The organism is Vibrio sp. QJM3NY_21, from assembly GCF_057785975.1.
Genome location: NZ_CM173513.1, coordinates 1,384,113 through 1,441,783 on the forward strand (window position 1 = coordinate 1,384,113; position 57,671 = coordinate 1,441,783).

Consider the following 57,671-nt stretch of genomic DNA (forward strand, 5'->3'; position numbering starts at 1 on the left):
AGTTGCTGTCTATCACGCTATAGATAATTTAGATTTGACCTATATTTAAATTAGGCATACTTTGATTTAAATCAAAAATACCGTTGTTATTTTAGCTGTTGCTTTACAGATTGAGCTATTTCCCGTGATAGGTATTTTCAATCACAGAGAACCGTTAATGTACGACGAACGCGAAGAAGACGCTTCATTTCAAGGTTTTACTAATCATTCATGGATATAAAACAACTTAAGTATTTAATCGCTTTAGATCAAACGAAACACTTTGGTCAGGCTGCGACACTTTGTCATATTACTCAGCCTACGTTGTCGATGAGGATAAGGCGTTTAGAAGAAGAGTTAGACCTTGAGTTGATTTCAAGAAGTCAACGTTTTGAAGGGTTTACCGAAGCGGGTGAACGTATATTGGCTTGGGCAAAGACCGTCTTAGCGGCTCATGACGGTTTACAAGCCGAAGCGGCTAACTGCCGTGGCCAACTGGTCGGCTCGCTAAGAGTTGGCATGGTGCCTTTAGCCAGTCAAAACCCGATGCAGTTGATTAAGCCTTTAGCAGAAAAATTCCCTGAACTTCGCTTTCAAATTTTGTCGATGACATCTGAGCAGATCATAGACCAGCTCAATCGTAACCAACTTGATTTAGGCATGTGTTACACCGACCAGATCAATACGGCTTATTTTGACGTTATAGAAATGAACTCGACGGATTTAGGCATTCTGTATGATAGCCGATTCTTTGATTTTGCTGAGTCGGAAGTCTTATGGGAATCACTCAATAGCATTCCTTTGGGGCTTTTGTCTAAAGGTATGCATTATCGTCATTCGATTGATTTGAGCTTTGGTAGTAAAGGCCTAGTTCCGCAGACTTTGATTGAAAGTAACTCTACGTTTCACCTGATCCAAGCCGTTACCAGTGGCCTGTGCTGTGCTGTTATGCCGCTTAACTCTGGATTGGAAGAACTCAATGAACAACTGCGTATCGTACCTATAGAAAAAGCCGTGGTGCATTCGCCTCTAGGTCTACTTAAGCGTAAACAAGAACCTTATTCGGCACTCACTGATCAGTGTTTTGCTGAAGCAAAACACTTGTTTAATCAGTGATGTTTGTTTAACCAGTGATGTCTATTTAATCAGTAATACTAGTTTAATCAGTAACGTTTTCAGTCTGAGTCGATATCGTCAAGCTGACCGTCTTTCCGGGTGATTTTATGAGATGTATAACTCAATCCTATATTGAACTGCCTGATTTTAATCAAGCGCCTCCACAGCCCAATGCCATGAGTTATCGAGAGCTTACGGGCTATAGCATGGTGGTGGATGCACCTCTGGCAAACGAATCTGCATTGGCGATCAGTTATAACGGGATCAGTCAGGCGGTTATGATGGTGACACCCGGTCACATGGAAGACTTTGTGCGCGGTTTTAGTTTAAGCACCGGTATTGTAAAAAAATTCAGTGAGATTCGTGATATTGAGATTGGTGGCAATGGTGAATCTCATTTCGCGCAAGTAGAAATCAGCAACCGTGCTTTTTGGGACATGAAAACTCAGCGGCGTAACTTGGCTGGAACGACAGGCTGTGGTTTGTGTGGTGTTGAGGCGCTTGAACAAGCACTTCCGGATTTGGTTCCATTGCCATCGTCATTACCACCCAGTCCACTGGTTTTTCAGGGGTTGAGAGGGCGAATTGCTGAACATCAAAAAGCAGCCAAAATATCCGGTGCTTTACATGCCGCTTTGTTTGCGAATTCGAAAGGTGAAATTTCACTTTGTCGTGAAGACATCGGCCGCCACAACGCACTGGATAAACTAATTGGGGCGATGGCCGTGAACGAGATCAACCCTAAGTCGGGTTTCGCCATTATGACGAGTCGTTGCAGTTTAGAGCTTATTCATAAAGCCGTGCGTGCTGAAATCGCAACCTTGGTTTGTTTGTCGGCTCCGACCTCATTGACGGTCGAATGGGCAAGACGTAATCGCTTAAATCTGATTCACTTACCCAACAGCAGTCCACCTCGTTTATATAGCCCTGCGCCTTAATGTCATGTTTTTGTTTGGATAAAAAGAGAGACCATTGTGTCTCTCTTTGGTTTTTATGATAAATGATTATTGTTTTACGCGGTTTGGTGGTTAATTTATATCCAAATGGCTGTTTTGTTCAATTTAATAGCAAAAAATGTGGTTATAGCGTTGTGTTTCAAAGCTCATTCGATAAGATGAAAACACCTCTAATGATAGAGGTAGGGCAGCAATGGATACGCTGCTTCAATTACTATGGAATGTGACTTAATTATTGGACACATACATGAAATTCAAGATTACATCACCGATTATTGAACCTACGGAAGGTTCACCACATCAGTTAACGCAAACTCACGCTTCTCGTTTTACCTCTTTTAAGACAAGCTCCCCTTTGAACACCTTGTTCGACCACGTCTCTGCACGCTTCTTTACCGCTTATCGCTCCTATTGTTATTCGTTTTATAACTCTATTTCTATCTGAACTCCTTTGTCATCCGCTCGATGTACGAAGACTCACATCTATAAAAACTAAACAAATAAGTTAAAAACAATGAATATTAAAATGATGGGTAGCTCCCTAATTATCGCTGGTACCGCTCTCGGTGCTGGTATGCTTGCGATCCCAATGGTATTAGCTCAATTCGGATTGCTTTACGGCACACTGCTGATGGTACTGATCTGCTTCGGTACGACTTACGCAGCATTATTACTTCTAGAAGCGACCATCAAAGCGGGTGGCGGTCTAGGACTAAACTCAATTGCCCGAAAAACCTTGGGTAAACAAGGTCAGTTACTGACTAACGGCTTGCTATACGCGTTATTGATTTGCCTATTGATGGCCTACATTCTAGGCGCAGGTGATTTACTGAGTAAGTTACTGTCTAACTTTGGCGTTGAACTCACCGCGACCACGAGCCAAGTCGTGTTTACGTTACTTGCTGGCGCTGTAGTCGCAAGTGGCACTGGTGTGATTGATAAACTCAACCGTGCACTGTTCTTCGTGATGCTTGCTAGCTTGTTTGCAACCATGGTGTTCTTAGCGCCGAGCATGACTCAAGAAAACTTGATGCAGGTAACCAGCCATGACCACGTTGATCTAATCAAAACTAGTGCCATCCTGTTTACGAGCTTTGGCTTTATGGTTGTGATTCCAACCTTGGTTTCTTACAACCACGAAGCGACAGACAAACAGCTGCGTAACATGGTGATCGTCGGTTCTCTGATCCCATTAGTGTGCTACTTGTGTTGGTTGTTTGCGGTAGTGGGTAACCTGAGTGAAGAGCAATTCAGAAGCTTTAAAAATGTGTCTGACTTGATGGCTGCGTTTGAAGCTCAGTCTCCTTGGGTGGGTAACGTTCTGTCTACCTTCACTGGCTTAGCGTTGCTGACCTCTTTCTTTGGTGTAGCAATGGCGTTGTTCAACCAGAACAAAGACATGTTTAACCAAAACACAGCGGTTACTTACTGCATTAGTTTCATCTTGCCGCTGGCGGGTTCACTGCTTGCTGCGGACAAGTTCCTACAAGTGTTGAACTATGCAGGCATCATCTTAGTGTTCTTAGCCGTGTTTGTTCCTTTGATAATGGTTCACAAGCAGCGCTTTATGAAAGTAGCGGAAGGCAGATACAGCGCTGAAGGTGGCCGACCAATGATGCTTTTCTCATTGTTGTTTGGTTGCTTCCTGCTTATCTCGCAAGTGATTTAATCTGGCTATTTGGCTATTTGGCTATTTGGCGAGTTGAGTAAATACCTCGCCAAATTTCAGATACAAAAAAGGAACGCCTCGGCGTTCCTTTTTATTATTTGTTTGTTAATTCAGATTTATTAACATACAACCTTAACAGCCAAACCACCTTGAGAAGTCTCACGGTATTTTGCGTTCATGTCTTTACCTGTCTCTAGCATTGTTTCGATAACTTTATCTAGAGAAACAGTAGGAGCAGAAGAGCGACGAAGTGCCATACGAGTTGAGTTGATTGCTTTCACTGCAGCAATACCGTTACGCTCGATACATGGAACTTGTACTTGGCCAGCAACTGGGTCACACGTTAGACCTAGGTTATGCTCCATGCCGATTTCTGCAGCCATACATACTTGCTCAGGGCTACCACCCATAAGCTCAGCAAGACCAGCAGCAGCCATAGAACATGCCACGCCAACTTCGCCCTGACAGCCAACTTCAGCACCAGAGATAGAAGCGTTACGCTTGTAAAGACCACCGATCGCACCAGAAGCTGCGAAGTAACGGATGTAGTCTTTCTCAGTTACTGTTTGAATGAACTTATCGTAGTAAGCCAATACCGCAGGGATAATGCCACACGCGCCGTTTGTCGGTGCTGTTACTACACGACCGCCAGCAGCGTTTTCTTCATTTACTGCGAACGCAAACATGTTCACCCAATCAACAACCGTCATTGGATCGTTGGTTGTTTTTTCTGAAGTAATCAGAAGCTGGCGAAGTGAAGCTGCACGACGAGGAACACGCAGTGGACCAGGCAAGATACCTTCAGTATTCATACCGCGATCCATACACTCACGCATCGTTCTCCAGATGTTAGCGAAGTAAGTGCGAGACTCTTCGTCTGAGTGGAAAGCCGCTTGGTTTTTCATAACCAGTGTACTGATAGAAAGACCGCTTTCTTTACACTGATTAACCAGCTCTTCAGCTGTTGTGAATTCGTATGGTGCTTTAATTGGGTTTTCTTCTTCTTTGCCGAAGCTCTCTTCGTCAACGATGAAACCGCCACCAATTGAGTAGTACGTTTTTGAGTAAGCTACTTCGTCATCAACCCAAGCATGAATGCTCATGCCATTCTCGTGTAGAGAAAGGTTCGAAGTATGGAAATTCATTCCGCCATCTTTCGGGAACGAAACAGTATGACAGTGCATACCAACAGGTAGACGTTCAGTTTCTTCTACGCGAGCAATGAAGCCTGCGATAGAGTCGATATCCACTTTCTCAGGAGTATTGCCAGCAAGACCCATGATGATTGCGATATCTGTGTGGTGACCTTTCCCTGTCAGTGATAGTGATCCATATACGTCCACGGTGATTTTAGTGATGTCGCGCAATTTTCCCATTGAACGTAGGTCATCAATAAACTCTTTACCCGCTTTCATTGGTCCAACTGTGTGTGAGCTCGATGGACCAACACCGATTTTATAGATATCAAATACACTAATCATAGCGATTACCTCAAAAAGAGAGCCTCCCAAGGGGAGTAGGGAGGCTCATTTATTATCATTATATTTTTTGTCTAATCTCGCGATATAAGATGGATGCCATCTTATAAAAAAGGCTTGAGATTAAAGAGCGCCGTAGATTACAGAACTAATAGCCGCTAGACCACATAAAGCTGTAAAGATTTGCACAGGTGCTGAAGTTTTGTACTTAGCCATTGCTGGTACTTTCTGCATCGCGAATACAGGCATTAGGAACAGGATAGCTGCAATCATTGGAGCACCCATTGTTTCAATCATACCTAGGATGCTTGGGTTAACTACCGCAACAATCCAAGTTGTAACAACGATGAACGCTAGAGATGCTTTTTCAATCGTGCTGATTGAAGAACCAGAGCGAGATTTGATTAGACCAACAAGACCTTCATGAGCACCTAGGAAGTGACCGAAGTAGCTAGAAGTAATCGCTGCGAACGCGACTAGAGGACCCATGTAAGAGATAAGTGGAGACTCGTGAACGTTAGCTAGGTAAGAAAGTACAGAGATGTTTTGCGCTTGTGCTGTAGCTAGTTGCTCTGGAGATAGAGAAAGCACTACAGAGAATACGAAGAACATTACAAAACCCATCAGCATCATTGCTGCGCCGCCAGTGATCGCGTCAGTTTTCTTAACTGCGTCTTCACCGTATACACGACGTTGCTCTTTAGAGAACTGTGAAATGATTGGGCTGTGGTTGAAAGAGAACACGATGATTGGAATCGCAAGCCAGATAATAGAAGGCATTGAAGACCATTCTGGGCTTGTTTCCATCATTGAAGTGTTCCATTCAGGAACTAGGTAGAAAGACAGCGCTAGTAGGACGAATACTAGTGGGTAAACCATTGCTGAAGTTGCTTTAAGCATCAGTTCTTTACCGAATACAACACCTGCTGTCATAGCAAGGATCAGTGCACCAGAAAGAAGAGGACGTGGAATAGATTCCATACCCATTTGGTTTACTAGGAAAGAATCAACCGTGTTTGTGATACCAACACCGTAGATAAGAACGATTGGGTAGATAGCGAAAAAGTAAGCAAAAGTAATAATGTTTGCGCCAGTCTTACCGAAGTGCTCTTCAACTGTGTCTGTAATATCAGCTTCAGGGTTTTTAGCAGACAGTACGAAACGAGCTAGAGATTTGTGTGCGAACCAAGTCATTGGTGCCGCGATTAGAGCTAGGATAACTAATGGCCAAAAACCACCCGCACCAGCTTTGATTGGAAGGAATAGTACGCCAGCACCAACTGCTGTACCGAATAGTGATAAACACCAGGTAAAATCTTTATAGTTAAACTTGCTTGAATCTTTAACGGCATTTGCCGAAGAAGTTGTTGTGTTCATGTTAAATTACTCATTTTTTGGGAACAGGAAATAAGTTGGGGCTAATTCTGCAGAATTTTCTTCTGCAAAAAATAGATCTAAATCATGTAATGAAACGGCGTGTCACATGATATGCGAAAAACGGATTTTTGATCACGAAATTGGCGTGCTACAGGTGATTTATGTTCATGCTAGGTATTAGTTTTTATTATGCGAGAGGTGGGGTTGTTCAGATTTATACCAAGAAAACGTTTGCGTAAAATTGCATTAATAAATCTGTTCTATAGAAAGGCTGGATTTTGTTAACAGAGATTAAACAAAACGTAGTTTCTATGTAATTTGTTGCACTACATGTCGCTGCAGAGATTGGATGATTTGAGCTGTAACGCCCCAAATTAGGTGCTCTTCGAAGGGCATCGCAAAAACACGATGCTTGATTTGTTTAACGTTAACTGTGTGGCTGTGCAACTTAGCTTGGTCTAAAACATAGGTGGCAGGCACCTCAAAAATCGAGGCCACTTCGTTCTCATCGATGATGGCTTCATAGTCAGGATCGACCATTGCAACAATCGGTGTCACAGAAAATTTACTAATAGTACTCAATGCAGGTAATTGGCCAACAATTTTAACTTGATCCGATCGAATTCCCACCTCTTCGTGGAGTTCTCTAAGTGCAGTAAATTGCATAGAAGGGTCGGAAAGTTCGTGTTTACCCCCAGGAAAGCTGACTTGGCCTGGATGATGCTTTAAATGAGCGGCTCTTTTAGTAAAAATGACATGTAAACCATCTTCTCGTTCTACTAAACCGACCACCACTGCCGCTTTGCGCAATTGATCGCCACTGATATGCGAAACACGCTCTACAGATTCAGGATGATAGCCAACCGTAGGGTTAAGCTGGAATTGTTGAAGGAAGTTTTCTTTATTCATATCAAGCCAATATATTGATTATTATGATTTTAAGTATAGGCATAACCGTGGGCTGATTACCAATTTTGAGTGTGTCTTCATTTACTTACCCTTAGTTCAGTCATTAACTAAGCATAATAAAGGGGAGGGGCTGTCACCCATCGCCTCAAAACGAGGGGTTTTGCTATATTCAATATTTGTACATTTCCGAGTAAGCGTTACCCATGTCATAAAATTAGGTGATGAAACGTAGTTTTTTTGTTTAAGAATTTGATAACAATAACTTAGTAGACCATTCTAAAAAGAAATAGAAGAAAAGGTATGAGATGAAAGGAATCATATTCACCGAATTTTTAGAGCTTGTTGAAGACAAGTTTGGGCTGGAGCTTTTGGAAGAAGTTTTAGAGATGTCAGAAGACGAAGGGATCTACACGTCGGTCGGAAGCTATGACCACAAAGACCTTGTCAGGTTGATTATCAACTTGAGTAAGAAAACCGATATTGATGCAGCCAGTTTACAGCGTGTTTTTGGGCAGTCAGTCTTTAAGAACTTATTGGCCTCATTGCCTAATAAAGCGAGCCTTGCTCATAGCACGACCACCTTTCAATTTATCCAACACGTAGAGCGCTATATTCACGTTGAAGTGAAGAAGCTCTATCCGGATGCGGAACCGCCTGAATTCAGCTTTATTACCACGACTGAAGCACAGCTTGTTTTTGACTATAAAAGCGCAAGGTGCATGTCTCACGTTTGCTTAGGGCTTATTGAAGGGTGTGCTGAATACCACGGTGAATCTATCGCGGTTGAAATGACGCCGCAAAATGATGACCAAAGCGTGGTTAGGTTTAATCTCAAAGTAGAAAAGTGATATGGATCCGGCATCTGCCATAGAGAAGAAACTTAAGCGTCAAATCGCGGCCAGGAAAGAGGCTGAAGTGTTGTTGGAACAAAAGAGCCTCGAACTGTTTGAGGCTAACCAACAGCTTGAACTTGCTCTGCGTCAGTTAGAAAAGCGCTCCAATGCGAATATACGTCGTATTGAATTCCAAGAACAAATCGACAACTTGTTGATTGATTTCGGGCGCGCGTTCCTTAGAAATGATCTCGATGACGTCATGTTGTCACAATTGACGATGAATGTGACCAACAGTTACTTGATCGAAGCCAGTCGTTTGATTTTGCCTCCCAAGCTGATTCCTCAGTTACATACCTATGACTATGGTGACGAAGCCGTCGAGGTGATAGAGCAATACGTTCAAGAACCTCATTGGCAAGGCAACTTGCTAACGGTGCCATTAGAGGTCGAAAAGGTCATAGTCGGTGCGTTAATCGTGAAGGTCAGGTTGTTAGACCAAGACTACGAATTCATTCAAAGCCAACTGTTGTTAGTGACTGACCTTATCTGCAGTGCATTAACTCATCAGCTTGCTATCAATCGAAATGTTGAGTCACGTAAACGAGCGGAAGAGTCCGAGAGGGCAACGCGCGACTTTGTGGCCATGATTAACCATGAATTAAGAACTCCGCTTAATGGTTTGCTAGGTAGTGCAGAATTGATCAGCGATACCGAACTCAGCAGTTCTCAGCGTGAAATAGTGAATAACCTGAGCCAATCTGGAGAGTTTCTCAGAACCATCATTAATGATTTGCTTGATTTCAGCAAAATCAATGCAGGGATGTTGGATCTTATTCCCAAGAAATTTGCGTTGCATGATTTGAGAAATACGATTGAAAGTATCTTCGTCAATCGCGCGATTGAGAAGCAAATCGAATTTAATATCAGTGTCGCATCTAACGTACCTTCTCATTTCCAAGGCGATTTAGAACGTATCACGCAACTGTTTGTTAACTTAATCGGTAATGCGATCAAATTTACAGAAGAGGGGCACGTCAATGTCGATATTGAGTGGGACAAAAACCAGTTTGTTTTCTCAGTGGAAGATACTGGGGTAGGCATTGCCGAATCTGCACATAAGACGCTGTTTGAACCTTTTACTCAGGCGGATAACTCAAGTAGCCGAAACTACGAGGGTACCGGGCTTGGGTTAGCGATTTGTCGTAAGCTGGTGGCTTTAATGAATGGCGATATTGGGGTGACCAGTATTGTTGGCTCAGGTACTACGTTTACCATTTCGATTCCTCTTCAGGTTGTCGACGTACCAGCAGAGAGCGATAGTGTCGCCAAAGGCTTTGAATCTGAAGTCGAATTGTCACTGCTTGAAGTGCTCGTAGTTGATGATATTAAGATGAACCAGATCATCATCCAACAAATGTTACGTAAACATGAGATTGAACCTGTTATTGCAAGTAACGGTGTAGAAGGACTCGAGCTAGCCTCAAATAATGACTACGACATTGTGTTCATGGATTGCAGAATGCCAGTTATGGACGGCTTTGAAGCGACAGAGAAGCTAAGAAAGAAAGGGTATTCGAAGTCTATAGTTGCACTGACTGCCGGAACGACGCTTGAAGAGCGGGAACACTGTATTCAATGTGGAATGGATGACATTCTTAGTAAGCCTTATACGGCCAACGACCTTAAAGAGATGCTCAAGAAGTGGGGTGTTACGCCTGCGAAAGTAACTTAGCGCTTGTTAACTAAAGTAGCTTAGAGCTTTTTAACTAAGGTAACCTAAAGGTTGTTAATTAAGCATCGCTAGTCAGAAGTGGTCATTCACACGCTCTGGCTCAGAGACTAAAAAAACCGAAGTGATCTTACGATCCTTCGGTTTCTTCTTATATAGAGCTTTTACTGGCCGTTAAGCAGCGAAACTGTCAGTTAATGACGTTATGCTTAGCATTCTTCAAGCACAGGCAGAATGCGACTCAGCTTATCGAGCGTCTCTTGGTATTCAGAGGCACAGTCACTATCGAACACCACACCGCCGCCAGCCCACGCATAGAGCGTGTTGTTTTCAGCAACTAACGTACGAATGGTAATGCTGGTATCCATTCTGCCATTTCGACTGATGTAGCCGATACTGCCACAATAGGCGGAGCGTCGATGGGGTTCTAACTCTTCAATGATCTGCATTGCTCGCACTTTTGGTGCTCCGGTAATCGACCCTCCAGGGAAACAGGCTCTCAGAAGGTCAGTTGCAGAATATTGGTTATCAAGGTCTGCTCGTATCGTGCTCACTAAGTGGTGCACGGCAGGGAAGCTTTCAATATCGAAGAGCTTTGGTACATGAACCGATCCCGGCTTTGCGACTCGGCCAATATCATTACGAAGCAGGTCGACGATCATCAAGTTTTCTGCCTGATCTTTATCGGCGTTGACCAGGTCTTGTGCGTTGGCATCATCAATCATAGGGTTTTCAGAACGAGGGCGTGTGCCTTTGATCGGTTTTGTTTCAATGGTGCCACTATTGAGTTCTAAGAATCGTTCAGGCGATACACTGATGATTGCGCAGTCGGCCAAACGGATGAAGCCAGAAAAGGGTGCCGAGTTGTACTGCTCTAATTTGTCATAGGCTAGCCATTCACTGCCTTGATATTGGGCATTGAAACGCTGAGCCAAGTTAATCTGATAGCAATCGCCGGATAACAGGTACTCTTGAACACTATCGAACTTGTTCGCATAGCTATCTTGACTCATGTTGGATTGCCATGGTGTCGTTAATCCAAAGGCAGGTTGGATTACTGCATTGTGCTTTGACTGCGAGGTTAACCAATCGAGATGTGAATCAATATTTTGGCCGACAATACATGCCGTCTTCAGTTTGTGATCAACGACAATGGCCCACTCATACAAACCAACCGCCATGTCTGGCGCTTCAATGTCTCGCTTTGCGAGTGAAGGAAGTGTTTCAACTCTGCGCCCCAAATCATAACTAAAGTAGCCCAATGCACCGCCAACGAATGGCAACTCAACGTGCTCTTTCGTTACAGGCAATAACTTTTGCTGATATTGGTCGAGTAGTTCGAAAGGATCGGAGTCTGAAACCTCGCACGTCTCATTAACATTAACGGTCGTTTTTGCACCGACTGTCTCAAAGGTGGCGATGGGTTGAGCAACTAAAATATCGTATCGACTATCAACGTGGCTTTCTGAAGCTGAGCGTAATAGCATTGCCCACGGCATACTTTCAATATGAGAAAACAGCTGTTTAGCTAAAGTTGATTGATATTGAAGCGGCTTGATTTGGATAGAGCGAAATTCGTTGTTATTCATTTGTTTAATTTGTGACAAAGAGTTCGATCACTGCATGGCGTGTGAGAGGAAGCAAGAGTATCATAAATTGAAAATAAAATGGGTTCTTGATTAGAACGGTGTAATACAAGTGGTTTAGTTTACAGCTATGCAAGCGATTGCTAAAGCAACTAAATACAGCTCAACACAATAAAAAGCTAAACCAATTAGGCCTGAATAGTCAAACCATGAACCCACATGGAACCAGAACAATAAAGAGGCATGCAATGACGGTTATTCGTAAGCAAGATGTGATCAGCAGTGTCGCTGACGCACTTCAGTACATTTCTTATTATCACCCTTTAGACTTTGTCCAAGCCCTAGAAAAAGCGTATGAGAAAGAAGAGAGCCAAGCAGCAAAAGATGCTATCGCTCAAATTCTTATCAACTCGCGTATGTCTGCGGAAGGCCATCGTCCAATTTGTCAGGATACGGGTATTGTTACTTGTTTCGTGAACATCGGTATGGATGTTAGGTGGGAAACGGATCAAACAGTACAGCAGATGGTTGATGAAGGCGTTCGTCAAGCTTACAACAATCCAGATAACCCATTGCGTGCATCTGTCCTAATGGACCCTGCAGGTAAGCGTATTAATACGAAAGACAACACACCAGCGGTTGTTCACATTAATATGGTTCCAGGCAACAAAGTTGAAATTCAAATCGCGGCAAAAGGCGGCGGTTCTGAGAACAAAACCAAGATGGTAATGCTTAACCCTTCTGATGATATTGCAGAGTGGGTAGAGAAGACGCTACCAACAATGGGCGCGGGCTGGTGTCCACCGGGCATGCTTGGCATAGGCATCGGCGGTACGGCTGAGAAAGCCGCGGTACTCGCTAAAGAATCTCTGATGGAACACATCGATATTCAAGAGCTTATCGACAAGGGTCCAGAGAACGCTGAAGAAGAGCTTCGTCTTGATATCTTCAACCGTGTAAACAAGCTTGGTATTGGTGCACAAGGTCTTGGCGGTCTAACCACTGTGGTGGACGTAAAAATCAAAACAGCGCCAACGCATGCTGCGTCTAAGCCAGTATGTTTGATCCCTAACTGTGCGGCAACACGTCACGTACACTTCACATTAGACGGCAGCGGCCCTGCAGAACTAACACCACCTAAGTTAGAAGAGTGGCCAGATATTACTTGGGAAGCCGGCGCAAATACACGCCGTGTTAACTTAGATGAAATTACCAAAGAAGACGTTCAAGAGTGGAAGACTGGCGAAACGGTTCTTTTATCAGGCAAGATATTAACCGGTCGTGATGCTGCTCATAAGCGTATTCAAGGCATGCTTGAAAGTGGTGAAGGTTTACCAGAAGGCGTCGACCTGAAAGGTAAGTTCATTTATTACGTAGGCCCTGTTGATGCGGTACGCGATGAAGCGGTTGGTCCTGCTGGCCCAACAACCTCTACTCGTATGGATAAGTTCACTGACATGATGCTAGAAGAAACAGGTATTATGGGCATGATTGGTAAAGCAGAACGTGGCCCTGCAACGGTAGAGTCAATTAAACAACATAAATCGGTTTACCTGATGGCGGTTGGCGGTGCAGCTTATTTAGTCGCGAAAGCAATTAAAAAAGCACGCGTGGTTGCGTTTGAAGATCTCGGTATGGAAGCGATTTACGAATTTGAAGTTGAAGACATGCCTGTAACGGTAGCGGTTGACTCAAACGGCGTGAATGCGCACCAGATCGGCCCTGATACGTGGAAAGTGAAAATTGCTGAAGCTGAAAAAGCATAATTTACCGAAGTCAAAAGTCGTAACAGGCGCTAGCTTCAGCGTTTGAATTGCAATTCTTGACAGAAAGTTGAAGACAAAAGTACAGCATTATTTGCACTTTTGTCTTATTATCAATGATATAGTGATAAACACATAGTTTGATATAAGAATATAGGAGAGAGGAATGCCTCGTTTTATTCAGATCCTACAGATTATCTTGGCAGTGGTGATTGGTGCTTTTGTTGGATATGACCTGATCTTGAAAGGGATCAGTATCTTTGATAATAAATACGTGACAATTACTTGTGCGCTTTGGCTAATTGCAGAGATTGCACTGTTTGTTATCTACAAGTTGATTGAAGACGATTAAACGTCGGATACCGCAGAAAAATTCTAAAGCCCCTGATTATGAATGTAGTCAGGGGCTTTTATTCATCTAGCATTAAGAATGTGTATTGCATACTCACTACTATTAGAAAAAGAAAAAGCATACATACTATCCCAACAGGGAAAGAACATAGGCTGCCTCTCTATTATCATAATCAGCTAGCCTAACTATCACGGAGTCGTTCAAATGAAACACCTAACTCAAGAAATGAGTGACTTTATAAGCAGAGGAACGGATTCTCACATTCGAGTCGCGGTCACGGGGCTTTCTCGTGCGGGTAAGACAGCATTCATTACTTCGCTGGTTAATCAGCTTCTTCATACGTCTACCCACAAAAATCTGCCTCTACTTGCATCAGCGAGAGACGGAAGAATTATTGGCGCTAAGCGCATTCCTCAACACAACATGATGATCCCACGTTTCTCTTATGATGAAGCTATGGAATCGTTGAATGCTCAGCCACCAGAATGGCCAGTGCCGACGCGTGATGTCAGTGAGATTCGTCTAGCAATCAAATATAAGCCAGCCAAAGGCGCAAAGAAGCTACTGAGTAAAAACAGTACGCTCTTCCTCGATATTGTCGATTACCCGGGAGAGTGGCTACTTGATTTACCCTTGTTGGATATGGACTTTGATACGTGGAGTCAATCTCAATTCGCAGCGTTGAAAGGCGACAGGGAAACCTATTCACAAGACTGGAACGCAATCCGCGGTGACATTGATTTATTAGCAGATGCTGACGAAAAGAAACTGGTCGCGATTGCTGATAGCTACACTCAATATCTTCATACTTGTAAGAATAACGGACTGCATTGGGTACAACCCGGTAGGTTCGTGTTACCTGGAGAACTTGAAGGTGCGCCTGTACTGCAATTTTTCCCGTGCATAGCACCAGAAGATAAGTTTTCAAAAACCAGTAACTACGCAGTATTGAAAGCGCGTTATGAAGAGTATCAACAAAAGGTCGTAAAAGCGTTTTACAAGAATCACTTCGCGACGTTCGACAGACAAATCGTGCTGGTGGATTGCTTACAGCCGCTCAATGCGGGCTATGACTCTTTCATGGATATGCGTGGCGCATTAGAGCAGCTATTAAAGAGCTTTAAGTACGGGCGAAGCAATATCTTAAGACGCTTATTCGCGCCGAAGATCGACAAGATCTTGTTCGCAGCCACCAAGGCTGACCACGTGACACCGGATCAACATCCGAACTTGGTGTCGCTGTTACAACAGATGGTGCATCCTGCTTGGCAACAGGCGGCGTTTGAACACATCGACATGAGCTGCATGAGTATCGCGTCTATTCAAGCGACGAGTGCGGGTTATATCTCGTCAGGTTCAGACAATGTCCCCGCATTGCAAGGTGTGACTTTAGATAACGTACCTCAGACCATGTATCCGGGAGAGGTACCGTGTAAACTGCCAAACAAACAGTATTGGGAAACCAACCAGTTTGATTTCACAAGCTTTAGGCCGATTGAACAGCACTCTGACGAGCCTTGTCAGCATCTGAGAGTCGACAAGGTTTTAGAGTATCTCATTGGCGACAAGTTGAAGTAATTGAGGCAATCAAAATGAGTGAATTAAAAACAAAACAGGTCTTTGATGAACCTTTGAAGACCTCATTCGATGAGCCGGATAAGAATGAAGTTAACCCAGACTTGGGTGCTCAAAAACTGTTTACCGAACAAGAAAAGTTTGTGCCCGTTACACCACAAGTAGAAACCGATCTTGATGGTGATGCTGAGCAACAATTGGAACAAGTGATTCGACCGAGCAAAAAGAAGAAGTGGTTTGGAACTGGCTTGTTAGTCGCTTTCTCCGGTTTAGTCGGTTGGCAAGCAATTGACTCTGTCATTACCGCGATTCAAACAGCAGACTGGCTCGCGTTAGGTTGGGCCGGCTTTATTGCTGCCATTGCTTCATTAGGCTTGGGTGCAATAGGCAAAGAGCTGTGGAAGTTACGCTCATTGAAAGATCATTTCAGCGTTCAAGAGCAGAGTGAAGAGCTACTTCAGAGCCAAAGTGTCGGCAAGGGTAAAGCGTTCTGTGAACACATTGCGAAGCAGGGCGGTATTGTCGCTGAATCACCCGCTTATGATAAATGGCGAAACAGCATTAACCCTGCGCACAGCGATGCTGAAGTCTTGGATATGTATGATGCACTCGTTGTTGCCCAACAAGATAAAGTGGCGACTCAAATTGTCACTAAGTTCTCGACCGAATCGGCCGCTTTGGTTGCTGTGAGCCCATTGGCGGCTGCCGATATGTTGCTGGTGGCGTGGCGCAATTTCACCATGATAGACAAGCTTGCTGATGTGTATGGCATTGAGCTTGGCTACTGGTCGCGTATTAAGTTGTTCAAGTTGGTGTTGATCAACATGGCAGCTGCGGGTGCCAGTGAACTCGCGATAGACGCGAGTATGGACCTCGTCTCGATGGATCTTGCAGGCAAGGTTTCAGCTCGAGCAGGACAGGGGCTCGGTGTCGGTATTCTCACCGCGAGACTGGGTTTAAAAGCCATGACATTGCTGCGTCCTATGCCTTGGCATAATGAGCGAAAAGTAAAAATATCAGATCTTCGTAAAGCCGTCCTTTCTGAAATAAAGCGCATTACGCTTAAATAGAGTGAGTTGCTTATCAATAAAGCGCATTACGCTTAAACAAAGCGAGCTACTGACCAATAAAGCGAGTTACTTAGCAATAAAGTGTATGACATTGAGTCGTTTGCGAGTGAAGAGTAAACATATGTTTACTCTTCTTCTTGACTGAACTCAGAGCTTAATCCACACTACTGTCAACTTATCCTGACACCTATAATAGGACTATTTGTGCGTCTTGAAGTATTGTGTGAAGACAGACTCGGCTTAACGCGTGAGTTGCTCGATATCTTGGCCTCAAAAAGCATTGATTTAAGAGGAATCGAAATTGATGTTAAAGGCATTATTTACTTAAACTGTCCTGATATCAATTTTGATGCTTTTAGTGAACTTATGGCTGAAATTCGCCGAATTTCAGGTGTGAAGGATGTACGTAAAATCCAATTTATGCCAAGCGAAAGGCATAACACAGAGTTGATTGCTCTGCTGGCAAACCTACCTGACCCTGTGATAGCGATTGACCTTAAAGGCTCAATCGATATGGCAAACCACGCTGCATTGAACCTCTTTAATAAGCAAGAAGACGAAGTGATCGGTGAGCCGCTAGCGACGTTCGTTCCTAGCTTTAACTTCGCTCGTTGGATTGAAGGCGATGTAACGCGCCATCGTGAAGTTGTGGTGTTAGATGGTTTAGATTTCTCTATTGAGATCCTGCCGATTTACCTTGGTGGTGATGTGAACGAAGCGGTACTGGCTAGCGCGGTAATGACAATTCGTTCTTGCAACCAAGAGATGAACACGCCAGACGCAATCCCTGAACAGAATAACCTAGGTTTTGAACACTTTGTTGGTGTCTCTAATCGCCATAAAGCCTTGATCAGCCAAGCTAAGAAACTGGCTATGCTGGATCAACCTCTGCTTATTGAAGGGGACACTGGTACGGGCAAAGAGATGCTGGCTAAAGCGTGTCATAACCGTTCGAACCGAGCGTCATTCCCATTCTTGATTCTAAGCTGTGCATCGATGCCTGATGACGTAGCGGAAACGGAATTGTTTGGTCATGCTCCGGGTTCATTCAATCATGAACAAGGTCATAAAGGCATTTTCGAACAAGCGAATGGCGGTACTGTATTTTTAGATGAAATTGGCGAGATGAGCCCACATCTACAAATCAAACTGCTGCGTTTCCTACAAGATGGTTCATTCCGTCGTGTTGGTGAAGAAGAAGAGATGCACGCGGATGTTCGTATTATCGCATCAACGCGCCATCGTCTTTCTGAATTAGCCGACTCAGGTTCGTTCCGTGAAGATCTGTTCTACCGCTTGAACGTGCTGACTTTATCGATTCCTGCTTTGCGTGAACGTTCAAACGATGTTGCCCCATTACTGGAGCTATTCGTTGCAAAGTACGCACAGCAATTAGGCATGTTGAAACCAAAGCTGACTCAAGAACTAATCGACCAATTAGGTAATTACCAATGGCCGGGCAACATCCGTCAGTTAGACAATATGGTTTTACGTGCACTAACAGAGTTGGATTCAGATACGTTAACGGTTGAGCAATTCCACCTGCCACAGCTTGAAACCATGACGGCTGGAATGGCGAACTTGAGCTTAGACGGCTCGCTTGACGAGATCATGAAAGACTATGAATCTCAGATTCTAGAGAAGCTCTACCAGTCTTTCCCATCAAGCCGTAAGCTTGCAAAACGTTTGAATGTATCTCACACCTCAATTGCGAATAAGCTTCGTGATTACGGTATTAGAAAGAACTGATCGAATAAGAACAAGATTATGGAAGATTTGAGTACACCGGAGCGCATTTATAAGCGGGACGGTAACCTGATTCTGAGAACGGCTGAAATCGACGACGCAGCGATGATCAGTGAGTACTTTCAGGTTAACAGAGAGTACCTGAAACCTTGGGAACCGATTCGAGAAGACGCGTTCTTTGATAGAGCGAGTTGGGCGCAGCGACTGATCAAGTTAAACGAGCTTCATAAAATGGGACTAGGCTATTACTGTTTACTGATTAATGCTGACTCTAATGAAATGTTAGGCACAATATCGTTCAGTAATTTGTCTCGTTTCCCGTTCTACGCCTGTAATGTGGGTTACTCATTGAGTCAAAGTGCACAGGGCCACGGTTACATGCGCAGAGGCTTGAGCATGGCAAAAGACTACATGTTTGATGTGCAGAACATGCACCGCTTAATGGCGGGCTACATGCCTCACAATGAACGCAGTGCGGGTGTATTGAAACATCTTGGCTTTGTTCGAGAAGGCTCCGCCAAAGAATACTTACAGATTAACGGTAAATGGGAAGACCATATACTGACCGCGTTAGTTAACCCTAACTGGGAAGACAAACGCAATGTCTAGACTAAATAGTATCTAGGCGTAAGAACAGGTAATGAATTTAAAGGCAGCGAATATCAAGCGACCTCTAGTCGCCGCTGTATCGAAAGAACATATAGGCATGGTAAATCCATCAGCCTGAGAAGATATTTGAGGAAATTTGATGTCATACACAACTTTGGACGAATACCAAAGAAAATGGATTTTCACTCACCAGTCAATGCCGCTGCCGGCAGAAGATTTGGAAAAGATTAAACCAATGACACAGGCGAGAGCATCTCAGTTTTGGAAAGAGAACGTGAGCCCTCAAAGCCCTGATGCGGAAAGACTAAGTTCGCAAGATTGGCCAAGCAAAGCATCGAACTGGAATGAAGAGATTAGCTGGATGGCGAATTGGGAAGCGGATGAGCCTGAAATGCCAGAAGAGATTCTGAACTTTATTGATTGGCAAGATGACGTAACTGTTTATTTTTGTTACGAAAAATACAATGTTTTAGAAACCAAGTGGTCAGTTTTCAAGAAACACTGGAAGAACTTTTTGTTCTACGATGATGGCCCGATTCTACTAGGCCGCCGCCGTTCAGAAGCACTTTGGTTTGCAACAAATGGTACCGTTAAAATTGGCAACCGAGCTTAAGTAAGACACTACTTAATCAAGCGAATGTTGAACAAAAGATTGATAAAAAGCGAGCTCTGAGCTCGCTTTTTTTGTGGCTAAAGATCGTCGAGGATCATCGATAAATACACGCCATTTGAAGCCGATTTCTGACGAGGGTTTTCATTAGCTTAGAGCTAGTAATTTTCGAAATTGAGATCGCTATCTCATTGGCTTGGTTGAAGTTTTGTTGGTTTGGGTTATCTTTATAGTACTGCCTTAGTGGAGGTGAAGTATTATGATTTGGGATACTCTCGAACGTGTAAATAAACTTCGCAAGGAAGCAATGAAAGATCCAGAGTTTTTGGATTCAGCAAAAATGCATGAGCAATGGCTTTTAAGCGAAACTCATAATCAATCGAACAAAGGAGCTAAAGAGAAGAAACCGAAAAAGTTATCTGATATTTATGAAAATACGGATTTTCCTATTAACCCAACAGGAACGAAACATTAACAATGATGAACTGCAATACGGCTAAGGCTCTTAACCAAGATGCGATAAGTCGACTAAACATACCAGCCTTAAGCCACCAATAAAAAAGCCACTTTCAACGAATCGAAAGTGGCTTTTTCTTTACTAGTGAGCACTCAAAATAATGAGCCCTAAAACTAGTTATTAATCAGGCTTAAGCCGCTTGGTAATGCATCACCAAACACCCGCTTAGACTCGCTCTCAGAAAGTTCAGTCACTTCACTCACTAGCGTTAGCCATGAATCAGGTACCTTGCTTTGCTTTAGCTTCTCAATCACTTGATTACGATAGTCGTCAGAGATATCAAATTGACGGTCACCGGTTTTACGGCAAATCATCACAGCAGCGAAGGCGATCATCTGCTCTTTCTGCCAGTTCTGTTCAAGCAGTTTTGGTAACCACTGTTCAGCTTGCTCTCTAGGAATTACGCTGTGTTGGCTGCCATACAAAGGCGTTCTTGATGCTAATCGACCTAGCGCCCACCAGTGAGCTTGTTCAAATTGGTTATGATTAATCGCTTTGCTCAAGAACCAGCTTGCCAGCAGCACTTTGTCTTCCACTTCCAGTTGCTCAAGTGACGCCGCTAAGCGAACCATGGCTTCATAACCATTGTCTTGCGCATCTTTGGCTGTCTTAGGGTTTTTCATTGCCCCCGGGTGAAGGTACTTAGCGATGTCAGCCAAGATGGTCTCTTGCTGCTCTTGATTCAGGCCACCCGCAACACGACGCCAGAATACCCACCAATCTGTCCAACCTTGGTGGTTCTGGAACTGAATGTTTTGTTGGTAAAGACCCCAAATTTGTTCGATACGCCATGAGTCAGTCGGATCGCCAAAGCCGGGACGCAGCGAGTAACCCGCCAAACGCAGCCAGTTCTTCTCGTGTGCTTCAGAGCGACGGCGGCGTTTACGACCTAATGAGAAGGTATCGAACAGGTGACGAAGGGTCGTGAAGTCCCATTCATCGCGTTTACCCAATCGCTTCTCAAGATCTTTCGATAGTGTTTTGATCTCTTTCGATTCAGCACTCTTTTTGTTGCCGCTGTACAGGCGAGAAATCAATTCCTTACATTCATCCAGTCTTGGGTGAAGTTTAGCGGTATCAGACTCATCACCTTGCTTGTTTCTTACTTCAAACTCGAGCAACCAACGTTTAGAGTCATCTTCTGTACTCACACACTCCATTTTCAGAGTGCCGACTTCTGTTAATTGACACGCGAGCAATACTTCGACGCGTTCTTTTTGGTTGGCTTGAAGCTCTGCAGTACCAGACCCTTCCAGCGTAGAAATATAAGGTGGAAGAGGGGAGAACAAGTCGGCATCCACATTGACCATCACGCCGTTTTGAATGGCGGTGTCGTGAGCTATTTGATCATGTGTTGAAGTCAGTAGATTGAAACGTACCGGCTCACCCAAAGTCAGTGAGAAACGACGGCTGTTCAAGCGTATCTCTTGGCCTTCTTCGGTTCCTTTGGCAAGCAGACAAAGCGCTTTACCCATCTTGTTCTTCTCTTGCAGATGCAAGAAGTAAGAACGGGCAGCACCGCCACCGATTTTCAGCTGTGCCCCACGGCGTGCTTTACCAAAGGCAACCGCGCCAAGGGCAACAGACCAATCTGGATGAGGGTTATCGAGCACTGTAATCGGAGAACCGTTCCAGTTGCCCAGTAGCTGAGTAATTCGCTCTGTTACCAGCTCACTGTTGAACACACCACCATTGAGTAGCACACCAACAGGAATTGCAGGTTTGGTATCATCAAACTCGACAGAGTCTGACTTTTCCAATGCGGCTTTAGATACTTGCTGATGTGTCGCTAGGAATTCGGCAACGTGCTTACTTACCGCAGGATCTGCTGCGTAGGGTAGGCCGAACTCAACCATCGCGCTACGTCGTTTGTCGGGTACTTCCGTAAACTCAGAAAGTGGGAAGAAGCCTTCCAGTGCAATCTGATGAACTTCTTGTTTCGTTAAACCAATACTCTTGGTACCGCCAAGTAGCTTTGAACCACTGCCCAGCATGGTGATCTTCACATCGTCTGGCGCGTTAGCAGAAAGCAGGCTCTCTTTTGCGGCGCGAGTTTGCTGAATAAGCTTGGTTAGGCTAGACGCATTCAGCTTTTTGTTTTGATTGAAGCGTTGCTCTGCAAGGTGGGCAAGGGCTAAATCTAGGTTATCACCACCGAGCATTAAGTGTTCACCAACGCCGATACGGTCGAGTGCGAGTTCTTGGTCATCGCCATTGTTTGAGTTGAAGCTTGCTTCGATCAAACTTAAATCGGTGGTACCACCGCCGACATCACACACTAGAATCAGCGGGATTTGCTGAAGTTCATCGGCAGCGGTTTGTTGATGACGGGCATACCAGTCATAACAAACGGCTTGCGGCTCTTCGAGCAACAGAATCTTACCTAAACCAGCAAGTGCAGCCGCTTCGAGTGTCAGCTTGCGTGCTGTCTCATCGAATGAAGCGGGAACGGTGACTACAACGTCTTGGTCTTCCAGCTTATTGCTTGGGTTGCGGTAGTTCCATGCTTGGCGGATGTGGTTGAGGTAGCTTGCGCTTGCGACAACCGGCGACACCTTATCGACGTCAGTTGCGCTAGCCCAAGGGAGAATGTCGGAGTTACGATCAACCGCTTGGTGAGATAACCAGCTTTTAGCACTCGATACTTGGCGACCTTCAACTTTAGCACCTAATTCTCGTGCCCATTCGCCTACAATGACATTTTGAATATCGCCTTCAACTAAGCTCGGTTCCCAAGGCATGGTGAGATCGGAAGGGGAGATCTGACCTTGTGCGGGATGATAACGAAATGATGGAAGTAGCGGCTTGCGAACCACTTCACCGGGGCCGATGAGTTGGTCAATATCGAAAAGAGAAACGGGAGCATGTTGTAGGTCGTCGTTGATTTCACAGTAGGCAACCACAGTGTTGGTTGTGCCTAAGTCAATGCCGACTAAAAAACGAGGAGATGCCATACAAAACCTTATTCTGCCAAAGTGATGACCAGTTAATGGATAGTCTTGGTCTTATTATTGTCTTTGGAATGTTTTTAATACAGGGCTAGGGAATCGCATTGATAAAGTAACGGCACCCGTTAAGGTGCCGTTGATTCATTATGCTTGTTCGTTTGAGTCGTTATTCGAGTCTTCACGAACGTCGAACTCAACATGCCACTTCTGACCATTGTCAGTCGCAATGGCTTCTAGATATAACGTGCCTAGTTCAGTAACGCGAGAAGCCAAAGTCACGGGAACCACTTCACCTTCGCGACGACCTTCAGAAACAGGCAGTGTTACTTGGATTTCAGGAAGCTCATCAAGATCTTCTGGAGCCCAGTGATCAAGGTGCGTACCCGCTACGTCTTCACGACGAGTGGTTGAACCGAAGAATTGGAAGTGAACTGGCTGACCAATCACTAGACCGAACTCTTGGCTAGGAACTTGAACGCTTGAGCCTTCTTCCATACCAAATGGTGCAACACACAGTGCTTCCATTGGAGGAGCCATACCTGGGATAGCTGGCATCGCACTTTCAATTCCTACGTAGTAAGAAGAAGCGATACCACCGCGGATACGAACGCCTTGGCCACGACGAACTGCGCCGTAGTAAGAAGCGCCACTTGCAACGGCTAGGTCTAAGTCTAAACCTGAAAGCTGTTTAGCAAATTCAGCGTCTGCATTAATTAGCCATTCATTGATCGTGTCTGAAAGACGATCAGCAAGTAGGTTAGATTTTAGAACACCACCATTGAACAGTATCGCTGTTGGCTTGATGAAGTCTGCCGCTGGCACTTCTGACCCTTGCGCTTCTGTACCGGGCATACCGGGCATGTTTGCAAACGGGTTGAAATCTTGCTGAGCGGTTTCACTATTTCCAGAAAGCGCGTTCGCTTGCTTAGAAAGGAATGCAGCAATGTGACGAGTAATACCTGCGTCTTGAGCGTAAGGCAGACCCATTTGAGTCAGTGCGCCACGCGTCTTTTGTACTGGGTGATCAGTCACCGCTACTTTCGGGAAGAAGCCATCAACCAATGTTTGTTGTACTTCTTGCTGAGTCAGATCTGTTTTCAGTGTTGCGCCCAGTAGTTTAGAACCGCGGCTAGGTACAACGATTGGCACTGATTGCAGTTCGGCATCGTTGAGCAGTGCTTCTTTTGCATCGCGACACGCGTGAGTCATCGCTTGAACCTGCCAAGGAGCCAGTTCTTTGCCTTCTTGAGCAAGTTTCATTCTCAGACGGTAAGCGAGAGCCAAGTCCATGTTGTCGCCGCCCAGTAGGATATGTTCACCTACAGCGATACGGTTCAGGCTTAGGTTGCCTTCATCTTGTGTTACTTCAACCAACGAAAGGTCAGTCGTACCACCACCGATATCGACAACAAGAACGATGTCACCAACGTTCACTTCATCACGCCACGTGTCGTTGCTGTTATCAATCCAGCTGTAAAGAGCCGCTTGTGGCTCTTCTAGAAGCGTTAGGTGAGTGAAACCCACATTACGCGCAGCTTCTGCTGTTAGGTCACGAGCCGCAGGATCAAACGAAGCAGGAACCGTGATCGTTACATCTTGGTCTGCCAGTTTGTGTTCTGGGTTAGCGTGGTTCCAAGCATCTTTAAGGTGCTCAAGGTACAACTCAGTTGTCTTAAGCGGAGATACCTTTTCAACTTCTTCAGGGCTGCCTGCAGGAAGGAACGCATCGCGACGGTTAACACCACCGTGGCATAACCAAGATTTTGCACTTGCTACCAAACGGATTGGGGTTTTAGAACCAAGGTTACGCGCAATAGCACCAACCAGAGCTTTAGGCTCAGAAGACCAAGGCAGAACGCGAGAGCCCGCATTCATTTCGTGTTCGTGCGGCTGGTATAGGAACGAGCCAAGTTGGCTGCGAGTTTCTACTGTACCTGGCGCCGTCAATTGAGGGATTGGCATCACCTCAACGCGAGCGTCTTCATTTGTTGTGTCGATGAAAGACAAAACACAGTGTGTGGTACCTAAATCGATACCGACACTGAACTTAGGCGCTTGCTGTTGATCTCGAGAAGATAGCTCTTGTGAATGCTCTTGCGATGAAGAATGGTTTTGGTGTTCCATTATAGCTCTACCTCTGCCGGTGCAATTACAGATGCATCGTAGTTCTCAGCAAGCTTAGGCAGGTTCATGTCAGTTGCTTTCCAACCTTTGTGAACCAATGTGCCATTGAACGGTGCGTTACCCGTTACATTGCCTGTTAGACGAATTTCTTGTGGGTTGAAGCCTTCAACAACCGTGATACGCGTTTCTTCATCTTCAGTGCGGATGTGAGAAAGCGTTACGTAATCTGCTAATACTTTTTGACCGCCAGTGTGAATAACACGAGCTGCTGCGCCAACTTCTTCATCAGAGAATGATGTTAGGTCTTCTTTTAGGAAGTCAATTAAACGAGCTTCTTGCTGCATGATAGACAGTAGCTGCATTGCAGAATCTGTTGGTGCTGTTGCCAGCTTAGATTCAACTTCTACTACTTTTTCGATCACACGTTCAACTTCAACAACTTTCTCTACTTCGACAATTTTCTCAACTGGCTTTTCAACTTCAACGATCTTTTCTACTGGTTTTTCTACGACTTTCTCAACCACTTTGGTTTTACGAGAAACGGCAATTAGCAGTAGTAAAACGCTTGATGCCGTTAGGCCTGCGTGAAGCATATCAAACGTTTGTGGGATTAGGTTCAAATCAACGATCATAGTGATTTCTCTTTAAAATTGATTTAACGGTATATTCGTCGGTTTAAAGGAATATACAGGTTGGAAAGAAACTCAGTGGCATAAGGCCGAAATGGTCACTTTCAAGCTATAAATATGGGTGGATACTAGCATATTCAAGGCTTAAGGGCTTTATTTAATGTTTTCAATAAACTGGCTTTTTGGTGAGTTAGCTTGAAAGTTAATCGAGATTTGTTGGTTTATTAGCCGTAAATGTCCATGGGTTGTAAATAGTGTTAGTTTTATCCCATTGTGAGAGTCAAAGATAAATAGAGCCTAGCATTCCGGCAGTGTATACTTTCGACTCAAAATAACATCATATGGGAAGCTGTATGCCCCACACTACCGACCCTATAACAGGGTTGAAGAAACGAACTTTGCCGTTAGTTGTCTTTTTTGCCACATTTTTGATGACGGTGTTGTGTTTTGTTTTGGTTGCGTTGAATCAAAATAGGTCTTTGAATGAGAATCTGGACAGCTTTGCACAGCATCAAACGCTCAGTTTAAAAGCGTTTATTGATAACGATGTTGCTTATATCGGTTCCGGTGCAAATTTTTTCTATTCTAATGATGTCGATAGTCGGGATCGATTTGATCGTTTTGCTCAGCAAACGATTAACGGTTCGAAAAGCCTGATCGGATTGCAGTGGATGCAAAAAGTAGCGGTAGAAGATCTTGCCGAGCACACCGCCAAAATGAAAGCTCAATACCCATCCTATAGAATGTTTACTATCCCTAAACATGGGCCAAAAACTTATGGTTATATCTTGGATGGCGAGCCCGTATTTATCGCGACAGATATATATCCGAATGATCCAGTGAACAACGGTGTTTTGGGTTTTTACTCTTCTCGTGAGCGGTTTAATCTGATCATTGATAACATTAAAAAAACACGTGAAGCGAATATTTCAGACAAAGTTCGTCTATTGCAAGATGGTTTAGACAGCAATACACCTAAGAGCGGAATGTTGGTTTACCACCCTGTGTTTGATGGTCAAACTGACAATTTGTTAGGGGTTGTGATTGGTGTTGTTCGTACCACATACTATTTTGAGAAACTTCTGGCATCTACTGTCGGCGATATGGACGTTTATGTGCGTGTTACCGATAGCGGTTTTGAAGCTGAAGATGCCCCGATAATGTTCGAAACCAATGGTTATGAAGCGGTAACTGGGCAGCACATTACAAAGACGATTACATTAACTAATCGTGAATGGATCATCGACTTCAAGATAGATGCATGTATTTCATTTAATGGTTACTTAGTGTTGGCGGGAATCGGCATAGTTGGTACCACTATCTCGTTACTGCTTGCTTATATCGTGAACCTGCAAATTAGAGAGAAAGAGCGCTTGTATCGAATGATTGATGAAAGAACAGAAGAACTTCGCTTTCTTGCCAATCATGACAGTTTAACGGAAATTTATAATCGCCGAGCTTTTAATAAGATGCTTGGTCAATCGATACAAAGCGATAAGCCGTTTAGCTTAATAGTGTTTGATGTTGATAAGTTTAAAGAGATCAATGATAAGTTTGGGCACCCAGCCGGTGATGCGTTACTTATCCATGTGATTAAGGTTATCTCAGTGAGCTTGAAGTCTGGAGATAACCTATTCCGGATGGGAGGGGATGAGTTCGGTATTATTTCGAGCATCACCGAACATGACTCATTGTCTCGCTATTTAGAATGTATTTTAGAGACGGTGAGTGAGTCTCATTGCGAGCATTCTGGCCAGCTATTGAGTTGCACTCTAAGCATCGGGGCGACCATCCGCACTAATGAAGACATTGAAGCGCTCCTTCAAAAAACTGACAGCATGTTATACCTAAGTAAGTCAAATGGCCGAAATCGAGTCACAATTGCAGGCTAAATGAGCACTTGATGCAACTGGGGTCGAGTTCTTTATTAGGCTCATGTACAATTTCACGAAATTTTTGACGAGAGAATTAGGCGACGTATGAATCACAATCGAGTGGTGTGTTTCGATTTGGAAATGTGCTGTTGGAGCGAAGACGGTGTAGGAACAACAGGGGAGATCATTGAAATTGGTCTTGCTGAGATCGATCTTGTATCTGGAACCATCGTGAAGCGCGCGCAATATTACGTTAAGCCCGAAAAAGACGAAGTCTCTCTATTCTGCGCCGAGTTAACGGGCATTACACCTCGCAAAATCGAAAAACAGGGTCGCCCATTAGAGTCTGTTATCAAGTCGATGATTAAGAACTTCGGTGGCCCAAAGAAAATCTATGCAGCGTGGGGACGTGACGACCTTATCTTACACAAAGAGTGTATTGAGAAAGGCATCGAACCTCCGTTCAGCGAGTTCTTGAATATCGCCACGCTTTATCGAGTTCAGAATCGATTGAAAGAGAAACGTATTGGTCACCGTGCTGCTCAAGAAGCGAAAAACATTGAGTGGGAAGGTCGTCAGCACTCTGGTTATGTTGACGCTTATAATTTGGCAAAGCTTGCGCTGACGATGTTGTGATCGTTTGTATTTCAGAGAGGCGCTTGGTTAAATACTGAAAGGTTAAACACTTAAAGTTAGCCTGAATCTTGTGAGTTATTAAAATGAAGAGCCACCTACTTATTAGGTGGTTTTTTTGTGCCTGTTATTTGAGGGTAATGACGATGCAAATTGAGGGCAATGACTATTCACGTTGAGATCAATGAATATTCACGTTAAGGGCAATGACTACTCACGTTGAGGGTAATGACTACTCACGTTGAGGGCAATGACTATTCCAAGAAATCTAATTTCAACAAGTGGTTTATCAATAGTGAATGGCTACATCGCTTATTTTACGAGTGAATAATATTCGTTTGAAATTTAGCTTTTTAATTAATATTAAATCGCAGGTTTCGACCTTGATTGGGTAGAGCTAGGTGGTAGCGTTAGCTCACCCAAAACAAGGAGAATAGGATGAAGAACATTATTAAGTATGGATTGGCACTGGGGGCGCTAAGCGTAAGTGCGTTGGTTTCGGCACAACCCGTTGTATTGATAAACACTTTTTCAGTCGAGCCAGCCCATGAAGCCGCTACGTTAACGTATTGGGAAGATGCGCGAGACGTATTGGTGAAGCAACCAGGATATATCTCTACCAAATTGCACCGCTCGTTAAGCTCGGATGCGACATACCGTTTTATTAATGTTGCAGAGTGGGAAAGTAAAAAGCATTTCCATGATGCGATACAGGCGATGAGAAAAGAATTACCACCTTTAAAAATTGAAGGGGTTTCTGCTGACCCTAACTTGTATGAAATTATTCGCGACTAATTAGGAAGCCACCACAATGAAAACAACTCTAGGAACCTTTTTAGCTATTTTTAGCTTTCTATTTTCAGTCATTCTTTTTTCAACCCATGCCCACGCAGCGGCATACGGCGTGTCAGTGGCTTGGAAAACCGATGACGCCCAAGCCGTATTTGAGGCAATGCCTCATCAGAAAAAAGCATTTGCCAACCTGATTGATGCGGGCTTGGTACACGATATGTTCGTATCACAAAGCTTTATTGGGGATAAAAAGTTTCCGATGATTAAGTTTGTGATTGAAGCGGACAGTGAGCAGCACGTTAGAGACTTGATTGGTAACTTACCATTCCAATTTAAAGAGCTTGTAGAGGTGACTGAAATCAGAGACATCGGTAATAAGTGGTTAAACACGGACGTCGCTTTCACAAACTACGCAGTAGAACTCGCTTGGAAAGAGCCTGAGAATCAATTCATTGTCGATGAGGTTATTAGCAAAGATTTACAAATGGTTGTCGATTGGAGTGCTCAAGGTGTGATTACGTCTGCTTACTTAAAACACCAAGAAATAGCAGAAGAGAAGCCAAACCAAAAAGCGATGATCAGGCCAGTCTATTCAATGGCAATATTGGCTAAAAACGAAGAGCAAGCGCGCGAAGTTGCCAATCAGTTGAATGCAGTAAAGCTAGGCTTCGCTGAAGTTATGGTAAGTGAACTTGGATTCAAACTGGAACTCTAATTTCGCTAGAACAGAATTGTGACCTCGTTTTCAGATTGCGTGACGACGAGGTTTTAATATAGGGCATGACCAGTTTAGAGTTAAACCTTGGCTATGTTCAAAGGTGAGTTAGTTTACGTGACTGACTCACCTTGTTGTTATTTTATATTGTTACTCACTGAGCTTATATTGTTACTCGCTGAGCTTATATTTAGCTTAATTATTGGCTAAACTTATCACTACTCTTTTCTATGTATGGTTTGCTATTAGTTCGACCAAACAAACACTTTTTTGATGACCTTTTTATTTATGAACACCTCGCCGAAATGAACGCCAATAGCCATGAAAAAATCACCTTAGACGCTTCGAGCATCGAGTTGATTAATAACACACTCATTGATTCGGAATCTGGTAAGCGGGTCACCTTATCCCCCTCAGAAGGTCTGATCCTTGAGCATCTAGTGAAGAACAGCCCAAAAGCCGTTGGTCGAGACTTTTTACTTGAGCATTGCTGGCCGGGCAGGGTTGTGACGGGCAGTTCACTTAATGTCGCGGTTAAGAACATTCGCACTGCATTAAATTCGTTTGAGTGTGATTGCAAAATCTTAACGGTTCAAAAGGAAGGATACAGCTTCAATGGTTTGAAACAGGTCGGTAGTTATTTATCGATGCCAACATCTACCGCTGAAGCGCATGTTGAAGCTGCGTTTTCAGAGAAAGCCGCCATCGTTTCAGAGAAAGGTGCCATCGTCGATGAATTGACATCAGCGACACCGTTTAAGCCTTCTGGCATGAACCAACAAGCTGGGCAATCAAAGCAACAGGATTCACTATCACGTCAGTTTAAGGCGAAGCACTTTATCGCTCGTCACCAATCTCGTATTGCCGGAATTGTAGTCAGCGCGCTTCTTCTCATGCTGTTTTATCAGTTTGCATTTTTTATAGATAAGAGTGCCTACCGAGGTATGGATGTTTATCACGACAGTTTGAATTTTGATGAAGCCGTCATAAAAGAGTTGGATACCGTGTCAGAGCTCGGTGTTGATTCGCTCTATCTGCATCGCATTGGCGTTGGGTGTCAAAATATCCAAGCCGTCGCCTTGATAAATGGACATTGGAAAGAGATAAGCCATCAGTTTAAAACTGTCTCTTGCGAAGGCGACAATAACAATGAGCGAGGGCAATAAGTATGAATCGTAAGTTTTGGATGCCTATCTTATTGACGCTTTTTGTGATTCTAAATGTAGGCTTAATCTCTGGGCTCGCAACCAAAAGTACCTATCGATTTTCTGCGGAATACCCGATGGTCGGTTGGGAGAGAATCTCGCTCCGATTGGAAAATGGTCGAGTCAAAATGCAGTACATTGGCTATGACATGGATGGGAATGTCGCTCAAACTAAGCAGATGTTTGGTGTGTTCTTGCGCTGGGGGAATCATTACTACCTTTATCAATTAGACCAGGATCAGGCTCAAGATAAGCAGACATTCAATATCAAGCACTTATACATTCAACAAACGCAAGGCAAGCGCAGTGTGTTGGTATCAAATCAGCGTGGCCTTTATGTCACTAAGAAGGGCACGCCGTTAGAGCTCAAAGGCATCATGCATGGCGATCGCTTACGCTAATACAGAGGCTTAATGCTAGTAGAGAGCCTTTGGTTAGCTTTTACCGAGTACGTTCAGCTTAGTCTTGATAAAGTCACTGTGGTCAACGTAGAGCAGCTCTGCTGTTTTACGGATCACAGAGTCTTCGATAGGGTCAATTTCTCCGTCGGCATGCGCCACTTCCCACATCGCTTTGATTAAGTCGATTCGCACTGGCTGAGACAGGTCTCTGAGTTGCGATGTAAAGTCATACAGCGAGACTGATTGCTCTACTTTTGGTTCTGCTTGCGCTAGCAGTACTTTTGCTTGCTCTTCATCTAAACCCAGCAAACGTTGCAGGAGCTGTAGCTTAGCGACTCTTTCTGATTCATTGATCTGATGGTCGGCTCCCGCGACTTCACACAATAAACTCGCAATGGCGACATTAGGTGATGCGCCTTGGTTTTTGCTTAGGTCCTGGCCTTCAATCAATTGTTTAAACATTGATGTGAGAGAATTGAACATAACGAGCTCCAGTTAAAATTTGTATCGGGTTCCGTAACGCTGATAGCTATCAACTATAACTACAACTATTGGGTCTACAGAGTGTGATCGCAAGCGTCTTTACTAAAAACTGACATTACGGATAGGCGAGCGATAAGGAGCACTTTATCAATCTGGCTCTGGGAAACGGGTAATTTTACCATCACCACTGAGTGTCGTGATCGATTGCGGTTTCCCGTCGTTATCTAACCTGAGCTCACCAATTGCACTGCGGTTTGAAAGGCGATAGAAGGTCTGATTGTCAGGGCTTCGCTTTTCTATCTTCAAGCGTTTACGCTTAGTGAAGTAGTTCAAAACTGAGCGAGGGCTGTATAACAGGCGGTCCCATACATCGCAGAATTTAAGCAGCGGAGCAGGGAACTGATTTTTAAGGCCACTACAGGTGATTTGATAGATGTTCGGGCTGTTGCGACGATACCTAAGCTTGATGTCATAAGCGAAGGAGTAGTGAACGTCACCAGACAGTACCACGAAGTTGGTCGGTGTTTTTGTATGGGTAAAGATACTGATCAGTGTATTGGCACTGCCCGGATGCGCCATCCAGTTTTCAGCATCTATCACTAATGGCTTGCCGATTGTGGTCGCCATCTTTTGTAGTGTTTCAATAAACTTCACGCCAAACATCGGTGCCGCAGAAACGATCACTACTTTATCTTGATTCATTAACTGATGCTGAAACTCAATCAAGGCTTCCCAGTCCATTAAACCTGAAGGCTTATTCATGCGTGACTCTGAACGCCAACGACGCGTTCGAGTATCCAACACAATGACTTTTGGCGAGGTATCTATTGTGTAATGCCACTCTTCAAAGCGACTTAACATCTCAATGAAGGCTTGATGCTTGTCTGGCTCGATATTGCTAACAGAGTGAGTAGTCACTGCATTGCTGGCTGCATTGTGAGTTTGTTTAGTAATGCGCGGTTGATCGACAAAAAGCTGTTTTGCTTGCTCGATAAACGTTTCGTCGAAGCTCTCCGGTTTATTACCCCAACCCTGACACATCCAGTAGGCAGCGAGGCCGTTACCTATCACTTGAGTGGCGAACTGGTTTTGGTCGACAGCATGCTCCCAACCTACAGTGAGATTCCAATCATCGGTAACATCGTGATCATCGAAGATCATGTACGTTGGGATATGAGCAAACAATCGCTGCACTTGTGGTAAGCCAGCAATGAAATCATCCATGATGACGCTTTCATCACGCCACTGTTGCTGCTCAGTCGGTGTTAATTGGCGTCCACCTTGAGTGAAGTTATTCTCAATTAAACGCTCTCGATTGACGCATTGCCACAGTGTTGGAGACCAAACCAACAAGTACATCGCGATAAACTCAGACAGCGTGATCAAGTGGTTTTCACAATCGGTAGAACTAAAAATCGGCACGCCACGATTCGGGAAGAACTTATCGAGCATGGATTCTGAAGCGGTGTGGTGCGGTAAATAGTGATGACGCTGATATAAGTGATATTCACTGCTATACAGTGCGTCACTGCTGTTGATTTCTTTAATTTGTGAGTCGGTCGGTAAGCTCTCACCAACAAGACCAAGCAGTTGAATCACTTGTTGAATAGCATCAAGTGTTGGGCCTGCCACATGGTCGGCGTAAATCTGGTCGCCGCTCATCATCAGCATGTCAGGTCTTTCAGCGACGGTTTGCTCGGCTATCTTGTTATCGGCTGCGACTAAGCTGTCTTTGCTGGGATGATGCGGGTTACGGCAAGAGCCATGAAGAATGTAATCAGCCGAGGTCGATATCTTAAACTCAACGCGAGATTTACCGTTGTAAACAAGGTGAGGGGCGAGCTCTTTTAGTGAACCTGACTCTGTGTGAATGTCATATTCAAGAAGCGTATTAGTCGGAAACTCACCTTGTAAGCGAATTAGCGTTATCCACGCATGTGTACCGATTTGAATCGAATCATGCTCTTCAAGCGATGAGGTATAAAACGGTTGGTTTTGTTTTGGTTCAGAATGCTCTTTTTCGTTCGAAAAGCCTGTTTCACGAATGTGCTCAGTTTCACGAATATAAATATCAGCCCGGCCAACAAGAGACGAGCTGGTGGCTAACCAAAGTACCACTTCAGTCGCGGTGGTTTTTCTTAAAATGGGTCCGGCGAGTAACAGGGGAAGAGATGATGTCGTAGAGGGTTTCAATACGGTACCTAAAATCATTGGTGGTTAGTCGTCGTGGAGTTCTTTTGTTTCGTGTTCTGCTATTTCAGGCTCGGTTGCTTCTGGCTTTGTGATCTTGAGTTCTGTCATTCCAGGCTCGGTTGCTTCTGGCTTTATGATCTTGAGTTCTCTCATTTCAGACTCAGTAGCCTCAAGCTCTGTTGATTCAGATTCCGTTGATTCAAGTATTTCGATAACTTCCGAGCTAGAAAGTTCATGACCCATTAGAAATATTGCCAATAGGGCATCGGCTTTGGTCTTGGTATCGGAAGGCTCGTCTAACAACAGTTCGAGCTTTTCTCGAATCATAGCAATCTCGTGCTCAACAAAGCCACGGCCTTCTTCATCCCCTTGATTGTCTTCAGGGGCATTATCGAATTCAAGAAATAGCATGTCGCCGTCTAGGTTGGTATCCACCAAACGCTCGGGCAGCCATGCCTCACCCACAACAATATCTGGATCGGAATCTTTGGGTAACTGATCTATAATGTTTTGTAATTCGGAGACTTTCACAATACTTTCATTTAACCGAGAATATTCTACATTGTAACGGTCAATGCCGATCAAACCTAAAAATAGTTAGCCATCATGGTTAATAAATGTCTATTCAGTTACACAATATTTATTACAAAGAGTAATTACATAAGAATGAAGCTCAAATATTTACCGACTCTCACTTCAACTGGAGTGGCTTTACTAAGTAGCGCTTTCCTAAGTGCTAATGCGTGGGCTGCTGAAGAACAAGAGTGGGGCATCGCTGCAATGTTCCGTACTGCAAGCATCCCTTATGACACGTCTGGTGGTGACCAATCGGTTAACTCATTCGTACCGATGCTGTTTTTCAAGAACGACTATGTGTTCATTGATGGTACCGAGATGGGTGCTTATCTTTATCAAACAGATGACGAGAAATGGTCTTTTAATGCTATTTCTCGCATGCGTTTTATTGATATCCCAGCTTCTGAGCAGAACGCAATTGAAGGCGATACTGCGGACTTCGGTGCTCAACTGACCTACCAACTTGATGGTCCTTGGTCTGTCGAGACGGAATTAATGAGCGACAGTGAGTACAACTTCCACGGTAACTTTCGTGCTAAAGCCAAGTATGAAACTGGAGATTGGGAGTTTTACCCAAGCGCGACGCTACGTTATAAAAGTGCTGACTTCAACAGTGAATATTACTCTGCAGCGAGTGAAACCATTGGTGCAGGTGTAGATCTGAATGTCGGTGTTGAAGCGCGTTACCATGTGGTTTCGAATTTATACTTATTGGGGTCAACCAGTGTGACTCGATTAGACGATAATGCCTACGATTCGTCGATAGTCGAAGACCGCTATCAAGGTGAGTTGTACCTTGGCTTTGGTTTCTTTAACGACAAAGAGAAAGCGCCGAAACCTAAGCTGAGTAATGCGCCGTATTTACGTGTCGCACACGGTTGGGCTACGCCATCCAATATTGGCGACATCATGAAGTTCAATAGAGAGAAAGACGAATACAACAACCAGTTGACCTCGTTCTTCTATGGCCACCCGTTAACCGATGAGATCTTCGGCTTTCCATTGGACATCTACCTAACGCCAGGTATCGCGCATCATTGGAGTTCAGAGGTTCAATCAAGCAGCACTGAATACATCATCGCAATCAAAGCGTACTACACCTTTGATTGGCCAACTCAGTGGCGTGTTGGTGTGGCAGAGGGTATGTCTTACATCGATTCGATTACCTATATCGAAGGCTCTGAGATGGACCGTAAAGGTTACACAGCAAGCCATCTGTTGAATTACTTAGACTTCTCATTCGATGTAAACGTCGGCGACTTGATTGGTAAGAATGACTTGAACAACTTGTGGTTCGGTTACTCATTGCATCACCGTTCTGCAATCTTTGAAAACGCGTCCCAGTTCGGACGAATCAAAGGCGGCAGTAACTACAACACGGTATATTTCCAATACGAGTTCTAAGCGTAGTTTGTAACGGTGGCTTTTAGCCGTAGTTTACAAGGAACGACTTACACTTGACCTTGCTTTCATAGCTTCGGCTAGTGTTAGCGTGAATAATCAGCCTGATAGCGAAAGGTTTTCCCTTTGTTGTCAGGCTTTTTTGTTTGAGACTTGTGATATAATCGCGCGAGTTTAATAAGTACAAGAATAGGACACGCTTTGACTTCGTCTCCGGAAAAAGCAGACAACAACAAGAATGCAGCACAGCCAAGTTCTCCACAGAACGAAGCGAAATCGAATAAGCCTGCATCGAACCGACCTGCTAAGCATTTAAAAGCTAAACAACCAAAAACTAATCAACCAAAAGCTAAACCTGCCGATCATTCAGCAGCAGCCAATACAAAAGCATCTCAAAATAGCCCAGCCTCTCTTCGTAAAGCGCTCAACGAATGTATGATGCGCGATCGCTTCCGTCTGAGTAAGCGAATTGCTGGTGCGAGTAGAATTAAAAACGAACAATCTAAGAACGTTGTCTTCGATGAGATAGCGTTAGACATTGCCAAGTCAATGATGACGGCAAATCAGCGTGCCTCGCACAAACCAACCATCGAATATCCAGAGATTCTCCCTGTTAGCCAAAAGCGCGATGACATTGCGAAAGCCATTTCTGAAAACCAAGTGGTTATCGTGGCGGGTGAAACGGGTTCGGGTAAAACCACTCAGTTACCAAAGATTTGTTCTGAGCTTGGCCGTGGCCGCATGGGCTTAATTGGCCACACTCAGCCTCGTCGTCTTGCGGCACGTTCAGTTGCCAACCGCATTGCGGAAGAGATGGAAACACAGTTGGGTGATTTTGTTGGTTATAAGGTTCGTTTTAACGACCAAATATCTGATAACACGCAAATCAAATTGATGACCGACGGTATTCTACTGGCGGAAATTCAGCATGACCGCTTCTTAAGCCAATACGACACTATCATTATCGATGAAGCCCACGAACGTAGCCTGAACATTGACTTCATCATGGGTTACCTAAGAGAGCTTCTGCCAAAGCGTCCTGATCTTAAAGTTATCATTACATCAGCGACCATCGATCCTGAGCGTTTCTCGAAGCACTTTAACAATGCGCCGATTATTGAAGTATCAGGTCGTACTTACCCAGTTGATACGCGTTACCGCCCACTAGGTGGTGATGAAAGTGATTCAGATCGTGACCAAATCGAAGGTATCTTTGAAGCCGTTGATGAGCTGTGTGATGAAGGCCAAGGCGATATCTTGATCTTCATGAACGGTGAACGTGAAATTCGTGACACTGCCGATTCTTTAAGTAAACGTAACCTGCGTGATACTGAGATTGTTCCGCTGTACGCGCGTCTTTCTGCAGGCGAACAGAACCGCATCTTCCAGTCTCATACTGGTCGACGCATCGTTCTGGCAACCAACGTGGCAGAAACCTCGTTAACCGTTCCGGGCATCAAGTATGTCATCGACCCGGGTACGGCGCGTATTAGTCGTTACAGTTACCGTACCAAGGTACAACGCCTACCGATTGAACCAGTATCTCAAGCGAGTGCTAACCAGCGTAAAGGCCGTTGTGGTCGTGTTGCTGAAGGTATCTGTATTCGTCTGTACTCCGAGGAAGATTTCGAATCACGCCCAGAGTTTACTGACCCAGAGATCCTTCGTACTAACCTAGCATCGGTTATCCTTCAGATGACTGCGCTAGGCTTGGGCGACATTCAAGCATTCCCATTTGTTGAAGCGCCAGATAAACGTAATATTCAAGATGGTGTAAGGCTGCTTGAAGAGTTGGGTGCGATCGCGACAGTCGAACCGTCTGCGAACAAAAACAAGAATCATGGCGACGACAAGAAGAAGCTAACCGCGATTGGTCGCAAGCTCGCTAAGCTGCCGATTGATCCACGTTTAGCTCGTATGGTGATTGAAGCGCCAAGTAATAGATGCCTGCACGAAGTGATGGTAATTGCTTCTGCGTTGTCTATTCAGGATCCGCGTGAGCGCCCATCAGACAAACAACAATCGTCTGACGATAAGCACAAACGCTTCTTCGATAAAGAGTCAGATTTCATCACGTTTGTGAACCTTTGGGATTACGTTAAGCAGCAACAAAAAGAGCTGTCGAGTAACCAGTTCCGCAAACAGTGTAAGCAAGATTACCTGAACTATTTACGTATCCGTGAATGGCAAGATGTGTACTTCCAAATTCACCAAGCAATGCGTGAATTGGATACCAAGCTGAATACAGAGCCGGGCAGCTACGATGGCATTCACATGTCACTGCTATCAGGCTTGCTTTCGCACATCGGTATGAAAGACCAAGAGAAGAATGAATATCAAGGTGCTCGTAACGCGCGCTTCCATATCTTCCCTGCGTCTGGCTTATTTAAGAAACAACCAAAGTGGATCATGTCTGCTGAGCTGGTGGAAACCTCAAAACTTTGGGGTCGTGTTATCGCTAAGATTCAGCCTGAATGGATTGAACCACTAGCAAAACACCTGATTAAGCGCAGCTACAGCGAACCACATTGGTCGAAGAAGCAAGCGGCAGTAATGGCACACGAAAAAGTGATGCTTTACGGAATCCCAATCATCCCGAAACGTTTAGTGAACTACGGTGCGATTGATGCCACTGTCAGCCGTGAATTGTTCGTGCGCAGCGCTTTGGTTGAAGGTGAGTGGGAAACCAAACATGCCTTCTTCAAGCAGAACCGTAAGCTACTGCAAGAAGTAGAAGAGCTAGAACATAAATCGCGTCGTCGTGACATCTTGATCGACGATGATGAACTGTTCGACTTTTATGACCAACGTGTTGGCGAAGAGGCTGTTTCAGGCCGTCACTTCGATACATGGTGGAAGAAGACCAGCCAGAAAACACCAGAGCTGCTTAACTTCGAAAAGTCGATGCTGTTCCGCGGTGATGCAAGCCACGTTACTGATTTGGATTACCCTAACTTCTGGCACCAAAATGGTATCAAGCTGAAGCTGAGCTATCAATTTGAGCCGGGCGACGACAACGATGGTGTAACGGTCCATATCCCGCTGCCTATCTTGAACCAGATTGACCAAAACGGTTTTGATTGGCAGATCCCAGGCCTACGTCAGGAACTGGTAATTAGCCTAATCAAGTCGTTACCTAAAACGCTACGCCGTAACTTTGTGCCTGCGCCAAACTACGCTGATGCGTTCTTGGCTCGTGTGACACCACTTGAAGCACCGTTGTTGGACTCTCTTGAAAAAGAGCTGCGCCGCATGACAGGTGTGGAAGTAGTACGTGATGACTGGAAGTTAGACCAGATTCCAGAGCACTTGAAGGTAACATTCCGCGCTGTAGATCATCGCAAGCGTAAGCTTAAAGAACAGAAAGACTTGCATGAATTGAAAGAGAGCCTAAAAGACAAGGTTCAAGAAACGCTTTCTAAAGTGGCAGACGATGACATCGAACAGCAAAACCTGCATACGTGGAGCTTTGGTGAGTTACCAAAAGTCTACCAACAGAAGCGTGGCGGCTACGATGTTAAAGCCTTCCCAGCGCTGGTGGATTCTAAAGACAGCGTAGAGATCAAATTGTTCGAAACCGAGCAAGAGCAGATCTCGGCAATGAAATCGGGTCAGCGTCGTTTAATCCTGTTGAACGTGCCATCGCCGATCAAATATTTGCACTCTAACTTGCCGAACAAATCTAAGCTTGGCTTGTATTTCAACCCATACGGACAGGTGCTCGATCTTATCGATGACTGTATCGCTTGTGGTATTGATAAGCTGATTGAAGAGAAGGGCGGTTTGGTTTGGGAACCAGAGCAGTTTGAAGCACTGAAAGAACACGTACGTGCAGAGCTGGGCGACAGCGTGGTTGAGATTGCTCAACAGGTTGAAACCATCCTAACGACCGCATTCAGCATCAGTAAGAAGCTGAAAGGACGTGTCGATCTTTCAATGGCATTCGCACTTTCTGACATAAAAGCTCAGGTAGAAGGTTTGATTTTTAAGGGGTTTGCCACAGAATGCGGGTGGAAACGCCTGCCGGATATTCTACGCTATATGAGAGCGATTGAACGCCGCATGGAAAAACTGCCGATTGACCCGAACAAAGATCGCTTGCATATGATCAAAGTTGAGTCAGTAATGAATGATTACAAAGAGCTGCTGAATAAAATCCCAAAAGGGATCGCGGTTCCAGAAAATGTAAAAGAGGTGCGTTGGATGGTAGAAGAGCTTCGTGTAAGCTTCTTCGCACAGCAGCTCGGAACGCCTTACCCAGTATCAGATAAGCGTGTTAAAAACGCGATTGATGCTTGCTAAGGAATAAAGCTAGACGCAATAGCAAGGTTTAGGTATAAATCTTGCTATTGCATTACTAATTGAATAGTTATTACATACAGGGCGACTTGGTGGCAATTTATTACCACTCAAGGCCTGCCACTAGGACGAAAAAGGTCGAATATGAAAAAAACGTTATTGGCACTAGCACTGCTAGGTGCATCTTCAACAGCAATGGCTGATTCATGGTTATACGGTGGTGTTATGGGTGGTCAAAACTCATTTGCTGGTGAAGATGAAACGGCGATGGGCATCCACGTAGGTACAGGTATCCTTCCACTAATCGGTGTTGAAGCGGGTTACTGGGATCTTGGTTCTTTCGACAACGTTAGCTACGGTAACCGTGCTAAACAAGGTGTTGACGTAAGTACTGCTTACCTAGCAATCAAACCAAGTATCGACTTCGGTCCTCTTCACGTATATGCGAAGGGTGGTCTTCACTCTTACGAAGTGAAAGGCGATAGCTTCAAACAAGACGACGTTGATATCATGTACGGTGTAGGCGCAGAATACTTCATCTTTGGTCCACTATCTGTCGGCGCTAGCTACCAAAACTTCAAAATGAAAGATGACGACTCTGGCGTATTTACGCTAAACGCAACTATCCACCTACTGTAATTAATCAGTAAGGCGATCGTAAATAACGGTCGGATAGTCGTTAAGGAGTTCGTAAGAATTCATAAAAAATGCCAGCTTGATAGCTGGCATTTTTGTATCTGTAGAATAGTAATGTCGCTGACTTAAGCGGTATAAGTTAAGCGAGCAGCGCTATTTCTTACTGTTTAGAATCTTCTGAATTCTTGGGTTAATCGCTTTGCCGTGTTGGCTTTCATACTCTTCGCGTTTCAAGTCGTTTAGGTTCTTCACTGAGTTAGCGGCAAGCAGGAACTGCGGCAATTCTGTTTCCAGCATACCTTTCTCATCTAAACGCTTTGCTTCCAAGTAGTATTTCTTAAACAGGCCATCGAGCTTGTTTTCAGCCGTGCGCTTCAAGTCGTACAGTTTGTTTTGGATAAGCCATTTTTCAATGTTGTTAACAGCTGCGCGCGACAACACACGAATACGGCTATCAAGCAGCTCTTCTTCAGTCAAAGAATCTTTAAGGATCCAAAGCTCACCCATTTGCGGCGGCCAACTGTTGCCAAGTTGAATACGCTCATGGCAGTGCATTAGCACACGGTTAAGGCCGTCTGAGTCAACAGAGTGGGCAAACTCAAGAAACTTACCGCTCGGTTCACTACCGTATTGGTATTCCCACTGAGTTTCGTACACACTCAAGAAAGAACCGAACACATGGATACACCAATCGGTTAGCTCAAGCTCTGCTGGATCTTGATCAACAACAGGTACTTGTTGAGACGCACCAGAGCCCGCAGCGTTTGGTGTCGCTACATTCACTTCTGTACTTTGTGCTTCAATCACTTCAGGTACTTTAGGCTGTACTGTAGCGTCAGGAACAACAGGTTTAGTTGGCTCAGAAGGTTGGCTTTTTGCCTTTTTGAATGAGCTGCTGCCTGAAGCGTTCAGATGGGCTAAGCTTTTGTCTATACCCATTTCCTTGAGCTTGTCCTGCATTTCCTGAATATTGAGAGGTCTTCTGCTGTTGTTGTCTTTCATTTTGCTTCTCGTTAACTAGCCAGTACTGCAGCTTGGATTCAATCCGAGATAATGGCATTAATTCATTGGCTTTGGCTTTATACCAGAGGACAAATTTCTTCCATACTAAACTATGGTCACCGGTCAAACCGGAGAATTTAAACGCACGTTCTGCCCATGATGGTATCTCTTCTTCGTTGAGATCATGAGTAGAGACGGTGTTGCTGTTCATTGAGCCTCGACCTTGTGGGCGAGGGGCCTGCTGCATGTGTTGCATTGGTGGCGGAGCAGGCTGAAACTTGGGTGCAGGTGCAGGTGCAGGTGCAGGTGCAGGTGCAGGTGCAGTAGAGTAAACCGGTATGCTATTGGTCGGTTGAGCTTCAACTTGAACCGTAGCTTGCTCTTGCTCAATGAGCATTTTGAAAACGTGAATCTCTTTCTTATCTCGATAGTCTACTTTCATCTTATCGAGGAAACCTTGGTCGACTAAACACTTAAGGCAGTCGGCTAAACCAAACGTAGAGAGAGCACAAAGCTGACCTGCCGTTTGCAGGCACACATTGGTGTAACCGAATTCATCAGCACCATCTGCAAGCATCAATAAAACCAGCTTTTCTGCTGGGCTAGAAGTATTCACTTGCCAAGCTAAATAAGAATATTTGGCGCTCAATATCGTGTTCTCAAAAAAGGTAAGTCGTTGTCACTATTGTAAGTCACCCCTTACCGAATTTATAGCAACTTAACAGAAAACGACATTAGTAAGCCAAATATTGACCATAAGTAGAGGTCTGCCCCAAAAAGTAAGCCTACACTCATTCATTCTAGGTCAGATGGTGGCTAAAGATGGGGTTTACGGGCGTCTTTTTCGGGTCTGACTCTGCACCAAGACTTAAAATAACGTGGTCTATTAACGTTAAGAAAGAGCTTCTCACTTTTCGTGTTGTCTCATGAAAGCGCCTATCTTCTCTCTCTAGTGACTGCTTGTGATTTCTCTATCTACTTATTGACATATTTATCCATCCATTCATAAGTTGTATTTAATTTATAAAACACCTTGATATGATCAATATTTGCGCTATTATGACGATAAGTCAGAAATGACGAAGCGTCATAAAATGGTTAACTACATGAATTTACTATTCGTGTTAATATATTGGACAGGAGCGTTTTAAATGCTGATTAAGCTTAGGTAATAGCTAAGCTCAAATACGGACTGAAAAATTATGTTTGGCTTTGGTTGTAAAGGCGATAAACAAAGTATCTTTGGTTGCAAGGCGGTGCTGTCTAAGAAGCAGCAATCCATAGCCGACCGAGAAGTAGAATTGATGTTGTTAGCAAAAGATCTGGTTCGAGAACAAGGGTTCGGAAACCTGACGATGGATAGGCTAACGGCGGCAAGCTCTTATTCTAAAGGTACGATATACAATCACTTTTGCAGTAAAGAAGACGTGGTTTTAGCGTTATGTATTCATTCTCTAAAGTCTGAGGCACTGTTGTTTGCTCGTTCTGGAGAGTTTGAAGGTAACTCACGCGAAAAGATTGTCGCATTGCACGTTGCGTACCGAGTTTATGCTCGTATGGAACCGGTATTATCAACTTGCGCGATTATGGCGAAAAGCCCATGGGTACTAGAGAAAGCCTCCAGTGCACGCGTGGCCGAGATGAATCAATTAGAAGAAATCGTTATCGAACAAGCGGATCTGCTCGTCAATCAAGCAGTAGAAGCCGGTGACCTAAAGTTCTCTTCTGGCGTGGGTTCAGATGCCATCGTATTCGCCAACTGGTCAATCGCATTTGGTTCAAATGCTTTGTCTCAGAATGCTTCAAACAGTCATTGTATCAAGCGGTTACAAGACCCGTATTCAGTATTACATAACGCGAACATGATTTTAGACGGCCTCAACTGGAAGCCCCTCTCGAGTGATTGGGATTACCGTAAAACCTGGCGCCGTGTAGAACAAGAACTGTTCAGTGAAGAGGTCGCTTACTTAGAGTCAGTAGGTCGATAAGCTTCAACTAAGCCCACCTATGTGGGTTTATTAATAACCATTAGTGACGATTCGTCATAAACTTAAGTTTAGCCTAGTGTGGTTTTGGTTTTCTTGAGTATATGACTAAGAATTGTGTTTTTGTCAGCTTCGGCTGGCTTTTTAAGACACAACTATGACGAATCGTCACAAATGGAGACTGTGATGGAACATGACAGCCAGAAGCCCGCTTTCGATCACCAAAATCGAGATAACCGTAATGTCGATAGCGTAAACGGGGATCTAAATAACAGTTGGCACTCAATACCGACCAAGCGTTCGTTTATCGTTCTGCTGGTGGTTTTTTCAATCATCATGCTCTCTGCATTAGGGGCGAAGAACCTCTACTTTAGAGGGGATTACAACATATTCTTCGAAGGCACCAACAAACAGTTGATGGCGTTCGATGAAATTCAAACTACCTTTGCGAAAACCGACAACCTTGCGATTGTTGTCGCACCTGAAGGCGGCAATGTCTTCACCCCAGAAACCCTCACCTTAATTCAAAACCTCACGGTCGATGCGTGGCAGATCCCGTACTCAAGCCGTGTCGATTCGCTGGCCAATTATCAGCATACCGAAGCCGTTGAAGACGACTTGTTAGTGGAAGACTTGCTGTACGAAGAATACGAGCACACGCCAGAGCGGATCGCCAAAGTAAAACAGATCGCGCTCAACGAACCACTGCTTAAGAATGCATTGGTATCGGCCTCCGGCGATGTGACCATTGTTAACGTGACGGTGCAATTGCCCGAAGTGGACAAAACGGCGGAAGTACAAGAAGTTATTGCGGCTATTAACGCCATGATTGACCGCTATGAAGCACAATATCCCAATGTTGAATTCCATAAAGCGGGCATCATTGCCATGAACAACGCCTTTATGACCTCGGCTCAAGAAGACAGCTCAACACTGGTGCCATTAATGCTGCTAGTTGTGTTGGTGTTCCTAACCTTTATGCTGCGCTCGTTCTTTAGCGTGCTTGCTACCTTAGTTGTGATTATCTCTTCGATTGTCGCGACCATGGGTTTGTCTGGCTGGGCAGGGATGTTCCTCAGCACCGCAACGGTTAACGTGCCAACCTTGGTGTTAACCCTTGCTGTTGCCGATTGTGTTCACGTGATTGTAACCATGAGACAAGCGATGCAACGCGGTATGGAGAAAGCCCAAGCCATTCAATACAGCATCAAGCTTAATGCGATGCCGATTCTAATCACCTCGGTCACTACCGCGATTGGTTTTTTGATGATGAACATGTCGGATTCTCCCGTATTACGAGACTTCGGTAACTTGTCGGCATTGGGCGTGATCATCGCGTGTTTCCTATCCGTGACTATGCTTCCTGCGCTGCTAAAACTCTTGCCAGTTAAAACTCTGCCAGAGAATGAAGCGGCACAAAACAAAGTGACCTTCATGGATAAACTGGGTGACTTTGTGGTAACCAACCGCAAAGCACTGCTGCCGATTTCTACCTTAGTGATTGTGGGCGCTGCCGCGTTAATTCCATTGAACAGAGTAAATGATGAATCGGTGAAGTATTTCGATACCTCAAGCGAGTTCAGACAAGCGGCAGACTTCATGGAACAGACTGTAAGCGGTATGACGACCATCAGTATTGCGGTGAAAACCAACGAATCTCAAGCAATTGCTGATCCTGTGTTCTTGCAAGCGATTGGTGACTTTACCGATTGGCTACGCGTACAACCAGAAACCGATCATGTGGCCACGCTTTCCGATGTTTACATGCGTTTGAATAAGAACATGCATGGCGATGATGACAGCTACTACCAACTGCCGCTTAACCGTGAACTTGCGGCGCAATACCTACTGCTTTATGAGATGTCTCTGCCTTATGGTTTGGACTTGAACAACCAAATCAACGTCGATAAATCATCGATAAAAATGGTGCTGACGGTCGACAACCTAGGCAGCGTGGAATTGGTGGAACTCGAAGAGCGTATTTACTCATGGTTTGCAGCCAATGCGCCTCAATATGAAGTGGTGGCATCTAGCCCGTCGCTGATGTTTGCCCATATCGGGGAAACCAACATGGCGAGCATGCTATCAACTCTGCCTATCACCTTAGTACTTATCTCTGGCTTGATGATCTTTGCATTGCGCTCGGTTCGCTTGGGCATTATCAGCCTAGTACCAAACATTGCCCCGGCGATTATTGGCTTTGGTTTGTGGGCGCTTATCTCCGGTGAAATCAACCTTGGTCTGTCCGTCGTGGTCACCCTTACTTTGGGTATCGTGGTCGATGATGCAGTGCACTTTTTGAGTAAATACCAACGCGCCAGAATGGAAGGGAAATCGGCAGAAGAAGCGGTTCGGTACGCCTTCCACACAGTTGGCCGCGCATTGTGGATCACCACGGTCGTACTTGTGGCGGGTTTCTCTGTGCTGGCGATGTCGAGCTTCAGACTCAACTCAGACATGGGCTTGCTCAGCGCAATTGTAATTTTCATTGCACTGGTGGTCGACTTCATCTTGCTACCGAGCTTACTGATGATCTTCGACAAACAGACTCACTATTCAGATAAACCTCAGCACGAATCAAAGCTATCTAAAGAAGAGCAATCTAGCCCGTCTAAACCAGTTGGCGAACTGACTACTTCGACTAAATAAGGAATCGTCAGCCTGCTGCGGTGGGCTGACTCAAGGAGATCATTATGAAAAGCTTTAAACACTCTATTACAAAGAAAACACTAATAACGTCATTGATGACTATTGGCGCATTCGTGGCTTTCCCTGCGTTAGCCGACCCAGCGAAAGGCCTAGAGATCGCTGAGCAACGCAAAGCCGTCGATATGGGGTGGGGCGATTCTGTTGCGACCATGGAAATGCTACTTCGCAACAAACAAGGCGAAAGTAGCTCGCGCCTAATGCGATTGAAGTCGTTAGAAGTGGATGACGATGGCGACAAAGGGTTGACCATTTTTGATGAGCCTCGCGACGTAAAAGGTACGGCTTTCTTGAATCACTCACATATCGCTAAATCAGATGATCAATGGCTGTATCTGCCAGCATTGAAACGAGTAAAACGCATCTCTTCACGTAACAAATCGGGCCCGTTTATGGGCAGTGAATTTGCTTACGAAGACTTGAGCTCGTTCGAGCTAGGAAAGTACACCTTTAACTACATTGAAGACGCCAAAATCCAAGGCGTGGATACCTTTGTATTGGAGCAAGTTCCGACCGATAAAAACTCTGGCTACACCATGCAGAAAGTATGGCTAGACCAACAATATTACCGCCCCGTTCAAGTGGAGTTTTACGACCGTAAAGGCGCATTGCTAAAAACCCTCTCGTTCCAAGACTACAAACAATACCTAAACCAATACTGGCGCGCGCACACCATGTCGATGCAAAACCACCAAACAGGCAAAAGTACGGTATTAACCACGACAGATTTAGCGTTCCAGACCGGTCTTAAGGACAAGGATTTTCAAAAAAACACACTTAAACGTGCAAAGTAAGGCAAGAATATGAAAAGGATTGTGTTAACAGGAACGCAGTTATCCTTAACCTTGGCGGCGACCGTTGGGCTAATGCAGGTGTCGTTGCCATGTGTGGCGGCAGGTTTTAGCTCTGAGTTCGTAGAACAGGTCACCCCACAGCTCGCAGGGCAGGTTAACCTTGAACACAGGCAGTTCTTTAGTGACGGCTTACAAGGGCAGGATAAAGGGCAAAGCTCACTAGTGTTGCAACCGGAGTTTTACTGGGAGCAACAAGAGGGCAACGGCAGCTTTACCTTCACCCCGTTTTACCGCCTAGACAGCGAAGACGATGAGCGAACCCATGGCGATGTTCGTGAAGCTCTGTATCTCAATTATTGGGACGATTACGAACTGCGCGCCGGTGTCGGAAAAGTGTTCTGGGGCGTGACCGAATCGGCGCACTTAGTGGACGTAGTAAACCAAACCGATGCCATTGAATCGGTCGATGGTGAATCAAAATTAGGTCAGCCGATGGTGCACTTCACCTCGATCAAAGACTGGGGAACCATCGATGCCATGTTACTGCCGTATTTTCGTGAGCGTACCTTTGCAGGGGAAGACGGTCGATTAAGGCCAACCGTGCCTGTATCGGATGATGCGGTTTACGAATCTTCGAGAGAAGAAAAGCACGTCGATGTAGCACTGCGCTATAGCCAAATGTACGGCGATTGGGATGTCGGTTTAAGCTATTTAGGCGGCACAAACCGCGACCCTTATTACCGTGTGGAAGGCAATCAGCTCAAGCCATACTACGCGCAAATGCAGCACTTTGGGCTTGATGTGCAAGGCATTATTGGTGATTGGTTATGGAAGCTTGAAAGCATTTATCGTGACAGCTACGACAACCACACAGGTGTCGCGACAGGCTTTGAATACACATGGGTTGGCGCGCTAGAGTCGTATTGGGATATTGGCTTTATTGCTGAATACCTGTACGACAGCCGAGGCAACAATGCCCAAAGTGTCGGTCAAAACGATGTGTTTCTTGGGGCGCGCTTCGCCTTGAACGATGAAGACGGGACCGAGGTGTTAACGGGCATCACTCAAGACTTAGATAACAGCGATGTCTACAGTGCAAAGCTCGAAGCATCTAGCCGAATTAACAACAACCTCAAGTGGCGATTAAACGCGTGGTTGTTTGAGAACGAAACCCCAGAAGACTTGTTGTTCTTCGCGCGGAAGGATGATTTTGTTGAACTGGCGTTGGAATATTACTTTTAGTATTTCCTACGAGTTAGTATTTCCCGAAAAGCTAGCATTGGTTCCGTGAGGCGTTCTTCCTAAGGGGAACGTCTCAAATTTAAGATGAGCCATATTTAGAATGTTCAAAGTCGTATTTTTATAAAATGAATCAAACAATCGAATAGTCCCACAGGTAAAATGGTTATATTTTTCGAGCATTTATAACCTCCGAATATGCATGTGAAACGTGCTGGTGGTATCGGCCCTAAGGGATATATGAATTCATTCAATTGGGATAATAACTTTGAAACAGGCATTGGTGTCGTAGACGAACAACATCAATACCTTGTTGGTTTTATCAACCACTACGGAAACCTGTTGTCAGAGAATACTATCTCTATAGACGACATGAGCGTCGCTTTACTCGATCTCACACGCTATGCCGAATTTCACTTTAAAGAAGAAGAATCTTTGATGAGAGATTGCGGTGTATACGATTTACACATTGAAGAACACATCAAAGTTCATCGCATGTTTATGCGAGATATCTACAGCATGCAAGCATTCATCTTGGAAGAAGATCAGTCGTCAGCACGACAGTTACTTGATTTCCTCATCCATTGGCTTGCATACCACATCCTCGGTATCGACCAAAACATGGCTCGACAAGTGGCCGCGATAGAAAAGGGGGCAACACCCCAACAAGCGTTTGAAGCAGAAGAAAAGCAGAAAGACTCTTCAACCATCCCTTTACTCGCTGCGCTTAACGGCTTATTTGAACAAGTCTCGGAGCGCAACAAGCAGTTGTTACGTTTCAACCAGTTACTCGAAGAAAAAGTCGAGGAACGTACGGCAGAGTTAAAACAAGCGAACAAGAAACTTGAAGAACTGTCGTTAACAGATTCACTCACTAAATTACCTAACCGTCGCAGTGCTTTTAAACAGTTAGCGGTACATTGGCAAGACTCGAAAGAACTTGGCATGCCTTTAGTGTGCATTATGATTGATGCCGACCACTTCAAGCGCATTAACGACACCAGTGGCCACGATGCAGGTGACTTGGTGCTACAAACCCTCGCGCGTGAACTGAAAAATGCGTTTCGCAATGACGATATTGTGTGTCGATTAGGGGGCGATGAGTTCTTGGTTATTTGCCCAGATACCGATCTTAAAGGCGGTATGCACATCGCGGAAACGACTCGACAGAAAGTGTCTGAATTAGAGGTTGAAACCAGTAATCAAGTTTGGATTGGCAGTATTAGTGTCGGTGTAGCTGAAATAACCCAAGAATTCGGGTCCATGCATGAGTTGGTTAAAGCCGCCGATGAGTCCGTTTATTTAGCGAAAAACGCAGGTAAAAACAGTGTTTGCTCGATTCAGATATCGAACTCAGTTCATTTAAAATCTAGAGCGCAGTTCCATTCAGATTTAGAGCACGGTTCACTTTAGACTTAGACTTAGACTTAGACTTAGACTTAGAGCTCAGTTCCCCTCAGATCCAGAACGTAGCTCGCTTTTAAGTTAGAACATAACTCACGTCAGATTTAGAACACAGTTCACTTTAATTTTAGAGCTCCGCTCGCTTCAAATCTAGAACCTAGCGACTTTAAATCTAGAGCCTAGCCGCGTTAAATTTAGAATCTAGCTCACCTTCAAATAAACAAGTGGAACCGGTATTTGTTCCACTTCTTCCTATTCCTCATTAATATCCTGTTAAATTTGCCGTGTTTTTAGTCAATAACTTGCTCTTTTAGCGATTCAATTTGGCATTGGTAGCGTGTTTGATTACTATGTGTAGCTATCTAAAAAAACTAATCATCCGATACGGACACTACCAACTGGTAGATGAGGAAATGATGCAACATCTAGAAGAGATCATTGCTAATGCAACGACTGCTATTGATACAGCAGATTCGTTAGTCGCACTTGATGAAGTGCGAGTTCAGTATTTAGGTAAGAAGGGTGAATTAACTCTTCAACTACAAAGCCTAGGTAAACTTCCACCTGAAGAGCGTCGCACTGCTGGTCAAGAGATCAACAAAGCGAAAGGTGCTGTTCAACAAGCGATCGCAGCTCGCAAAGACGCACTACAACGTGCAGAGCTTGAAGCGAAACTAGCTGAAGAAACTATCGATGTGAGCCTACCAGGTCGTCGCATTGAGAACGGTGGTCTTCACCCAGTGACTCGCACAGTTGAGCGTATCGAACAGTTCTTTGGTGAGCTTGGCTTTAGCACTGAGTCTGGCCCTGAGATCGAAGATGCATTCCACAACTTTGATGCACTAAACATCGCAGACGATCACCCAGCTCGTACTGATCACGATACTTTCTTCTTCAACCCTGATCTAATGCTACGTACGCACACTTCTGGTGTTCAAATCCGTACGATGGAAAACGGCAAACCGCCTTTCCGTTTCATTGCTCCGGGTCGTGTTTACCGTAACGACTACGATCAAACTCACACGCCAATGTTCCACCAAGTGGAAGGTATGTTAGTTGATGAGAACGTAAACTTCGCACAACTTAAAGGTATTCTTAACGATTTCCTTTGTAACTTCTTTGAAGAAGAAGTTGAAGTGCGTTTCCGTCCTTCATTCTTCCCGTTCACAGAGCCTTCAGCTGAAGTTGACGTGAAACGTAAAGATGGCAAATGGCTAGAAGTTCTAGGTTGTGGCATGGTTCACCCTAACGTACTTCGCTCTGTTGGCATCGACCCTGAGAAATACTCTGGTTTTGCATTCGGTATGGGTGTAGAGCGTCTAACGATGCTTCGTTACGGCGTAAATGACCTTCGTGCGTTCTTCGAGAACGACCTTCGTTTCCTTAAACAATTCAAGTAATCCGGGGCAGTCAAAACTATGAAATTCAGTGAATCTTGGCTACGCGAGTGGGTTAAACCTGCAATTAACAGCGAAGAGCTAGCTCACCAAATCACTATGGCTGGTTTGGAAGTTGACGATGTAGAACCTGTTGCGGGTGTTTTCACCGGCGTTAAAGTAGGTAAAGTGGTTGAGTGCGGTCAGCACCCAGACGCAGACAAACTACAAGTTACAAAAATTGATATTGGCGCTGTTGATGCAGAAGGCAATAAAGAGTTGTTAGACATCGTTTGTGGTGCATCTAACTGTCGTCTTGGCCTAACTGTAGCAGTAGCAACAGTTGGCGCAGTACTTCCTGGTGACTTCAAAATCAAGAAAGCAAAACTACGTGGCGTTCCATCGCACGGCATGCTTTGTTCTTTCTCTGAGCTAGGTATCGACGTAGAGTCTGATGGCATCCTTGAGCTGCCAGAAGGCACAACGCTAGGTATGGACGTACGTGAGCTTCTTGAGCTTAACGACGTAACTATCGACGTAGACCTAACAGCAAACCGCGCAGACTGCTTCAGCATCCGTGGCCTTGCTCGTGAAGTTGGCGTACTAAACCGCGCAGACGTTACAGAGCCAACAGTTGAAGCTGTTGCAACAAGCATTGAAGACACAGTATCTGTTGAAATTAAAGCAACTGATGCTTGTCCACGTTACCTTGGCCGTGTGGTTAAGAACGTAAACGTGAAAGCGGAATCGCCAATCTGGATGCAAGAAAAACTGCGCCGTTGTGGTATCCGTTCAATCGACCCAGTTGTAGACATCACAAACTACGTGATGCTAGAGCAAGGCCAACCAATGCACGCATTTGATCTAGCTAAGATCGAAGGCGGTATCGTGGTTCGTCTAGCAGAGCAGGGCGAAAAGCTAACACTTCTAGATGGCAACGAAGCTGAACTAAACAGCAACACACTTGTTATCGCTGACCAAAACAAAGCACTAGCAATCGCTGGTATCTTTGGCGGTCAAGATTCAGGTGTTACTACTGAAACAACAGACGTACTTCTTGAAGCAGCATTCTTCGCACCGGATCACATCCGTGGTCGCGCACGTGCTTACGGCCTTCATACAGATTCTTCTCTACGTTTCGAACGTGGTGTTGATTCAACACTTCAAGCAGCAGCAATGGAGCGTGCAACACAGCTTCTAGTTGAAATCTGTGGTGGTGAAGTTGCGCCAGTAAACGGCAGCGAATCTGAAGCTGATCTTCCTAAAGCAAACGTAGTTGCTCTACGTCGCGCTAAGCTAGACAGCCTACTAGGTCACGAAATCCCATCTACAGACGTAGTGGAAATTCTTACTCGCCTAGGTTGTGAAGTAGAGACGACAGAAGCTGGTTGGACGGCAACGTCTCCATCTTGGCGTTTTGATATCGCAATCGAGCAAGACCTAATTGAAGAAGTAGGTCGTATCTACGGTTACGATAACATTCCAAACCAAGCGCCTAAAGCGGCACTTAAAATGAATGACCACAAAGAAGCTAACCAACCGCTTAAGCGTGTTCGTGACCTTCTTGTAGACCGTGGCTACCACGAAGCAATCACATACAGCTTCGTAGAACCAGAACAGCAAAAACTTGTTGTACCTGGTGTTGAGCCGCTAATCCTGCCATTCCCAATCTCTGCGGACATGTCAGCAATGCGTCTTGGCCTAATCCAAGGTCTTCTAAACACAGTTGTTCACAACCAGAAGCGTCAACAGTCTCGCGTTCGTCTATTCGAATCAGGCCTACGTTTCATCCCTGAAGCAACTGCTGAAAACGGCATGCGCCAAGAAATGATGCTTGCGGGCGTTATCTCTGGTACTCGTGGCGAAGAGCACTGGGACATTGCAACTAACACTGTAGATTTCTTCGATCTTAAAGGTGACCTAGAAGCAGTTCTTGAGCTTTCTGCAAACGAAATCGCATACAGCTTCAAATCTGCTAAGCACCCAGCACTTCACCCAGGTCAAACTGCGGCTATCGTAGTAGACGGCAAAGAAGTGGGTATCATTGGTACTGTTCACCCAGAACTAGAGCGTAAGTTTGGTCTAAACGGCCGTACTATCGTATTCGAAATCGAATGGGCAGCTATCAACACTCGCGTGCTTCCAGAAGCAGTAGCAGTATCTAAGTTCCCTGCAAACCGTCGTGATATCGCAGTAGTTGTTGACGAAGCAGTCGCTTCTGGCGACATCGTTGAAGCGTGTATCGCTGCTGGTGGCGAATTCCTAACAGGCGCTAAACTGTTCGACGTATACGTTGGTCAAGGCGTTGAAGAAGGTAAGAAGAGCCTAGCTATCGCACTTAGCCTACAGTCTGTAGAGCGCACACTAGAAGATGCAGACATCGCTGGTTCAGTAGATGCTATCGTAGCTTCAATCTCAGAGAAATTCGGCGCAGCACTTCGCGACTAATCTCTTCTGATAGATAGAAAAAACAAAGGCCTCGCATTGCGAGGCCTTTTTGTTTAAGAATGAATTAACCATTTTTAATGATGAATAATACTCTTGTTTCTAAATCTCGCTTCTAGAGGAATATTCTTTTTGCAAATGAATAGATTTTGCATTTAAACCTCCTCTGATATATCTGTACCTTAGGTAATCTGAGACTTCCTGTTCGTGAGTAGAGATAACAACTTGTCGGTCTTTCAACTCAACTCTGAGTAAATCGCTTAATGATGCAATATTAATCTCATCCATACACTGAGTTGGATCATCTATAAATATAAACGCTGTTTTTGCATATTTTCTGTTTAATGAAAGAAAGAAAGAAAGTGTCAATGCAGAGATCTGCCCACTACTCATTGACAAAACAGCATCATACTCCGTTCCATCTGCGGTAAAAAATGATAATGATTTACTTTTTATCTCTGTTTTTTCTTCATCAGTATCAATGAATAAACCGAGTCCTCGTTGATAGTTTTGAATCAATCGACCACTGTATATATGGAAAAGTGATTCTATTTGACCTAGGGTTCGACTAGAGTATGTATTTTTAACGTAAACAGTAGATAAAGAGTAATCAGACAGTTTTTCTTTTAAAGCTAGTAGAATTTCAATTTTTTTATTATCAGAACCTAATTCTTTTTTCTTAGAGTCTAACTCTCCATTCAATACTTCATTGTATTTGAACCTTAAATAGCATTCTTTTTCTTTGACATCATTTTCATTTAGGTCATAAATGACTTCAATGTCCTTGAAATTATTATTAAGGAATGTGAGCGAACCATTTAAAAGTACATCTGTTTCCGGTTTTCTGAGAAACAATACTTTATTTTTTATATCTTCAATAAGAATATCTTGCTTGACCTTATCTTTTTCATAATTCTCGTTTAATCTGAATCCTAGTTTTTTAAATCTATTTACTATTTTACCAACAGTTTCTCTTTTATTTATGTTATCACTTAAATATTTAAATAAGTCCGAATCAAATGATTTAGTCTTATTTGAATGAAGTTTTGACAAGTTTTTATGTACAAGATCGATCTTATCCTTAATTGATTTAAGTGATAATTTAAAGGCATTATCATTTTCATCAATATATTTCTCTATTCGTTCGGTTTTTGAAATTAATGCTTCTTCTAATAGTAGTCGCTCTTCGTAGTCAAAACCGCACAATGGACACTCTGTTTTATCTGAAAAATAGTTCAATTTTTCAATTATACTGTCTCTTAATTGATTGAGTTTAGTTAACTCACTAATGTAACCATCTGTATTTTTTTGAATTTTATCTCTAATTTCAATTTCATCTTTTATGGATTTAATATCCTCCTTATTTACACTTATCAAGTTATCAAGGTGTTCTGGTATTATTTTGACACTACCTATTGAAAGAACATTTATTTGCTTCTTTAGTTTTTCTATTTCTGAATTTACAATACTCATTGATTCGTAGTTTTTGAAGTTATCAGAAACCAGAACAGCAATAGAAAATTCAGGATTGTTAACAAAATCTGAAATAAGTTTGTTTTTAACCCTTAGTCTAACTTCATCTTTATTTGAAACTATATTTCTAAGCAACGTAACTTGGTCGATTTGTCGATTAAAATCATCTTCATTTACATTTACGAATGGCTTTTTCTTGTCCCATTGTGGTAGTGACTCAGTCGAGCTTAATTTTTTATATTCAACTTTGTTATTTTCTTCACCAACCTTCTCTTCTAAAGATTTAACTTGTTCAATATGCGAGGCTATTCTTTTTTTAATTTCTGATAACTTTAATTCATTTGCTCTTTTAAGAGAGTCTGATGTTTTAATTTTATTATCAACTTCTTCAAGGTTGATTAAGTGAGATATTTGATCAAACCTCGCTTTATGTTCATTACTATGATCAGGAACTATAATGGCATTACTATCTTGAGACATGTAATTTAATAAAGAGAAGTTCTTTACAAAATACTCACCAAATTTACTTGAGAAAAATACCTCTTCTTCATGCTTTTCTATGAGAGTTTTAGTTGAGTAACCATCAAAACTATCTATTTGAAAAAGTTTAAATATTCCAAACTCTGTTGGTTTATTGTACTTTTTAGTCTTGAGATCTTTTATTGATGCTTCTCTTAATATAAAAAGGGTATCAACCCCGTTTGAAAGCTCTGCTTTTATAGTAACTTCATTTTCACTATTGTTATTCCAATACAAATTTCTTTTATATTGCTTTGTGACCTTTCCTTTATTGATTACTTTTGAAAGAGCCTTTATTCTAGGTATCTCGCCACAGAAAAGAAGTTGTAAAGCATCGTATATCGAAGTTTTACCAAACCCATTAGGTCCATCAAATACAACAAAATCAGAGTTGAAATCTCCATAGAATTTTTCAAAAACTTTAAAACCACTTATTTCTAGCTTATTTAATTTCCATTTCATTATCTAGATACTCCTCAATTAAAGAGTTAAAGTCAGTTGGGTTTGATTCGAATATCTTATTTATGTATTTGTCAAATTCCACTAGGTCTTTTTCAACATAGCGTTCAGTTAACATGACGTCTATACTCTTAAGTTCTTCTTCTTCGACTGGTACTTCCAAAAATGGTAGCTTTATGAAAAGTCTTGCTGAAAAACTATATTTTGATGGGAAGTTGACGTTTGACTTGTACGCTTTAAACGAATCTCGATTTAAAATCTCTTCTCTTATTTCATTATATGTCATACCATCAATGATCGACTTTTCTTCTTTAGAATAATATAGAACATACTTCTTAAAATCATACGGGTTTTCTTCAATAGAAAATATTTTATTCTCATAAGAGTTGAAATTGCTCAAAGAGTCCATTTCAAATAGGATGATAAAATCAGTGTTTTTTTCAAAAGCAGAATCGGATTTCAATTCATCAGGTAATATATCCCTGATTATAGCGTTGTAGGTGTCGGCGTCATGTAATGAACTTGTAGAGTGTAAAATTAAAAATCTTTTATTATCTAAGTCTGATTTTCTATAAAATGAAAACCCATCTTCATCACTGATAAAATCAAAACCATACTTTTGATTAGACGCTATATCATTAACTAAACTCTTAATCACAAAGTTCTCCTTTTGCATCTTCAATTGATATGAAGCCTATTTTTTTTGCTTTGGTTATTTTATTAGAAAAATCAACATCATAATTGACTTCTAGATCATAATCCGAATTGTTGTTATGTGTAAACTTAGAACCCATATTGTCAATACCGTCAAGGGAAAAGTAAGCATTATTCATTCGCACGACTAAACAATCAAACTCAAATAAAACCTGAAGTAGTGTGTTGTTCTTTCTCATTGAATCTATGTTAGTCTTTAAGACTCTAATCGCATTCTTTCGAGAAAGATTCCCCCCAACTTCGATACTGGATGGGAGATATTTCCTATATTTTTTACATACATAATGAGGAACGTTGTTTTCGTAAATGAACTTGGGGATCTCAGTTAATATGTCCAGATATCTCGTGATATCATTAGAACCTTCTTCTGGGTTTATTCTTATTCTTTTGGGATCCAAAGAGTAATATAGCTTTTCAACTAAATTCTTATCTAGAGATGTGATCACTTGTCTACATAGCATTAATGGTATGCATAACTCGTTTGATTCACTACTATTTTCTTCGGTTTGATCATCTATCACATTATCAATGACGATGAGTATCTTATTTCTAAAACGCTCAAGTAAATAATCCACATCGTCAAGATTTATGCACTCGTTATTTAAAGTATCTACGATTTCACTAAATAAAATAGGGTTTTTATCTGCTGATTCAAACTGAGTCGAAGATGTGAACTGGTTTATATAGTGAGCATAGTTTATTTTAGATAGTACAATTGAATGAAGCTTGTCTAATTTGAAGTTAATTAAATGTTCCGTTTCACTTAGTT

Annotated in this window: 45 protein-coding genes (1 of these 45 only partly in view); 30 read left to right on the plus strand and 15 right to left on the minus strand. The window is 43.8% G+C overall.

Annotated features, from left to right (window positions below):
* The first annotated feature begins 210 nt into the window (after positions 1 to 210).
* From AC3CID_RS06290 to AC3CID_RS06305, 4 genes are all read left to right on the plus strand, one after another.
* Positions 211 to 1,095, plus strand: coding sequence for a LysR family global transcriptional regulator AcsS (locus AC3CID_RS06290; RefSeq protein WP_004734714.1), 885 nt, complete (start codon positions 211 to 213; stop codon positions 1,093 to 1,095).
* A gap of 107 nt (positions 1,096 to 1,202) precedes the next feature.
* Complete coding sequence (gene fdhD, locus AC3CID_RS06295) at positions 1,203 to 2,033, plus strand: formate dehydrogenase accessory sulfurtransferase FdhD (protein ID WP_102446893.1); 831 nt, start codon at positions 1,203 to 1,205, stop codon at positions 2,031 to 2,033.
* A gap of 265 nt (positions 2,034 to 2,298) precedes the next feature.
* Complete coding sequence (locus tag AC3CID_RS06300) at positions 2,299 to 2,496, plus strand: hypothetical protein (RefSeq protein WP_131825228.1); 198 nt, start codon at positions 2,299 to 2,301, stop codon at positions 2,494 to 2,496.
* A gap of 81 nt (positions 2,497 to 2,577) precedes the next feature.
* Positions 2,578 to 3,720 (plus strand): amino acid permease, encoded by a 1,143-nt coding sequence (locus tag AC3CID_RS06305; RefSeq protein ID WP_488527274.1) that lies wholly within the window; start codon positions 2,578 to 2,580, stop codon positions 3,718 to 3,720.
* Positions 3,721 to 3,839: 119 nt separating this feature from the next.
* Here AC3CID_RS06305 and AC3CID_RS06310 read toward each other — a convergent pair whose 3' ends face one another.
* From AC3CID_RS06310 to AC3CID_RS06320, 3 genes are all read right to left on the minus strand, one after another.
* The gene (locus AC3CID_RS06310; RefSeq protein WP_054546558.1) at positions 3,840 to 5,201 is read right to left on the minus strand and encodes an L-serine ammonia-lyase; all 1,362 of its coding nucleotides are present in this window, start codon (positions 5,199 to 5,201) and stop codon (positions 3,840 to 3,842) included.
* Between the two features lie 120 nt (positions 5,202 to 5,321).
* A complete protein-coding gene (locus AC3CID_RS06315) occupies positions 5,322 to 6,575 on the minus strand; it encodes an aromatic amino acid transport family protein (RefSeq protein ID WP_004734718.1) in 1,254 nt (417 codons plus the stop codon).
* A 309-nt stretch (positions 6,576 to 6,884) separates the two neighbouring features.
* The gene (locus AC3CID_RS06320) at positions 6,885 to 7,484 is read right to left on the minus strand and encodes a CoA pyrophosphatase (protein WP_017080578.1); all 600 of its coding nucleotides are present in this window, start codon (positions 7,482 to 7,484) and stop codon (positions 6,885 to 6,887) included.
* Positions 7,485 to 7,789: 305 nt separating this feature from the next.
* On the opposite strand from AC3CID_RS06320, the gene AC3CID_RS06325 reads away from it, so the two are divergent.
* Positions 7,790 to 8,332, plus strand: a complete 543-nt coding sequence (locus tag AC3CID_RS06325) for a heme NO-binding domain-containing protein (protein ID WP_017080579.1) — start codon at positions 7,790 to 7,792, stop codon at positions 8,330 to 8,332.
* Between the two features lies 1 nt (position 8,333).
* Complete coding sequence (locus AC3CID_RS06330) at positions 8,334 to 10,052, plus strand: ATP-binding protein (RefSeq protein ID WP_488527106.1); 1,719 nt, start codon at positions 8,334 to 8,336, stop codon at positions 10,050 to 10,052.
* A 206-nt stretch (positions 10,053 to 10,258) separates the two neighbouring features.
* On the opposite strand, the gene pabB is transcribed toward AC3CID_RS06330, so the two are convergent.
* Positions 10,259 to 11,638 carry an aminodeoxychorismate synthase component I gene (pabB, locus tag AC3CID_RS06335; RefSeq protein WP_488527107.1) on the minus strand — a complete coding sequence of 460 codons (1,380 nt, stop codon included), beginning with the start codon at positions 11,636 to 11,638 and terminating at the stop codon, positions 10,259 to 10,261.
* Between the two features lie 245 nt (positions 11,639 to 11,883).
* Here pabB and AC3CID_RS06340 point away from each other — a divergent pair, with 245 nt between their 5' ends.
* The 8 genes from AC3CID_RS06340 (at position 11,884) to AC3CID_RS06375 (ending at position 19,835) form a co-directional block, all read left to right on the plus strand.
* Entirely contained in the window at positions 11,884 to 13,401 is a 1,518-nt protein-coding gene (locus AC3CID_RS06340) for a fumarate hydratase (RefSeq protein WP_086049566.1), read from the plus strand.
* 163 nt (positions 13,402 to 13,564) lie between these two features.
* Positions 13,565 to 13,750, plus strand: a complete 186-nt coding sequence (locus tag AC3CID_RS06345) for a hypothetical protein (protein ID WP_004734731.1) — start codon at positions 13,565 to 13,567, stop codon at positions 13,748 to 13,750.
* Between the two features lie 204 nt (positions 13,751 to 13,954).
* Positions 13,955 to 15,328 (plus strand): YcjX family GTP-binding protein, encoded by a 1,374-nt coding sequence (locus AC3CID_RS06350; RefSeq protein ID WP_488527108.1) that lies wholly within the window; start codon positions 13,955 to 13,957, stop codon positions 15,326 to 15,328.
* A 14-nt stretch (positions 15,329 to 15,342) separates the two neighbouring features.
* Complete coding sequence (locus AC3CID_RS06355) at positions 15,343 to 16,395, plus strand: YcjF family protein (protein ID WP_146458125.1); 1,053 nt, start codon at positions 15,343 to 15,345, stop codon at positions 16,393 to 16,395.
* 204 nt (positions 16,396 to 16,599) lie between these two features.
* Positions 16,600 to 18,144: a transcriptional regulator TyrR gene (gene tyrR / locus AC3CID_RS06360; protein ID WP_017077872.1), complete on the plus strand. Its 1,545-nt coding sequence runs from the start codon at positions 16,600 to 16,602 to the stop codon at positions 18,142 to 18,144.
* Positions 18,145 to 18,162: 18 nt separating this feature from the next.
* Entirely contained in the window at positions 18,163 to 18,750 is a 588-nt protein-coding gene (rimJ, locus tag AC3CID_RS06365) for a ribosomal protein S5-alanine N-acetyltransferase (RefSeq protein ID WP_488527109.1), read from the plus strand.
* Positions 18,751 to 18,889: 139 nt separating this feature from the next.
* Positions 18,890 to 19,363, plus strand: coding sequence for a DUF2947 domain-containing protein (locus tag AC3CID_RS06370; RefSeq protein WP_004734736.1), 474 nt, complete (start codon positions 18,890 to 18,892; stop codon positions 19,361 to 19,363).
* Positions 19,364 to 19,619: 256 nt separating this feature from the next.
* Positions 19,620 to 19,835 carry a hypothetical protein gene (locus tag AC3CID_RS06375; protein ID WP_171307720.1) on the plus strand — a complete coding sequence of 72 codons (216 nt, stop codon included), beginning with the start codon at positions 19,620 to 19,622 and terminating at the stop codon, positions 19,833 to 19,835.
* Positions 19,836 to 19,990: 155 nt separating this feature from the next.
* On the opposite strand, the gene AC3CID_RS06380 is transcribed toward AC3CID_RS06375, so the two are convergent.
* The 3 genes from AC3CID_RS06380 to AC3CID_RS06390 all read right to left on the minus strand — a co-directional run bounded on the left by AC3CID_RS06380 (position 19,991) and on the right by AC3CID_RS06390 (position 25,581).
* Positions 19,991 to 22,831 (minus strand): Hsp70 family protein, encoded by a 2,841-nt coding sequence (locus tag AC3CID_RS06380; protein WP_488527110.1) that lies wholly within the window; start codon positions 22,829 to 22,831, stop codon positions 19,991 to 19,993.
* 138 nt (positions 22,832 to 22,969) lie between these two features.
* Entirely contained in the window at positions 22,970 to 24,949 is a 1,980-nt protein-coding gene (locus AC3CID_RS06385) for an Hsp70 family protein (protein WP_488527111.1), read from the minus strand.
* On the minus strand, positions 24,949 to 25,581 hold the full coding sequence (locus tag AC3CID_RS06390; protein WP_017083365.1) for a DUF2760 domain-containing protein: 633 nt from the start codon (positions 25,579 to 25,581) through the stop codon (positions 24,949 to 24,951). Before AC3CID_RS06390 ends, AC3CID_RS06385 begins: the two co-directional genes overlap by 1 nt.
* Before the next feature lie 350 nt (positions 25,582 to 25,931).
* Between AC3CID_RS06390 and AC3CID_RS06395 the strand changes: the two genes are divergently transcribed.
* The 6 genes from AC3CID_RS06395 (at position 25,932) to AC3CID_RS06420 (ending at position 31,198) form a co-directional block, all read left to right on the plus strand.
* Positions 25,932 to 27,470, plus strand: a complete 1,539-nt coding sequence (locus AC3CID_RS06395) for a sensor domain-containing diguanylate cyclase (protein WP_114633305.1) — start codon at positions 25,932 to 25,934, stop codon at positions 27,468 to 27,470.
* An 87-nt stretch (positions 27,471 to 27,557) separates the two neighbouring features.
* Complete coding sequence (locus tag AC3CID_RS06400) at positions 27,558 to 28,088, plus strand: 3'-5' exonuclease (RefSeq protein WP_004734743.1); 531 nt, start codon at positions 27,558 to 27,560, stop codon at positions 28,086 to 28,088.
* Between the two features lie 435 nt (positions 28,089 to 28,523).
* Positions 28,524 to 28,880 carry an antibiotic biosynthesis monooxygenase family protein gene (locus AC3CID_RS06405; RefSeq protein WP_004734744.1) on the plus strand — a complete coding sequence of 119 codons (357 nt, stop codon included), beginning with the start codon at positions 28,524 to 28,526 and terminating at the stop codon, positions 28,878 to 28,880.
* A gap of 16 nt (positions 28,881 to 28,896) precedes the next feature.
* On the plus strand, positions 28,897 to 29,592 hold the full coding sequence (locus tag AC3CID_RS06410; protein ID WP_054546547.1) for a hypothetical protein: 696 nt from the start codon (positions 28,897 to 28,899) through the stop codon (positions 29,590 to 29,592).
* Positions 29,593 to 30,032: 440 nt separating this feature from the next.
* Positions 30,033 to 30,758: a winged helix-turn-helix domain-containing protein gene (locus AC3CID_RS06415; RefSeq protein WP_488527275.1), complete on the plus strand. Its 726-nt coding sequence runs from the start codon at positions 30,033 to 30,035 to the stop codon at positions 30,756 to 30,758.
* Positions 30,759 to 30,760: 2 nt separating this feature from the next.
* Positions 30,761 to 31,198: a hypothetical protein gene (locus tag AC3CID_RS06420; protein ID WP_017077881.1), complete on the plus strand. Its 438-nt coding sequence runs from the start codon at positions 30,761 to 30,763 to the stop codon at positions 31,196 to 31,198.
* Positions 31,199 to 31,231: 33 nt separating this feature from the next.
* On the opposite strand, the gene AC3CID_RS06425 is transcribed toward AC3CID_RS06420, so the two are convergent.
* From AC3CID_RS06425 to AC3CID_RS06435, 3 genes are all read right to left on the minus strand, one after another.
* A complete protein-coding gene (locus AC3CID_RS06425) occupies positions 31,232 to 31,681 on the minus strand; it encodes a TerB family tellurite resistance protein (protein ID WP_372243794.1) in 450 nt (149 codons plus the stop codon).
* Positions 31,682 to 31,828: 147 nt separating this feature from the next.
* On the minus strand, positions 31,829 to 33,892 hold the full coding sequence (locus AC3CID_RS06430; protein ID WP_488527112.1) for a metallophosphoesterase family protein: 2,064 nt from the start codon (positions 33,890 to 33,892) through the stop codon (positions 31,829 to 31,831).
* Between the two features lie 6 nt (positions 33,893 to 33,898).
* Positions 33,899 to 34,459 carry a VC1380 family protein gene (locus AC3CID_RS06435; RefSeq protein ID WP_171314632.1) on the minus strand — a complete coding sequence of 187 codons (561 nt, stop codon included), beginning with the start codon at positions 34,457 to 34,459 and terminating at the stop codon, positions 33,899 to 33,901.
* A gap of 81 nt (positions 34,460 to 34,540) precedes the next feature.
* Between AC3CID_RS06435 and AC3CID_RS06440 the strand changes: the two genes are divergently transcribed.
* The 3 genes from AC3CID_RS06440 to AC3CID_RS06450 all read left to right on the plus strand — a co-directional run bounded on the left by AC3CID_RS06440 (position 34,541) and on the right by AC3CID_RS06450 (position 40,789).
* Positions 34,541 to 35,854 carry a MipA/OmpV family protein gene (locus AC3CID_RS06440; protein ID WP_171312016.1) on the plus strand — a complete coding sequence of 438 codons (1,314 nt, stop codon included), beginning with the start codon at positions 34,541 to 34,543 and terminating at the stop codon, positions 35,852 to 35,854.
* Between the two features lie 198 nt (positions 35,855 to 36,052).
* Positions 36,053 to 40,153, plus strand: coding sequence for an ATP-dependent RNA helicase HrpA (gene hrpA, locus AC3CID_RS06445; protein ID WP_488527113.1), 4,101 nt, complete (start codon positions 36,053 to 36,055; stop codon positions 40,151 to 40,153).
* 141 nt (positions 40,154 to 40,294) lie between these two features.
* Positions 40,295 to 40,789: an outer membrane beta-barrel protein gene (locus AC3CID_RS06450; protein ID WP_488527114.1), complete on the plus strand. Its 495-nt coding sequence runs from the start codon at positions 40,295 to 40,297 to the stop codon at positions 40,787 to 40,789.
* 150 nt (positions 40,790 to 40,939) lie between these two features.
* Here AC3CID_RS06450 and AC3CID_RS06455 read toward each other — a convergent pair whose 3' ends face one another.
* Entirely contained in the window at positions 40,940 to 41,725 is a 786-nt protein-coding gene (locus tag AC3CID_RS06455) for a hypothetical protein (RefSeq protein WP_488527276.1), read from the minus strand.
* Positions 41,646 to 42,437, minus strand: coding sequence for a hypothetical protein (locus AC3CID_RS06460; RefSeq protein WP_488527115.1), 792 nt, complete (start codon positions 42,435 to 42,437; stop codon positions 41,646 to 41,648). The genes AC3CID_RS06455 and AC3CID_RS06460 overlap by 80 nt, the downstream gene beginning before the upstream one ends.
* A 553-nt stretch (positions 42,438 to 42,990) precedes the next feature.
* Between AC3CID_RS06460 and AC3CID_RS06465 the strand changes: the two genes are divergently transcribed.
* From AC3CID_RS06465 to pheT, 7 genes are all read left to right on the plus strand, one after another.
* Positions 42,991 to 43,776 carry a TetR/AcrR family transcriptional regulator gene (locus AC3CID_RS06465; RefSeq protein ID WP_488527116.1) on the plus strand — a complete coding sequence of 262 codons (786 nt, stop codon included), beginning with the start codon at positions 42,991 to 42,993 and terminating at the stop codon, positions 43,774 to 43,776.
* 120 nt (positions 43,777 to 43,896) lie between these two features.
* Positions 43,897 to 46,422 carry an efflux RND transporter permease subunit gene (locus AC3CID_RS06470; protein WP_488527117.1) on the plus strand — a complete coding sequence of 842 codons (2,526 nt, stop codon included), beginning with the start codon at positions 43,897 to 43,899 and terminating at the stop codon, positions 46,420 to 46,422.
* Between the two features lie 95 nt (positions 46,423 to 46,517).
* Complete coding sequence (locus tag AC3CID_RS06475) at positions 46,518 to 47,273, plus strand: outer membrane lipoprotein-sorting protein (RefSeq protein ID WP_235451162.1); 756 nt, start codon at positions 46,518 to 46,520, stop codon at positions 47,271 to 47,273.
* A 9-nt stretch (positions 47,274 to 47,282) separates the two neighbouring features.
* Positions 47,283 to 48,515: a hypothetical protein gene (locus AC3CID_RS06480; RefSeq protein ID WP_488527118.1), complete on the plus strand. Its 1,233-nt coding sequence runs from the start codon at positions 47,283 to 47,285 to the stop codon at positions 48,513 to 48,515.
* A gap of 237 nt (positions 48,516 to 48,752) precedes the next feature.
* Entirely contained in the window at positions 48,753 to 49,925 is a 1,173-nt protein-coding gene (locus AC3CID_RS06485; protein WP_261383307.1) for a GGDEF domain-containing protein, read from the plus strand.
* Positions 49,926 to 50,332: 407 nt separating this feature from the next.
* Positions 50,333 to 51,316 carry a phenylalanine--tRNA ligase subunit alpha gene (pheS, locus tag AC3CID_RS06490; RefSeq protein ID WP_004734764.1) on the plus strand — a complete coding sequence of 328 codons (984 nt, stop codon included), beginning with the start codon at positions 50,333 to 50,335 and terminating at the stop codon, positions 51,314 to 51,316.
* An 18-nt stretch (positions 51,317 to 51,334) separates the two neighbouring features.
* Complete coding sequence (pheT, locus tag AC3CID_RS06495) at positions 51,335 to 53,740, plus strand: phenylalanine--tRNA ligase subunit beta (RefSeq protein ID WP_102491367.1); 2,406 nt, start codon at positions 51,335 to 51,337, stop codon at positions 53,738 to 53,740.
* A 99-nt stretch (positions 53,741 to 53,839) separates the two neighbouring features.
* Here pheT and AC3CID_RS06500 read toward each other — a convergent pair whose 3' ends face one another.
* The 3 genes in view from AC3CID_RS06500 to AC3CID_RS06510 are tightly spaced (each overlapping or abutting the next) and all read right to left on the minus strand, a layout consistent with a single transcriptional unit that may run on beyond the window.
* Positions 53,840 to 56,191, minus strand: a complete 2,352-nt coding sequence (locus tag AC3CID_RS06500) for an AAA family ATPase (RefSeq protein ID WP_488527119.1) — start codon at positions 56,189 to 56,191, stop codon at positions 53,840 to 53,842.
* Positions 56,172 to 56,846 carry an ABC-three component system middle component 1 gene (locus AC3CID_RS06505; RefSeq protein ID WP_488527120.1) on the minus strand — a complete coding sequence of 225 codons (675 nt, stop codon included), beginning with the start codon at positions 56,844 to 56,846 and terminating at the stop codon, positions 56,172 to 56,174. Before AC3CID_RS06505 ends, AC3CID_RS06500 begins: the two co-directional genes overlap by 20 nt.
* Positions 56,839 to 57,671: the 3' portion of an ABC-three component system protein gene (locus tag AC3CID_RS06510; protein WP_372015469.1), read on the minus strand. The gene runs 469 nt beyond the window's last position; only the last 833 of its 1,302 coding nucleotides appear in the window; the start codon falls outside the window, past its right edge — the gene reads right to left on this strand; the stop codon is at positions 56,839 to 56,841. Before AC3CID_RS06510 ends, AC3CID_RS06505 begins: the two co-directional genes overlap by 8 nt.

Coding starts and splice junctions, on each gene's coding strand:
- AC3CID_RS06290 (WP_004734714.1), top strand. CDS start 211: ATGGATATAAAACAACTTAAGTATTTAATCGCTTTAGATCAAACGAAA.
- AC3CID_RS06425 (WP_372243794.1), bottom strand. CDS start 31,681: ATGTTCAATTCTCTCACATCAATGTTTAAACAATTGATTGAAGGCCAG.
- AC3CID_RS06325 (WP_017080579.1), top strand. CDS start 7,790: ATGAAAGGAATCATATTCACCGAATTTTTAGAGCTTGTTGAAGACAAG.
- AC3CID_RS06320 (WP_017080578.1), bottom strand. CDS start 7,484: ATGAATAAAGAAAACTTCCTTCAACAATTCCAGCTTAACCCTACGGTT.
- pheS (WP_004734764.1), top strand. CDS start 50,333: ATGCAACATCTAGAAGAGATCATTGCTAATGCAACGACTGCTATTGAT.
- AC3CID_RS06485 (WP_261383307.1), top strand. CDS start 48,753: ATGAATTCATTCAATTGGGATAATAACTTTGAAACAGGCATTGGTGTC.
- AC3CID_RS06375 (WP_171307720.1), top strand. CDS start 19,620: ATGATTTGGGATACTCTCGAACGTGTAAATAAACTTCGCAAGGAAGCA.
- AC3CID_RS06350 (WP_488527108.1), top strand. CDS start 13,955: ATGAAACACCTAACTCAAGAAATGAGTGACTTTATAAGCAGAGGAACG.
- AC3CID_RS06370 (WP_004734736.1), top strand. CDS start 18,890: ATGTCATACACAACTTTGGACGAATACCAAAGAAAATGGATTTTCACT.
- AC3CID_RS06465 (WP_488527116.1), top strand. CDS start 42,991: ATGTTTGGCTTTGGTTGTAAAGGCGATAAACAAAGTATCTTTGGTTGC.
- AC3CID_RS06405 (WP_004734744.1), top strand. CDS start 28,524: ATGAAGAACATTATTAAGTATGGATTGGCACTGGGGGCGCTAAGCGTA.
- AC3CID_RS06430 (WP_488527112.1), bottom strand. CDS start 33,892: ATGATTTTAGGTACCGTATTGAAACCCTCTACGACATCATCTCTTCCC.
- AC3CID_RS06390 (WP_017083365.1), bottom strand. CDS start 25,581: ATGATCGTTGATTTGAACCTAATCCCACAAACGTTTGATATGCTTCAC.
- AC3CID_RS06440 (WP_171312016.1), top strand. CDS start 34,541: ATGAAGCTCAAATATTTACCGACTCTCACTTCAACTGGAGTGGCTTTA.
- AC3CID_RS06455 (WP_488527276.1), bottom strand. CDS start 41,725: ATGGGTATAGACAAAAGCTTAGCCCATCTGAACGCTTCAGGCAGCAGC.
- AC3CID_RS06355 (WP_146458125.1), top strand. CDS start 15,343: ATGAGTGAATTAAAAACAAAACAGGTCTTTGATGAACCTTTGAAGACC.
- AC3CID_RS06400 (WP_004734743.1), top strand. CDS start 27,558: ATGAATCACAATCGAGTGGTGTGTTTCGATTTGGAAATGTGCTGTTGG.
- AC3CID_RS06330 (WP_488527106.1), top strand. CDS start 8,334: ATGGATCCGGCATCTGCCATAGAGAAGAAACTTAAGCGTCAAATCGCG.
- AC3CID_RS06310 (WP_054546558.1), bottom strand. CDS start 5,201: ATGATTAGTGTATTTGATATCTATAAAATCGGTGTTGGTCCATCGAGC.
- AC3CID_RS06385 (WP_488527111.1), bottom strand. CDS start 24,949: ATGGAACACCAAAACCATTCTTCATCGCAAGAGCATTCACAAGAGCTA.
- AC3CID_RS06480 (WP_488527118.1), top strand. CDS start 47,283: ATGAAAAGGATTGTGTTAACAGGAACGCAGTTATCCTTAACCTTGGCG.
- AC3CID_RS06380 (WP_488527110.1), bottom strand. CDS start 22,831: ATGGCATCTCCTCGTTTTTTAGTCGGCATTGACTTAGGCACAACCAAC.
- AC3CID_RS06315 (WP_004734718.1), bottom strand. CDS start 6,575: ATGAACACAACAACTTCTTCGGCAAATGCCGTTAAAGATTCAAGCAAG.
- fdhD (WP_102446893.1), top strand. CDS start 1,203: ATGAGATGTATAACTCAATCCTATATTGAACTGCCTGATTTTAATCAA.
- pheT (WP_102491367.1), top strand. CDS start 51,335: ATGAAATTCAGTGAATCTTGGCTACGCGAGTGGGTTAAACCTGCAATT.
- rimJ (WP_488527109.1), top strand. CDS start 18,163: ATGGAAGATTTGAGTACACCGGAGCGCATTTATAAGCGGGACGGTAAC.
- AC3CID_RS06500 (WP_488527119.1), bottom strand. CDS start 56,191: ATGAAATGGAAATTAAATAAGCTAGAAATAAGTGGTTTTAAAGTTTTT.
- AC3CID_RS06420 (WP_017077881.1), top strand. CDS start 30,761: ATGAATCGTAAGTTTTGGATGCCTATCTTATTGACGCTTTTTGTGATT.
- AC3CID_RS06450 (WP_488527114.1), top strand. CDS start 40,295: ATGAAAAAAACGTTATTGGCACTAGCACTGCTAGGTGCATCTTCAACA.
- pabB (WP_488527107.1), bottom strand. CDS start 11,638: ATGAATAACAACGAATTTCGCTCTATCCAAATCAAGCCGCTTCAATAT.
- AC3CID_RS06305 (WP_488527274.1), top strand. CDS start 2,578: ATGATGGGTAGCTCCCTAATTATCGCTGGTACCGCTCTCGGTGCTGGT.
- AC3CID_RS06340 (WP_086049566.1), top strand. CDS start 11,884: ATGACGGTTATTCGTAAGCAAGATGTGATCAGCAGTGTCGCTGACGCA.
- AC3CID_RS06345 (WP_004734731.1), top strand. CDS start 13,565: ATGCCTCGTTTTATTCAGATCCTACAGATTATCTTGGCAGTGGTGATT.
- AC3CID_RS06300 (WP_131825228.1), top strand. CDS start 2,299: ATGAAATTCAAGATTACATCACCGATTATTGAACCTACGGAAGGTTCA.
- AC3CID_RS06475 (WP_235451162.1), top strand. CDS start 46,518: ATGACTATTGGCGCATTCGTGGCTTTCCCTGCGTTAGCCGACCCAGCG.
- AC3CID_RS06410 (WP_054546547.1), top strand. CDS start 28,897: ATGAAAACAACTCTAGGAACCTTTTTAGCTATTTTTAGCTTTCTATTT.
- AC3CID_RS06395 (WP_114633305.1), top strand. CDS start 25,932: ATGCCCCACACTACCGACCCTATAACAGGGTTGAAGAAACGAACTTTG.